51 protein-coding genes are annotated in these 56,551 nt (G+C 67.4%); 24 read left to right on the top strand and 27 right to left on the bottom strand.

From position 1 onward, the window contains the following. Positions 1–70: 70 nt before the first annotated feature. Genes JD292_RS08450 through JD292_RS08435 form a run of 4 tightly spaced genes read left to right on the top strand, consistent with a single transcriptional unit; the run spans position 71 to position 2,746 of the window. Complete coding sequence (locus JD292_RS08450; RefSeq protein WP_369411202.1) at positions 71–922, top strand: biotin transporter BioY; 852 nt, start codon at positions 71–73, stop codon at positions 920–922. 12 nt (positions 923–934) lie between these two features. Further along, on the top strand, positions 935–1,654 hold the full coding sequence (locus JD292_RS08445) for an energy-coupling factor ABC transporter ATP-binding protein (RefSeq protein WP_200132311.1): 720 nt from the start codon (positions 935–937) through the stop codon (positions 1,652–1,654). Continuing rightward, complete coding sequence (locus JD292_RS08440; RefSeq protein ID WP_200132310.1) at positions 1,651–2,277, top strand: energy-coupling factor transporter transmembrane component T family protein; 627 nt, start codon at positions 1,651–1,653, stop codon at positions 2,275–2,277. The genes JD292_RS08445 and JD292_RS08440 overlap by 4 nt, the downstream gene beginning before the upstream one ends. A gap of 10 nt (positions 2,278–2,287) precedes the next feature. Beyond that, the gene (locus JD292_RS08435) at positions 2,288–2,746 is read left to right on the top strand and encodes an SseB family protein (protein ID WP_200132309.1); all 459 of its coding nucleotides are present in this window, start codon (positions 2,288–2,290) and stop codon (positions 2,744–2,746) included. 88 nt (positions 2,747–2,834) lie between these two features. On the opposite strand, the gene JD292_RS08430 is transcribed toward JD292_RS08435, so the two are convergent. After that, positions 2,835–3,410: an HdeD family acid-resistance protein gene (locus tag JD292_RS08430; protein ID WP_200132308.1), complete on the bottom strand. Its 576-nt coding sequence runs from the start codon at positions 3,408–3,410 to the stop codon at positions 2,835–2,837. Between the two features lie 280 nt (positions 3,411–3,690). Here JD292_RS08430 and JD292_RS08425 point away from each other — a divergent pair, with 280 nt between their 5' ends. After that, positions 3,691–3,981: a cupin domain-containing protein gene (locus JD292_RS08425; protein ID WP_200132307.1), complete on the top strand. Its 291-nt coding sequence runs from the start codon at positions 3,691–3,693 to the stop codon at positions 3,979–3,981. Beyond that, positions 3,978–4,439 (top strand): GNAT family N-acetyltransferase, encoded by a 462-nt coding sequence (locus JD292_RS08420; protein ID WP_369411201.1) that lies wholly within the window; start codon positions 3,978–3,980, stop codon positions 4,437–4,439. Before JD292_RS08425 ends, JD292_RS08420 begins: the two co-directional genes overlap by 4 nt. Before the next feature lie 66 nt (positions 4,440–4,505). Here JD292_RS08420 and JD292_RS08415 read toward each other — a convergent pair whose 3' ends face one another. Then, positions 4,506–4,904: an acyl-CoA thioesterase gene (locus JD292_RS08415; RefSeq protein ID WP_200132306.1), complete on the bottom strand. Its 399-nt coding sequence runs from the start codon at positions 4,902–4,904 to the stop codon at positions 4,506–4,508. A gap of 71 nt (positions 4,905–4,975) precedes the next feature. Here JD292_RS08415 and JD292_RS08410 point away from each other — a divergent pair, with 71 nt between their 5' ends. Then, positions 4,976–5,191: an SCO4848 family membrane protein gene (locus JD292_RS08410; RefSeq protein ID WP_200132305.1), complete on the top strand. Its 216-nt coding sequence runs from the start codon at positions 4,976–4,978 to the stop codon at positions 5,189–5,191. Here JD292_RS08410 and JD292_RS08405 read toward each other — a convergent pair. Further along, positions 5,188–5,406, bottom strand: coding sequence for a hypothetical protein (locus tag JD292_RS08405; RefSeq protein WP_200132304.1), 219 nt, complete (start codon positions 5,404–5,406; stop codon positions 5,188–5,190). The genes JD292_RS08410 and JD292_RS08405 overlap by 4 nt on opposite strands. 112 nt (positions 5,407–5,518) lie before the next feature. Between JD292_RS08405 and tagD the strand changes: the two genes are divergently transcribed. Further along, positions 5,519–5,917 (top strand): glycerol-3-phosphate cytidylyltransferase, encoded by a 399-nt coding sequence (gene tagD / locus JD292_RS08400; RefSeq protein ID WP_200132303.1) that lies wholly within the window; start codon positions 5,519–5,521, stop codon positions 5,915–5,917. Here the strand turns inward: tagD and JD292_RS08395 are convergent. The 4 genes from JD292_RS08395 to JD292_RS08380 form a co-directional block, all read right to left on the bottom strand. Then, the gene (locus JD292_RS08395; RefSeq protein WP_200132302.1) at positions 5,907–6,494 is read right to left on the bottom strand and encodes a hypothetical protein; all 588 of its coding nucleotides are present in this window, start codon (positions 6,492–6,494) and stop codon (positions 5,907–5,909) included. The two genes, tagD and JD292_RS08395, sit on opposite strands and share 11 nt — an antisense overlap. 429 nt (positions 6,495–6,923) lie before the next feature. After that, entirely contained in the window at positions 6,924–7,700 is a 777-nt protein-coding gene (locus tag JD292_RS08390) for an amino acid ABC transporter ATP-binding protein (protein WP_439649268.1), read from the bottom strand. Then, entirely contained in the window at positions 7,700–8,719 is a 1,020-nt protein-coding gene (locus JD292_RS08385) for an amino acid ABC transporter permease (RefSeq protein WP_200132301.1), read from the bottom strand. The genes JD292_RS08390 and JD292_RS08385 overlap by 1 nt, the downstream gene beginning before the upstream one ends. 36 nt (positions 8,720–8,755) lie before the next feature. Next, on the bottom strand, positions 8,756–9,640 hold the full coding sequence (locus tag JD292_RS08380) for an ABC transporter substrate-binding protein (RefSeq protein ID WP_200132300.1): 885 nt from the start codon (positions 9,638–9,640) through the stop codon (positions 8,756–8,758). 306 nt (positions 9,641–9,946) lie between these two features. Here JD292_RS08380 and JD292_RS08375 point away from each other — a divergent pair, with 306 nt between their 5' ends. The 5 genes from JD292_RS08375 to JD292_RS08355 all read left to right on the top strand — a co-directional run bounded on the left by JD292_RS08375 (position 9,947) and on the right by JD292_RS08355 (position 14,699). Continuing rightward, positions 9,947–10,462, top strand: a complete 516-nt coding sequence (locus JD292_RS08375; RefSeq protein WP_200132299.1) for a hypothetical protein — start codon at positions 9,947–9,949, stop codon at positions 10,460–10,462. Positions 10,463–10,486: 24 nt separating this feature from the next. Then, the gene (locus JD292_RS08370; protein ID WP_200132298.1) at positions 10,487–11,434 is read left to right on the top strand and encodes a methyltransferase family protein; all 948 of its coding nucleotides are present in this window, start codon (positions 10,487–10,489) and stop codon (positions 11,432–11,434) included. A 66-nt stretch (positions 11,435–11,500) separates the two neighbouring features. Next, on the top strand, positions 11,501–12,322 hold the full coding sequence (locus JD292_RS08365; protein ID WP_200132297.1) for a carbon-nitrogen hydrolase family protein: 822 nt from the start codon (positions 11,501–11,503) through the stop codon (positions 12,320–12,322). Positions 12,323–12,379: 57 nt separating this feature from the next. Continuing rightward, entirely contained in the window at positions 12,380–13,849 is a 1,470-nt protein-coding gene (locus tag JD292_RS08360; RefSeq protein ID WP_200132296.1) for an APC family permease, read from the top strand. A 31-nt stretch (positions 13,850–13,880) separates the two neighbouring features. Beyond that, positions 13,881–14,699 carry a FadR/GntR family transcriptional regulator gene (locus tag JD292_RS08355; RefSeq protein ID WP_200132295.1) on the top strand — a complete coding sequence of 273 codons (819 nt, stop codon included), beginning with the start codon at positions 13,881–13,883 and terminating at the stop codon, positions 14,697–14,699. A gap of 219 nt (positions 14,700–14,918) precedes the next feature. On the opposite strand, the gene JD292_RS08350 is transcribed toward JD292_RS08355, so the two are convergent. The 3 genes from JD292_RS08350 to JD292_RS08340 form a co-directional block, all read right to left on the bottom strand. Continuing rightward, on the bottom strand, positions 14,919–17,231 hold the full coding sequence (locus JD292_RS08350; protein ID WP_200132294.1) for a BCCT family transporter: 2,313 nt from the start codon (positions 17,229–17,231) through the stop codon (positions 14,919–14,921). Between the two features lie 184 nt (positions 17,232–17,415). Beyond that, a complete protein-coding gene (gene hemQ / locus JD292_RS08345) occupies positions 17,416–18,126 on the bottom strand; it encodes a hydrogen peroxide-dependent heme synthase (RefSeq protein WP_200132293.1) in 711 nt (236 codons plus the stop codon). Between the two features lie 94 nt (positions 18,127–18,220). After that, a complete protein-coding gene (locus JD292_RS08340) occupies positions 18,221–19,318 on the bottom strand; it encodes a ferrochelatase (protein ID WP_200132292.1) in 1,098 nt (365 codons plus the stop codon). Between the two features lie 190 nt (positions 19,319–19,508). Here JD292_RS08340 and JD292_RS08335 point away from each other — a divergent pair, with 190 nt between their 5' ends. Next, the gene (locus tag JD292_RS08335) at positions 19,509–20,282 is read left to right on the top strand and encodes a FadR/GntR family transcriptional regulator (RefSeq protein WP_200132291.1); all 774 of its coding nucleotides are present in this window, start codon (positions 19,509–19,511) and stop codon (positions 20,280–20,282) included. A gap of 91 nt (positions 20,283–20,373) precedes the next feature. After that, positions 20,374–20,829, top strand: a complete 456-nt coding sequence (locus tag JD292_RS08330) for a DUF2871 domain-containing protein (protein WP_200132290.1) — start codon at positions 20,374–20,376, stop codon at positions 20,827–20,829. Between the two features lie 35 nt (positions 20,830–20,864). On the opposite strand, the gene JD292_RS08325 is transcribed toward JD292_RS08330, so the two are convergent. After that, positions 20,865–21,653 carry an alpha/beta fold hydrolase gene (locus JD292_RS08325; protein ID WP_200132289.1) on the bottom strand — a complete coding sequence of 263 codons (789 nt, stop codon included), beginning with the start codon at positions 21,651–21,653 and terminating at the stop codon, positions 20,865–20,867. Positions 21,654–21,865: 212 nt separating this feature from the next. Between JD292_RS08325 and JD292_RS08320 the strand changes: the two genes are divergently transcribed. Together JD292_RS08320 and JD292_RS08315 are read left to right on the top strand one after the other, a co-directional pair. Next, complete coding sequence (locus JD292_RS08320; RefSeq protein WP_200132288.1) at positions 21,866–23,281, top strand: nitronate monooxygenase; 1,416 nt, start codon at positions 21,866–21,868, stop codon at positions 23,279–23,281. A 163-nt stretch (positions 23,282–23,444) separates the two neighbouring features. After that, positions 23,445–24,893, top strand: coding sequence for a YibE/F family protein (locus JD292_RS08315; RefSeq protein ID WP_200132287.1), 1,449 nt, complete (start codon positions 23,445–23,447; stop codon positions 24,891–24,893). Here JD292_RS08315 and JD292_RS08310 read toward each other — a convergent pair. Then, positions 24,890–26,092 (bottom strand): hypothetical protein, encoded by a 1,203-nt coding sequence (locus JD292_RS08310; protein WP_200132286.1) that lies wholly within the window; start codon positions 26,090–26,092, stop codon positions 24,890–24,892. The two genes, JD292_RS08315 and JD292_RS08310, sit on opposite strands and share 4 nt — an antisense overlap. A gap of 247 nt (positions 26,093–26,339) precedes the next feature. Between JD292_RS08310 and putP the strand changes: the two genes are divergently transcribed. Then, positions 26,340–27,830: a sodium/proline symporter PutP gene (gene putP, locus JD292_RS08305; protein WP_200132416.1), complete on the top strand. Its 1,491-nt coding sequence runs from the start codon at positions 26,340–26,342 to the stop codon at positions 27,828–27,830. Positions 27,831–27,933: 103 nt separating this feature from the next. Further along, positions 27,934–28,716, top strand: coding sequence for a TMEM175 family protein (locus tag JD292_RS08300; protein ID WP_200132285.1), 783 nt, complete (start codon positions 27,934–27,936; stop codon positions 28,714–28,716). Between the two features lie 59 nt (positions 28,717–28,775). Here JD292_RS08300 and JD292_RS08295 read toward each other — a convergent pair whose 3' ends face one another. After that, positions 28,776–29,741, bottom strand: coding sequence for a LysR family transcriptional regulator (locus JD292_RS08295; protein ID WP_200132284.1), 966 nt, complete (start codon positions 29,739–29,741; stop codon positions 28,776–28,778). Positions 29,742–29,812: 71 nt separating this feature from the next. Between JD292_RS08295 and JD292_RS08290 the strand changes: the two genes are divergently transcribed. Both JD292_RS08290 and JD292_RS08285 read left to right on the top strand, forming a co-directional pair. Further along, positions 29,813–30,844, top strand: coding sequence for a YeiH family protein (locus JD292_RS08290; protein WP_200132283.1), 1,032 nt, complete (start codon positions 29,813–29,815; stop codon positions 30,842–30,844). Between the two features lie 104 nt (positions 30,845–30,948). Then, positions 30,949–31,440 carry a hypothetical protein gene (locus tag JD292_RS08285; RefSeq protein WP_200132282.1) on the top strand — a complete coding sequence of 164 codons (492 nt, stop codon included), beginning with the start codon at positions 30,949–30,951 and terminating at the stop codon, positions 31,438–31,440. On the opposite strand, the gene JD292_RS08280 is transcribed toward JD292_RS08285, so the two are convergent. The 10 genes from JD292_RS08280 to JD292_RS08235 form a co-directional block, all read right to left on the bottom strand. Beyond that, positions 31,437–32,120, bottom strand: a complete 684-nt coding sequence (locus JD292_RS08280) for a GNAT family N-acetyltransferase (RefSeq protein WP_200132281.1) — start codon at positions 32,118–32,120, stop codon at positions 31,437–31,439. The two genes, JD292_RS08285 and JD292_RS08280, sit on opposite strands and share 4 nt — an antisense overlap. A 65-nt stretch (positions 32,121–32,185) precedes the next feature. Further along, positions 32,186–32,860 (bottom strand): alpha-ketoglutarate-dependent dioxygenase AlkB family protein, encoded by a 675-nt coding sequence (locus JD292_RS08275; RefSeq protein WP_200132415.1) that lies wholly within the window; start codon positions 32,858–32,860, stop codon positions 32,186–32,188. Positions 32,861–32,936: 76 nt separating this feature from the next. Next, on the bottom strand, positions 32,937–33,536 hold the full coding sequence (locus tag JD292_RS08270; RefSeq protein ID WP_200132280.1) for a methylated-DNA--[protein]-cysteine S-methyltransferase: 600 nt from the start codon (positions 33,534–33,536) through the stop codon (positions 32,937–32,939). Then, a complete protein-coding gene (locus JD292_RS08265) occupies positions 33,505–34,077 on the bottom strand; it encodes an RNA polymerase sigma factor (protein WP_200132279.1) in 573 nt (190 codons plus the stop codon). The genes JD292_RS08270 and JD292_RS08265 overlap by 32 nt, the downstream gene beginning before the upstream one ends. 24 nt (positions 34,078–34,101) lie before the next feature. Then, entirely contained in the window at positions 34,102–34,614 is a 513-nt protein-coding gene (locus tag JD292_RS12375; RefSeq protein WP_200132278.1) for a methylated-DNA--[protein]-cysteine S-methyltransferase, read from the bottom strand. A gap of 166 nt (positions 34,615–34,780) precedes the next feature. Further along, entirely contained in the window at positions 34,781–36,157 is a 1,377-nt protein-coding gene (locus JD292_RS08255; protein WP_200132277.1) for an NAD-dependent succinate-semialdehyde dehydrogenase, read from the bottom strand. Between the two features lie 657 nt (positions 36,158–36,814). Beyond that, positions 36,815–37,771: a hypothetical protein gene (locus tag JD292_RS08250; RefSeq protein ID WP_200132276.1), complete on the bottom strand. Its 957-nt coding sequence runs from the start codon at positions 37,769–37,771 to the stop codon at positions 36,815–36,817. 683 nt (positions 37,772–38,454) lie between these two features. Continuing rightward, on the bottom strand, positions 38,455–38,730 hold the full coding sequence (locus JD292_RS08245) for a hypothetical protein (protein WP_200132275.1): 276 nt from the start codon (positions 38,728–38,730) through the stop codon (positions 38,455–38,457). An 11-nt stretch (positions 38,731–38,741) separates the two neighbouring features. Further along, positions 38,742–39,035: a WXG100 family type VII secretion target gene (locus JD292_RS08240; protein WP_200132274.1), complete on the bottom strand. Its 294-nt coding sequence runs from the start codon at positions 39,033–39,035 to the stop codon at positions 38,742–38,744. A 417-nt stretch (positions 39,036–39,452) separates the two neighbouring features. Further along, the gene (locus JD292_RS08235; RefSeq protein WP_200132273.1) at positions 39,453–39,731 is read right to left on the bottom strand and encodes a hypothetical protein; all 279 of its coding nucleotides are present in this window, start codon (positions 39,729–39,731) and stop codon (positions 39,453–39,455) included. Between the two features lie 105 nt (positions 39,732–39,836). Here JD292_RS08235 and JD292_RS08230 point away from each other — a divergent pair, with 105 nt between their 5' ends. Both JD292_RS08230 and JD292_RS08225 read left to right on the top strand, forming a co-directional pair. Next, complete coding sequence (locus tag JD292_RS08230; RefSeq protein ID WP_200132272.1) at positions 39,837–44,252, top strand: type VII secretion EssC family protein; 4,416 nt, start codon at positions 39,837–39,839, stop codon at positions 44,250–44,252. Between the two features lie 86 nt (positions 44,253–44,338). After that, positions 44,339–45,619 (top strand): CynX/NimT family MFS transporter, encoded by a 1,281-nt coding sequence (locus JD292_RS08225; protein ID WP_200132271.1) that lies wholly within the window; start codon positions 44,339–44,341, stop codon positions 45,617–45,619. A gap of 28 nt (positions 45,620–45,647) precedes the next feature. Here JD292_RS08225 and JD292_RS08220 read toward each other — a convergent pair whose 3' ends face one another. The 4 genes from JD292_RS08220 to JD292_RS08205 form a co-directional block, all read right to left on the bottom strand. Next, entirely contained in the window at positions 45,648–46,499 is an 852-nt protein-coding gene (locus tag JD292_RS08220; RefSeq protein WP_439649270.1) for a class C sortase, read from the bottom strand. Between the two features lie 166 nt (positions 46,500–46,665). Then, complete coding sequence (locus JD292_RS08215) at positions 46,666–49,617, bottom strand: Ig-like domain-containing protein (protein ID WP_200132269.1); 2,952 nt, start codon at positions 49,615–49,617, stop codon at positions 46,666–46,668. Between the two features lie 279 nt (positions 49,618–49,896). Beyond that, positions 49,897–51,372 carry a SpaH/EbpB family LPXTG-anchored major pilin gene (locus JD292_RS08210; RefSeq protein ID WP_200132268.1) on the bottom strand — a complete coding sequence of 492 codons (1,476 nt, stop codon included), beginning with the start codon at positions 51,370–51,372 and terminating at the stop codon, positions 49,897–49,899. A gap of 68 nt (positions 51,373–51,440) precedes the next feature. After that, positions 51,441–54,377: an Ig-like domain-containing protein gene (locus JD292_RS08205; protein ID WP_200132267.1), complete on the bottom strand. Its 2,937-nt coding sequence runs from the start codon at positions 54,375–54,377 to the stop codon at positions 51,441–51,443. Between the two features lie 555 nt (positions 54,378–54,932). Between JD292_RS08205 and JD292_RS08200 the strand changes: the two genes are divergently transcribed. After that, positions 54,933–56,375 carry a helix-turn-helix transcriptional regulator gene (locus JD292_RS08200; RefSeq protein WP_200132266.1) on the top strand — a complete coding sequence of 481 codons (1,443 nt, stop codon included), beginning with the start codon at positions 54,933–54,935 and terminating at the stop codon, positions 56,373–56,375. Positions 56,376–56,551 lie beyond the last annotated feature (176 nt).

Below are 56,551 nucleotides of genomic sequence, written 5' to 3'. Positions count from 1 at the left end.
GGCACGCAGGAGCCGCCCCGCCGGCCAGGCACCCCCCGCCTGGCCGGCACCGCTCACCGAAGGAGCCGATGTGACCCCCAACGACGCCGCGTCGCAGCCCGAGGCCGCCGGCCGGCCTGCCGCCTCTGCCGCACCAGCCACCCCGGCCGCATCGGCCGCCCCGGCCGCCCCGGCCGCCCCAGCCGCCCCGGCCGCACCTGCCGCCCTGCCCGCCTCCGAGTCCACGAGCCCCGCGCGGCCCGCAACCGCCCAGGATCCGCAGTCCGCCCCGCGGGCAGCGTCCCGCCCCGCCCGGCGCCGGCGCGGCACCGCGACGGACCTCGCCCTGATCGCCACCTTCGCTGCGCTGCTCGCGGTGTGCGCGATTCTCCCCGCGATCAGCGTCGGACCGGTCCCGATCACGCTTCAGACGCTCGCGGTCATGCTCACCGGCGCCGTGCTCGGAGCCCGCCGCGGGTTCCTCTCCGTCGCGCTGTACCTCGCGCTCGGCGCGATCGGCCTCCCGATCTTCACCGGCGGCGCGGCCGGCCTCGCACCGTTCGCCGGCCCCTCGGTCGGCTACCTCGTCGCCTTCCCGTTCGCCGCGGCGGCCACGGGATTCATTGTCGAGCGGCTCCCTCGCCGTCGGATCGCGACGAGCATCCCCCTCGTCTTCCTCGCGGGCCTCGCCGCGAGCTTCATCTTCATCCATCCCCTCGGCATCCTGGGCATGTCCTGGCGTCTCGATCTGACGCTGCAGCAGGCGTTCCTCGCGGATCTGGTGTTCTGGCCGGGTGACGTGATCAAGAACCTCCTGATGGCGATCATCGCGACGGCCGTGCACCGCGCCTTCCCGTCGCTGCTCCCGCTCCGCGCGGCACAGCGCACCTCGAGCGCCGCGCCCCTCCCGGGCGAAACCGAGTCCTCGGCAGCGCGCGCGTGAGAGAGTGAACCGGTGATCAGTCTGCGCGGAGCCTCAGTGGTCGTTCCCGGCGCGGCCGGCGAGGCGACGGTGCTGCATCCGACCACGCTCGATCTCGGCGAGGCGCGGGTTTCGATCGTCGGAGGCAATGGCTCGGGCAAGTCGACCCTCGCGCGCCTGCTGAACGGGCTCATCGAACCTGCGGCCGGCAGTGTGAGCGTTGACGGGCTCGACACCGCCCGCGACGGCGCCGCGGTGCGGCGGCGGGTCGGGTTCGTCTTCACGGATCCCGGAGCGCAGCTCATCATGCCGACCGTGATCGAGGACGTCGCGCTCTCGCTGCGCCGTGCGCATCGGGGGAAGCGCGAGCGGCTCGCGGCGGCCGGCGCGGTCCTCGACCGGTTCGGAATCGCAGCGCTCGCGGACCGCAGCGTGCACGCGCTCTCCGGCGGGCAGAAGCAGCTGCTCGCGATCGCTTCGGTCCTCGCCACCGATCCTTCGGTGCTCGTCGCGGACGAACCGACGACGCTTCTTGATCTTCGGAACTCCCGCCTGATCGGGGATCTGCTCTTCTCGATTCCGCAGCGGCTCGTGCTCGTCACGCACGATCTGGAGCTCGCGGCCCGCGCGGACCGCACGCTCGTCGTGGATGGCGGCCGCGTGGTGTTCGACGGCGAACCGGACGCCGCGATCGCCCACTACCGCGCGCTCGCGGAGGCGCCGGCGCGCGCGACGGAGCACGAGGGCCCATGACGACGTTCAACCCGCTGGGCGCGTATCTGCCCGGCAGCGGGCCGCTCCATCGAATGCGGCCGGGCGCGAAGCTCCTCGGGCTGTTCCTGTTCGCGACCGCGGTCGTCGCGACACCCGGGCCGATCTGGGCCGGCGCGCTCCTCGCGGTGGCGTTCGCGTGCGCGATCGTCGCGGGCCTGCGTGGCCGCGCCCTCTGGCGCGCGACCAGGGGATTTCTCCTCATTGGCGTCCCGCTTTTCGCCTTTCAGACCTGGCAGCACGGCTGGGAACGCGGCGTCTCCACCGTGGCGGACCTCCTCGCCCTCATCCTCGCGGCCAGCGCGTTCACGGCCAGCACCGCGGTCGACGACATGCTCGACACCATCTCCTGGGCACTCCGGCCGCTGCGCCCGCTGGGGGTCGATCCGGACAGGGTCGCGCTCGCGTTCTCGCTCGTGATCAGGGCCATTCCGAGCATCATCGGCGTCGCTCGGGAGACGGGCGACGCCGCCCGCGCACGGGGTCTCGAGCGCAGCCCGCGCGCACGGCTCGTACCGATGGTGGTGCGGACGGTCGGGCACGCGCAGGCCACGGGACAGGCGCTCGCGGCCCGCGGGATCGGCGACGAGGACGCGCGCCCCTAGAATCGAGGGCATGAAGGACCCCCAGATCCCCGAGGACATCCACGCGGACTATGTGAACGAGGGGGCGCAGGAGGCCCTGCGCGCCTTCACTGCGACGCCGGACTACGAGCGCCTCGCCGCGTTCCTCACGTCGCTGCGCGAGGGATACCTCGTCGCCGACGTCACGGGATCGCCGGGGAAGAAGAAGGGGCATCGGTTCCGCACGATCCGCTCCACGAAGGGCCAGCTCGTGCTCCCCCTGTTCACCTCGATGGACGAGCTGCGCGCGATCTCAGCGCCCGAGCGCCGCGGCGAGGTGCGCGGCGCGGTCATGCCCGGCCGATCCGCGCTCGAACTCATCGCGACGGACCGCTTCGTCGCCGCGGAGTTCGACAAGGCGTCCTCCGCGCTCGTGCTCCTGCGCAAGTACGTGACCCTCGCGGCTGGCGACGACGAGATCACCGCGGCCTCCCTCGAGGCCCTGCGCTAGCTCCCGCGTTTCCCGTGAAACGCGGCGAGGGGTGGATCCCCATCCGGATCCACCCCTCGCCGTGTTCACCTCGTGTGTTGCGAGGCGGTCAGATACGCGGCTTCTCCTGGAACGCGCGAATGACCTGCACCACGCCGAGCACGAGCATCGAAACACCGAGCAGGATCCAGAGCGTCACGGCGCCGAGGAGCGGCGAGAAAATGAGCGTCAGGCCGGCCAGCAGGCTGATGATGCCGTAAATGATCGCCCACGCTTTGCTCTCCGACTGGCTCGCGACGGAGAACGAGAGCATCGCCTCGACGATCCACAGGATGCCGATCGTCACCGACAGGAAGACGGTCAGCACAACGGCGGTCGCTCCGAGGTTCGCCATCATCACGACGCCGCCGACGACGTAGAGCAGGCCGAGGATGATGTGCCCGGTGCGGGCCCAGCCGCCGATACCGCGGCCGAAGATGGAGGTTCCCAGGTACACGACGCCGATCGCCAGGGCGTACGCCGCGGTAATGGCCGCCACGATCTGCATCGTGATTTCGCCCGATTTGCCGGGGAAGAACATGATGAGCAGGCCGAGCACGATCGCCACCAGGCCACCGATTCCGAGGGCGACCCTGAAGCCCTCGCCAATGCGATTCGGTGTCCGCTGGGTGTCGGTTCCAGTCATTTCGGATCCCTCTTTCCACTTCGTTCGATCGGCGAAATCCCAACGATCTCCCCTGATCACATGGTACGCCCGCGTGAAGACGCGTGTGGTTTTTCGCCGCGCTTTCGACCGGGAGGCCCACAGCGCGTCGTTGCTGTCGCGCCCGACTCCCCGCAGCGCGCTGTCCCCCTCGCGCCTGACTCCCCGCAGCGCGCTGCCCCCCTCGCGCCCAACCCGGTCGAGGTCATAGGGTGGCAAGTGGGCGCTGATTGCGCCCGCAGTCGAATGACCGAGGAGGATCATGAGCAACGGATCGCACGGCGAAGTGCAGCTCGAGAACGAACATTTCCGCGTCACCAAGTGGACGATCGAACCCGGCGGTGTGATCCCGATGCACCGACACGACTACGAATACGTGGTCGTCCCCATGGTCGAGGACCGCATGCACGTGGTGAACGCCGACGGCAGCGAGATCGTCGCCGAACTCGTGCCCGGCGCGAGCTACACGCGCCCCTCCGGCTCCGAGCACCAGGTGGAGAACCGCTACTCCGACTCCGACGTCGTCTTCGTCGAGGTGGAGAAGCTCGCGTGAGCAACGAAGTTCTGGTCCGGGCGATTGCGCCCGGCGACCGGGAGGCGTGGCAGACGCTCTACCGCGGCTACCGCGACTTCTACAACAAGCCGCACGACCCGGCCGTCTTCGAAACGGTCTGGGGCTGGCTGCAGGACGACGCCCACGAGACTCGCGGCCTGATCGCCGAACTCGACGGCGTTCCCGTGGGGATCGGCCATTACCGCCGCTTCGCGCGTCCCATCGACGGGGGATCTGGCCTGTATCTGGACGACCTGTTCACCTCCGAGGCCTCGCGCGGTTCGGGCGCTGGATCGGCGATTCTCGCGCGCCTCGCGGAGATCGCACGTGACGAGGGCGCGACCCTCGTGCGCTGGATCACGGCCGACAGCAACGCGACCGCGCGCAGCCTCTACGACCGCGTCGCGAAGCAGACGCCCTGGGTGACCTACGACCTCGCCCCCGCGGCTGCCGAGTAGCTCCCGAGCAGAATCCCCGTCGAGTGCGCAGTTCGGCGGGGATTCGTCGCGTCGGGGTCCGCGCGATCAGCCGCGCAGGCGCTCCGTGCCCGGCGTCGTGGTCGTGCGGCCGTGGGCGACCGGGTTGCCATCGGCATCGACGGCGACGAACACGATCTCGGAGAGGGTGAGCACCTCCTGGCCGGTCACCGCGTTCTCCACGCGGCAGCCGAGCACGACACTCGTCCTGCCGAAGCGAACCACGCGGTATTCAAGCTCGAGCAGGTCTCCGCGATCGGCCCGCGAGACGAAGTCGATCGCGGACATATGCCTGGTCACCACATCGATCGTGCCGAGCTGAGTGACGGCGACGATCGCGGCCTCCTCGTCGACCCACTGCAGGAGCCGGCCGCCGAAGAGCGCGCCGTGCTGGTTGAGGTCCTCGGGCTTGACCCACTTGCGCACGATGTGCCGGTATTCGCTCATGCCGGAAAGCCTAGACCCCGCTGTGCCCTTCGCCCCAGAAACACGGCGGTCGGTCCGCCTAAGCTTGAGGCATGTCTGTCTTCGCCGGGGTCATGCTGCTGCTCAACGCCGTCTACAACGCGGTGGTGTGGCCGCGGTTCTGGACCCGCATCAAGACCGATCCGCGCGCACGCGACGAGCAGGGGCGCCCGACCCGCTTCATGACCGTGCACGCCGTGCTGATCGGAATCGCCCTGCTCATCGCCGCCGTCTCCGCGGTGGCCGGGATCCTGCTCCTGGTGAGCTAGGACGCGCTCCCGCGCTCGGCCTCATCGACCTCGCCGAAGTTCTCCTCGGCGACCTCCGCGCGCTCGCGCTCGGCCTCCGCATCGAGCGTGCCATCCTTCGTGTGCGTTGCGGGCCCGTAGTGCGAGGCACCGCCCTCCTCCGCCCAGCCGTCACCGGGGGTGTGAGCCGGGTCCGAAATCGTGTCCCGAACCTTCCGATCTTCCTCTGACTGCATGGCGTCCTCCTCGAATGCTCACGGACGCCGTGACGGCGTCCTCCCTCCACCTTACGTTGCCGCGTCCGCGAGCGGAATGGCTGCTCAGAGGCGCCCGCCATACACTGGGAGGATGAAGCGGATCCTCACCTACGGCACCTTCGATCTCCTCCACTGGGGTCACATCCGGCTGCTGCGCCGTGCCCGCTCGCTCGGCGACTACCTCGTCGTCGCCGCGTCGACCGAGGAGTTCAACGCGGGCAAGGGCAAGAAGACCTACCACGACTTCGAAACCCGCAAGAACATGCTCGAGGCCGTGCGCTACGTCGACCTCGTCATCCCCGAGGAGGCGTGGGATCAGAAGATCCGCGACGTGCAGAAGTACGAGATCGACACCGTGGTGATGGGCGGCGACTGGGAGGGCGATCCCCGCTTCGAGGTGCTCCGCGACTACTGCGAGGTCGTCTATCTCGACCGCACCGAGGGCGTCTCGACGACCAAGATCAAGAAGGACCTCGGCGTCAACGCCTGATCAGGCGCTCGATGAAGTATCGAGCTAGCCAACCACTCGGGGCTTGCGGCCAGGTCGCATCCCCAGATAGTCGATCCGCTTGTACTCCCGGTGACGCCTCTTCGTCCACACTCGACGACGCACTTTGTTGAGACTCTTGCACGACCCACAGGGTGGTGATCTTGTTCTTGTCGACGTCAAACGCGGAGTACTTCGCGCTCTGCGACTCCCTCAGAGCGTTCAACGCATCGGGGTCTCGGTCGATCGCATTCGTCAGCACTCCGCCGACCACCCAGACCTTTCCTTCGACCCACAAGGGAACCGCCCCCACGTTCCCCACGTCTTTCCACTCGGGCGGAGGCGCTGCAATCCACAGGGTTGGTCCGTTCGGATCACTGCGGACGGAGTCTGGTTGCAGTTCCCTCTTGCGGAGAAACTCGTCGAACTCATCGCGACTGGAAACGTCCGCGTCCGTGACAATCCCGTCAAATACCATCAACGAACGCTCAACGTGCTCCCCCTCGCCAAGGCCAGGCAACACTGTGAGCCAAGACGTCGTTGACAGCGCAATTGCAAGTGGCAAGGCGATCGGATTCATTGCGCAGCAGACTCCTTCAATCTCCCACTTGCCTGAGCTCCAGCGCGGATGGATGTACTCCGGCCCGTATCGAGTTTCTTAACGCGATCCTGCACGTATTGAAGGAACGCCTGCCGGGTCTCGACCGGTGCGTCCGTAACGATGCCGTCAGAATTCATCAGGGGCCTCTGTTGCCAATGAGGCTGCGAGGACACCGACAGTCAGCATGCCCGCAATCACAAAGGAATGAGAGAAAACGTTTGATACCCAATTCAGTGCCCTCGTCTTGGCTTGCCAGTGATCCTGTCACAAGAGATCGAGGGCGGAAACGGGAGTCGACGGAATCGCCTCAGATACAGCGGAGCAAACCGCCCATTGGTGTGCTCCCCCGCAACTCGCAAAAGGGGGCGGACCCGATCCGGATCCACCCCCTGCGCCGCGCCTAGCGCGCTACAGCACCTTCGACAGGAACGCCTTCGTACGCTCCCGCTGCGGGTTCGTGAGCACCTCGGTCGGATCGCCAGACTCGACCACGACGCCGCCGTCCATGAACACGAGCTCGTCGGCCACTTCGCGGGCGAAACCCATCTCGTGCGTGACGACGATCATCGTCATGCCGCTCTCGGCGAGCCCCTTCATGACGTCGAGCACCTCGCCCACGAGCTCGGGATCGAGCGCGGAGGTCGGCTCGTCGAACAGCATGAGCTTCGGCTCCATCGCGAGCGCCCTGGCGATCGCGACGCGCTGCTGCTGGCCGCCCGAGAGGTGCGCCGGGTAGTAGTCGTGCCGATCCGCGAGGCCCACCCGAGCGAGGAGCTCCATGGCGCGCGCCTTGAGCTGCGCTTTGTTGCCCTTCTTCAGGAGATCCGGCGCGAGCATCACGTTCTGCAGCGCGGTCATGTGCGGGAACAGGTTGAACCGCTGGAACACCATGCCGATGTCCCGTCGCTGCTTCGCCGCGTCGCGCGGGTGCATCTCGTAGATCTTGTCGTCGCGCTGGTGGTAGCCGACGAGCTCGCCGTCGACGAACAGGCGGCCGGCGTTCACGGTCTCCAGGTGGTTGATGCAGCGGAGGAACGTGGACTTGCCGGAGCCGGACGGCCCGACCAGGCACAGCACCTCGCCGCGCTTCACCTCGAGCGAGATCGACTTGAGCACCAGGTTGGAGCCGTAGGACTTGGAGACGCCCTCGGCCTTGACCATCGGGGTTTCATTCGTGGTGGTCATTATTCAGCCCCTCTCGCACTCGTGGGTCCGCTGCCGCCACGGCCGGTCTGGCCGCGACCGAGCTCGGGATCCTCTTCGCCGAGCACGCCGATCACGCCGGTTTCGACGGTGGGCCGCATGACGTCGGGCCGCTGCCCGACCCCCTTCGCGAAATGCTTCTCGAGGTAGTACTGGCCCACCATCAGGATCGATGTCACCACGAGATACCAGATCGACGCGACGATCAGCATCGGCACCGGCTTGTACGTGACCGCCGCGATATCGCGCTGCTTCGTGAAGAGCTCGAGCGTGAACGGCACGGCCGTGACGAGCGAGGTTGTCTTCAGCATTGAGATGACCTCGTTGCCCGTCGGCGGGATGATCACGCGCATCGCCTGCGGGAGCACGACGCGCGTCATCGTGTGCCACCAGCCGAGGCCGAGCGCGACCGCCGCCTCATCCTGACCCTTGTCCACCGACAGGAGGCCGGCGCGCACGATCTCCGCCATGTAGGCCGCCTCATTCAGCGCGAGGCCGATGATGGCGAGCGAGAACGCCGTCATCACGGTCTTCGTGTCGAACTCGAACAGCGGCGGGATTCCGGGCAGGCCGATCCCGAGCTTCGGGTAGATCACCGCGAACAGGCCCCAGAACGTGAGCTGCACGTACACCGGGGTCCCGCGGAAGACCCAGAGATAGACCCACGCGATCGACTTCACGACCGGGTTCGGCGAGAGCCGCATGACGGCGAGGGTCACGCCCAGCACGATCGCGATCACCATCGAGTAGACCGTCAATTGCAGGGTGTACCCCGCGGCGGCGACGATCCGGGTGTCGAAGAGGTATTTGCCGACCTCGGCCCAGTCGAACGCCGGACGGTTGGCGGCATCGTACACAAAGAGTCCCGCGAGGATCAGGAGGATCACCGCGAAGATAATCCGGCCGGGGTGCTTCAGCTTGATCGCCTGAATCGGCTCGGATTCGTAGAACGGCTGGGACTTCGGGGCAGACCCCGAAGTCCCAGTGACGTTGTCAGACATGGCAGTGGGATTCTGCGTCAGGGGCGCGATCCGGGGCTACTTGCCCGCGTTGATCGTCGCTTCCTTGATCGCACCGTCCGCAACGCCGGCCTTCTCGAGGATCTTCTCGTAGTTCCCGTCGTCCATGAGCGACTGCAGTGCGGCCTGGACCGCCTTCGTGAGCTCCGAGTCCTTGGGCAGCGCGTAGCCATAGGGGGCAACGTCGAAGGTCTCGCCTGCGGCCTCGATCTTGTCGCTGCGCGCGGCGATCGCCGCGAGCGTCACGGGCGAGTCAGCGCTGAAGGCCTCTGCCTGGCCGAGAACGACGGCGTTGGTCGCCTCCGCCTGGCCCTCGAACGGCATGATCTCGATCGCCTTCTTCCCGGCGTCCGTGCACTCCTTGGACTTCGCGGGGAGCTCGTCCGTGTGCTCGAAGGTTCCGGACTGCACGGCGACCTTGATGCCGCACGCGTTCGCGGGATCAACCGACTTGCCCTTCTGCTGCGCCCACAGCACGCCCGCCTCGTAGAAGTTCACGAAGTCGACGCTCTTCTGCCGCTCGGCGTTATCGGTGAAGGAGGAGGATCCCATGTCCATCTTCCCGCCCTGAATGCTCGGGATGATCGTGTCGAAGCCCGCTTCCTCCCACTTGGGCTTCAGCCCGAGCTTTGCGGCGACGGCATCGGCGAGGTCGACGCCCCAGCCCACGATCTCGCCGTTCGAGTCCTTGTACTCGTTGGGCGGGTAGGAGGCGTCGGTGCCGATCGTGAGCTCGCCGGACTTCTTGATGTCTTCGGGCAGCAGTGCGGCGGCCTTCTCATCGACCTTGATCGCCGAGGTATCGGACTTCTCGACCGCGGGGCCCTCGGTGTTGGTCACGCAGCCGGTGAGCGTGAGCGCGGCGGCCGCCGCGAGAACCGGAATCGTGTAACGGATCTTCATGGTGAATCTCTCCCTTGAGATACGGGGGTGACTTCTGGGTGCGAAATCTCGCTCTGAGTGTATGGCACGGCGTAACCGCCACTACTTACAGAGTATCTACCCCGGTCCATACAGGCACTTGAGCCGCGGGAGCAGATCCGCGTGTTCATGCGAGAAACCGCGCGAATACGCGGGAACCCGACCCCATCACGTTTCGATCACGACGCCGCGCCAGCGGCCCGCCGCCCGATCAACACTTCGGTTGATCTTCGTCCCGGATGCCGGATATTCGCCCCCGCCGGGACGGCGCGGGCGTATTCTGGCGCCGTGGCACTCGAAGACCTCTTTCTCCGGCTGGATCGGATCGCCGGCGGGCGGCAGGCTGGTGTGCGCGTCCCCGACGAGGTGGTTCAACACCCACGCACCAGGCGCGCCTTCCGCTGGATCGGCTGGCTGCTCGCTGCAGAACTCGTGATCGGGCTCGGGGCCGTGGTGATCGCGGTGGTTCTCGCCCTCAACGGCGTCGAGGTGCCGTTCGCCGTGTGGATGCGCTCCGTCGTGGTGCTCGGCATGACGGCGACACTGTTCTACTTCTTCTGGAGGGCGACCCTCGGATGGCGCTGGGGGTATCAGCGGCTCCGGCTGTTCTCGCAGATCTTCCCGGTTATCACGCTCGTGATGGCCGCGATCCCCGGACTCTATCCCGGCTGGATGATCACCGAGCAGATCATTTTCAGCCTGATCATGATCGGGATCGCGGACTTCCTCACGAGCGACCACATGCGTGACGCGTTCAGAAGGTCCGGAAGTGCGGAGTCCCCCGAGTCACCGGATCGACCCTAGCGCTCTCCCCATAGACTCGGGCCTATGCCCCTCCACACCTTTCCGACCGCGTACCTGCGGTGGATCGGGCGAGGGTACTTCGCGGCGCAGGCCGCGGCCGGTGCAATCTGGTGGATCACGGTCTTCACCTGGGACTTCGTGCGCGAAGCGACGCTCGGTGGCTTCGACCCCGTTCTCGTCGCCGTTCTCGACGTTCCCCTCTTCGTGATCGCCTCGGCGCTCGCCGCGATCGCCCCGCTCGGCGGGCGCTGGGCCGTACGGCTCGCGACCGGCTGGACCGCACTCGTCTCCCTCGGCATGGGCGCCTACGCGACGATCACGGGGCTGGCCGGTTGGGGCGCCCTGCTCATGCTGGCGGCAGCGGCGTGCAGCGTCAGCGCTGCCCTCCTCATCGAGCTCGGCCGAATCCCCACCGAACTCCTGCTCACCGGTCCGTTCCGGATCACCGAATCGCGACCGCGCCGGACCGCGGGCCACGTGCTCCTCACCGCCGCTCAGCTCGTGGTGTTCTGGGGCATCGCGCTCGTGCTCGTGCCGCTCGGGATCGCCTGGGTCGAGGCCCGCTGGGGGCTGTCGGCTCCCGTGCCCGCGTGGGTGCGGATCGCGGGCTGGGTGCTCCTCGCTGCGGCGAGCGCCCTGGGGCTCTGGTCGGCGGGGGCCATGTCCTCTCGCGGGGAGGGCACTCCGCTCCCGATCGCGACCGCCCGCCGGATGGTCGTTTCCGGCCCCTATCGATTCGTGCGCAACCCCATGGCCGTTGCGGGGATTGCGCAGGGCGTCGCGGTCGGGCTGATCCTGGGTTCGTGGCTCGTCGTTGTCTACGCCCTCGCGGGGTCACTCCTCTGGAACTGGGGCATTCGCCCCGTGGAGGAGGCGGACCTCGAGCGGCGCTTCGGCGCGGAATACGTCGCCTATCGGGACTCGGTGCGCTGCTGGGTGCCGAGCGCGCCGCGCGAGCACTCGACCACCTGAGAACTGACCGGGGCTCCCGCAAAGTTTTAATTGACTCAATATGGGTCAATTGTGTTCAATGAGCCCATGAACATCGAAACCGCGCCCCTGCGGGTCACCCTGCTGCAGGCGGCAAGCGCTCCGGGCGAGCCCGAGGAGAACCTCCGCCGCCTCGACGCGCACGCCGGCGCCGCCGCCGGGAAGGGCAGCGATCTCCTGATCACCCCTGAGATGTTCATCACCGGCTATAACATCGGGGACCGCATCGCCGAGCTCGCGGCCCTCGAGCCGCTCGCCAGGGTCGCCGCGATCGCGCGTCGCCACGGCATCGGCATCATCGCAGGCGGCCCGGAGGTGGGTCCGGGCGGTGAAGTCTGGAACGCCGCCTGGTTCTTCGACTCCACGGGCGAGGTGATCGCCCGCCACCGGAAGATCCAGCTCTTCGGCGCGGTCGACCGCGAGCACTTCCTCCCGGGTGAATCGGCGACAACGGTCACCACCTTCCGCGGCTGGCGCATCGCCCTGCTCATCTGCTTCGACGTCGAGTATCCGGAGGCGGTTCGCGCTGCTGCGTTCGATGGCGCCGACCTCGTTGCCGTCCCCACCGCGCAGATGGAACCCTTCGCCTTCGTGAACGAGCAGGTCATCCCCGTGCGCGCGTGGGAGAACGGGGTGTTCGTGGCCTACGCCAACCAGATCGGCCGCGACGGGTCCTTCGACTACGTGGGTCGCAGCACCATCGCAGACCCGCTCGGTCGTCGTCTGGTATCCGCCTCGCCCCACGCGGAAGAGGCGATCACCGGAGAACTGGATCCGGGTGTCCTCCTCGCGGCGCGACGCCAGAACACCTACCTCGACGAGGTCAGGACCGAGCTCTACCGTCAGCATCACCCGCACATCCGCTCCTGAATCCGGCGGGCGCACCCCGCCAGTCCCCCATTCCGTGCTATCGAACAGGGAAGTTCAATGACATCGCACACCGATTCCTCACCGGCGCCAAGCCCCTCGCGGCTTCACGGCAACCTCGGCACGGGCAGCATCGCGTTCATGGTGATCGCCGCCGCGGCCCCGCTCACCGTGATCGGGGGCAATGCTCCCCTGTCGATCGGACAGGGCAACGGCGCCGGCGCCCCGGTGGGCTTCCTGCTCGCCTCCGTCGTGCTCCTGCTGTTCTCGGTCGGGTTCGTCACCATGACCCCCTTCGTGAAAGAAGCGGGCGCCTTCTTCAGCTACGTCACCGTCGGCCTCGGCAGTCGCCTCGGCATGGGCACCGCGTACGTCGCGCTCGTCGCATACACCGCGATCCAGGCGGGCATCTACGGGTACATGGGCTGGGCCATGATGGACCTCGTCCACACCCTCGGAGGTCCCGAGATCCACTGGGCCGTTTACGCCCTGGTCTCACTGCTGATCGTCGGCGTGCTCGGGTATCGGCACATCGAGCTCTCCTCGAAGGTGCTCGGCGTCGCCCTGGTGCTCGAGCTCACGGTCATGATGGTGGTCAACGTGGCCGTGCTCGTCAACGGCGGTCCCGAGGGTCGCTCACTCACCTCCTTCGACCCGCAGACGTTCCTCACCCCGGGCCTCGGCGTCGCGGTGCTGTTCGCGCTGACCGGATTCATCGGCTTCGAGTCGACCGCCATCTACCGTGACGAAGCGCGCCAGCCCGCGCGCACGATTCCCCGAGACACCTACCTCGCCGTCGGCATCATCGGCGTCTTCTACACGCTGTCCGTGTGGGTGCTCGTGGTGGCCTCCGGACCGAGCCAGGTTCGAGCCGTCGCGAAGGAAACGCTGTTCGGCGGCAAGAACATGATGCTCGACACGGCGGGTCAATTCGCTGGCTCGCTCACCAGGGACGTCATGCAGGTACTCCTGATCACCAGCCTGTTCGCCTGCGTGCTGAGCTTCCACAACATCGTCGCGCGCTACCAGTTCGCGCTCGCCAGGATCGGCTCGATGCCCGCAGCTCTCGGCCGCGTGCACCCCAAGCACGCGAGCCCCGCCCGTTCCTCGTTCGTGCAGAGCATCACTGCAACGATCCTGGTGATCATGTTCGTGATCATCGGCCTCGACCCGCTCGTCCAGGTGTTCGGGTTCATGGCGGGCGTCGCAACGGTCGGCATGGTGCTCATGATGCTGCTCACCACGATCGCCGTGCTCGTGTTCTTCAGCAGGCATCCGAAGCTCCGCTCGAACGTCTTCAAGACGCTGATCATCCCCGCGCTCGCCGTGGTCGCGCTCGGCATCGCGGCCTGGCTCGTGCTTTCCAACTTCACGATGGTCACGAGCGGGAGCGCGGCGGTGAGCACGGTCCTCGCGATCGTGCCGGGCGTGGCCCTCGCCATCGGGGCGATCGTCAATCGTAAAGACGGCGGGCGCACCGTGGACATCAACCTCGACCGCGTGGACGCCGCGCGAGAGGATCCGGAGTGAGGCCCTGCTCTTGGGTGACTAGGCTGATGGAATGTCAGCAGCGTCGGAGTCGCCCGGGGATCAAGCTGATGCCGCGGATGCCGCCGAACCGCGGGACTCGACGCTCGACTCCCTGAACGCGCCCCACATTGCGCGGATTGCGCGGCTCAGCGCCGTGGACACGGTTCGCGCGCGCGTCTCCATGGCGATCAACCTCGACCTGCTCCTCCCCGAGGAGCGGCTCCCCACCGCCGATGAGATCGCAGAGGCCTTCGGGGTGAGCCGCTCCTCCGTGGTGCGCGGCCTGCGCAGCCTGCAGGAGGAAGGAGTGCTCACCCGCCGCCCCGGAAGATACGGCGGCACGTACGTGAAGGCGGGCGAGCACCACTCCGCGGATGGGCCGGTCGGTTCCTTCGTGGCCGACTCATCGAACGTGCACACGCTGATCGACGAACGGGCGATCATGGAGGCGGGATTCGCTGCGCTCGCGGCGCAGCATCGGACGGACGAGCATCTCGAAGCGATGGCCGAGCACGTCGCGGCAATGAACTCCACCGAGAACTGGGCGGAGTTCCGCAATCGGGACCGCGCCTTTCATCGCGAAGTCGTGGCCGCCGCGCACGCGCCACTCGCCGAACCGGCCATCGCGCGCGTGAACCGCGAACTCGACCCCTACTACCTGCCCTACAGCATGGGGCTGCTGCACGACAGCAACGACGAGCACTCCGCGATCCTCGAGGCGATCAGAGACGGAGACTCGGGGCGGGCGGCCACGCTCACCGCGGCCCACGTGCAGGAGCTGCACGATTCCATGTACGTGGGCCTCACCGACGAGACCGGCGCGCGGATCCACCCGCGTTCCCCGGCCTGATCGGGGGCACTTGCCCCGCTCCACTTTCTGAGAAGTTATCCACAGAATTCATCTACGAAAATTACAACGGTGTAGTTTCGAACAGGAGTTCGACCCTGGTCAGGGCGTGTTTTTTCGATGGGCTTTCGCCACAGGAGCGAGTTCTCCCCGAATTTCACACACGGTTCTCCACAGGTCGCGCGCGGCGACCTGTGGAGAATACGCGTGCGGGTGGAAGGGTCAGGACCGGGTGTCCGGCGCCTCGGGTCCGTCCGGCCTCGGGGCCTGGGGCTCGCCATGGACCCCGGGCTCGCCGGGCGCCCCGGGGTCAGCGGGAGCCCCGGGCTCAGCGGGAGCCTCAGACTCGCCGCGCGCCTCGGGCTCAGCGGGAGCCTCAGACTCGCCGCGCGCCTCGGGCTCGCCTGGCGCACCGTCGCTCTCCCCGACGTCGCTCGCTTCGACGCCGTCAGCGGCGATCTTCGGCGCCGGCGGGGTTACGCGCTCGCCGACCGTGAGCGACGCGTCGCCCGACGCTGCACGATCGAACTCGTGCTCGCCCTTCGGCTGGATGCGGCCCGGCTCGAGCACGCGGCGCACGTCCTCGGCCGTGACCTTCTCGATGGGACCGGTGGTCGCCTCGACGTACCAGTCGGTCAGCGCGGGATCGGAGCTGTCGAAGCCGGCTCCCGCGCCCTCGTCCGAGGGCACCTCACTCGCCTCGAACACGAAGTCGTCGCCGTACTCGTCGATTCCGCGTCGCACGCCCTGCGCGATCGCGGCCTGGGCGTAGCGGCGGCGGATCAGGTACGGATCCGTGCGCAGATCCTTCGCCCACGCGAACATGATGCCAATCACGATGAACGCGAACGGCAGCGCGGACACCACCATCAGGGATTGCAGCCCCGAGAGCGCCGTCTTCCCGCCCGCGAGCAGCAGCGCGGCAGCGATCAGGCCGAGAAGCAGGCCCCACATGATCGTCACCCAGCGCGACGGCTCAGGTCGGCCGCTCTGCGACATCGACGACATCACGATCGACGCCGAATCCGCGGCGGTCACGAAGAAGATGAGCACCGCGATCATCGCGAGCACCATCGTGATCATGCCGAGCGGCAGCCGCTGCAGGAGTCGGAACAGGACTTCCTCGCTGGTCCCGCCGGCCTGCAGGTCGGCGCCGTTCTGCGTCATGTAGATCGCGGTGCTGCCGTAGACGACGAACCAGGCGACCACGATCGCGGAGGGCACGAGCACCACGGTCGTCACGAACTCACGGAGCGTGCGTCCGCGCGAGATCTTCGCGATGAACATGCCGACGAACGGCGTCCATGACACCCACCAGGCCCAGTAGTACGTGGTCCAGGAGCCGAGGAACTCCACGGCCTCCGGTCCGTCGTTGGCGTTGAGGGTGAGCATTGATCCGAGCTGCTTCGCGAACTCGACGAGCGAGGCCGGCATGTAGTTCAGGATGTAGACGGTCGGCCCCGCGATGAAGACGAACAGGGCGAGCACGCCCGTCACGATCATGTTCGTGTTCGAGAGCAGACGGATTCCCCGCTTCACGCCCGACACCGCCGAGGCGATGAAAAGCGAGGTCAGCACGGCGATCGACCCGACAAGGAAGACGTTGCCGAGCTCGCCAAGACCCGTCACGAGCATGAAGCCGCTCTGGATCTGGAGGGCACCGATTCCGAGGGACACCGCGGTGCCGAACAGCGTCACGATGATCGCGAAGAAGTCAATGAGCCGGCCGAGGACGCGATGCGAGGCGCCGGGGAACACCGGCTCGAACAGGGCCGAGATCAGTGGCGCCCGGCCGCGCCGATACGCGTTGTAGGCGATCGATCCGCCGACGAGCGCGTAGAAGGCCCACGCGATCGGGCCCCAGTGCAGGATCGTCTGCGCCATCGCGGGCAGCACTGCCTCGGTGGTTCCCCCCTGGACCGACTGGCCGGGGGCGGGATCGAGGAAGTAGGTGAGCGGCTCGAGCGGCCCGTAGAAGAGCAGACCGATGCCGAGGCCCGCGGCGAACAGCATCGAGATCCAGGAGGCCGTCGAGTACTCGGGCTCCTCGTCATCCGCGCCGAGGCGAATGCCTCCGGTGCGGCCGTATCCGACGGTCAGCATGAACACGACGCACGCGATCGCGAGCGCGCCGAACAGCCACCCGAAGTTCGTGGTGACCCAGGTGAGCGACGTCGACCCGGCCTCGGAGAGGCTTTCGGGCGCGATGAAGGCCCACGCCACGACGGCGAGCGTCACGAGCACGGCACCGCCCATCACGGCCTTGTTCGTGGGGAACCCGACGCCGGTCTCCTCGACGCCGATACCGGGGATCAACCCGGGGTGCGGCGGCTGCGGAGCCGCGACCCGCTTGATTACGCGCTTGATGGGGCCGTCGTGCGGCCCGATCGGGAGCTTCGCCGTGTCCTCGTGGCCGCTCACCGCGCCCTCGTTCCGGAGGACGCCGCCGTGCGCCGACGGCAGTCCGTCGAGCTTTCCGCTCTGGTGTTCCGGTTTCTGACCCGTGCCGCGCTTTGGCGGCTCGTTGGCTGACATGACCAGCCCTTTCCGGGCGCTGGAAAACGCCCTCACTGAGTGATTCCGACCCCTAGACGGTAACAAACGTCGTTTCTGGAGGCTCGGCCTCGAGCCCTCTCGGACTCTGAACCGCATCCAATCCTATGGGTTTGAACAGGCTTTTCTGTGGGATCACTCGATCAGGGCGCCGGGCGCGCCGGGGTCAGGCGAGCGCGCGCGCCAGCAGTTCCTCAGCCGGAGCGATAGGCCCCGTGAAGAACGGCGTCTCCTCGATCACGTGGCGGCGCGCCTCGGTGGCTCGCAGCTCGCGCATGAGATCGACGATCCGGATCAGCTCGTCGGCCTCGAACGCCAGAAGCCACTCGTAGTCGCCGAGGGCGAACGAGGCGACCGTGTTCGCGAGCACGTCGCCGTAATCACGGGCGGCGGCGCCGTGCTCCCGGAGCAGCTCCCTGCGCTCGGCATCCGGCAGCAGGTACCAGTCCCGGCCGCGCACGAACGGGTAGACGCAGAGGTAGTGGCGCGGCGCGTCCCCGGCGAGAAACGCGGGAACGTGCGAGCGATTGAACTCGGCTGCGCGATGCACGCCGATGTTCGACCAGACCGGCGCGAGCCGTCCGGCCGCGCCCTCCAGGATCACGCGATACGCGGCCTGCAGGGCCTCGGAGGTCGGGGCGTGCAGCCACACGAGCACGTCCGCGTCGGCGCGGAAGCCGGACACGTCGTACCAGCCGCGCACGGTCAGGCCCTCAATGCCCGCGAGCCCGGCAAGGATCCGCGAAATCGCGGCGGCGCCGGGCGAGGAGACCCCGTGCTGCTCCCGGAAGACCGCGTACATCGTGTAGTTGATCGACTCGTTGATGGACTCCGCGACCGCGGTGTGGTCGACGACGGGTCGTGCCTGATCAGCCATGCTGTTCATCGCTCCTTAGTGCCTGCGTACTGGGAAAGGTGGTGCGATCGGGTGCTTCAAGTTCCGCCGCGGATCGCGCGCGGCGGAACCCAGCTCAGTCCTCGACGCCGGCGAGCACCGGGATGCCCGAGACCTCGTTGTGACGCATCCGGCAGCTGCCGGGGGGCGCGATGTCCGGAAAGGCACCGAGCGCGCCGACCGTGCGGGCCGCCGCCTCCTCGCCGCGCTCCCGCGACGCGCGCTCGAGCACCATGTCGACGATGCCCGAGACGAAATCGGAGCGAGTTCCTGCCGTTCCCGCCCGCACGGCGGCGATGCCGTGCTCCGAGGCGGTCTCGAGCGCCTCGACGTCGAGATCGAAGGCGACCTCCATATGGTCGGACACGAAACCGATCGGCGCGATCACGAGCTTCGTGACGCCTGCGGCCGCGAGTTCCTCGATGCGGTCGTTCACGTCCGGCTCGAGCCACGGCACCCGGGGATCACCGGAGCGCGAGCAGTAGGCGAGCGAGGAGTCGACCCGGACGCCGGTGCGCTCGAACAGCGCATCGTCGATCACGGCGCGGACGTCCTCGTGCTGCTCGCGGTAGCCAGGCCCGGTCACCGCCGAGGCGTCCTGCATCGTGTCGGGGATCGAGTGCGTCACGTAGAGCAGGTGCGCACCCTCGAGGCCTCCCTGGAGCCCCTCAGCGGACTCGAGGATCGCCGAGATATTCGCGCTCACGAAGCCGGGGTCGTTGAAGAAGGGACGCAGGATATCGATCTGCGGGGCATCGTCACCGAGCTCGGTGCGCGCCGCGGCGAGATGCTCGCGATACTGACGGCTCCCCGAGTACGAGGCGTAGGCGCTGGTGACGAGCACCAGGATGCGGCGCGCGCCGAACGCCGCGGCGTCACGCAGCGTATCGACCGTGTAGGGATGCCAGTTCCGGTTGCCCCAGATGACCGGGAGATCGATGTCGCGGGAGGCGAGCTCGCCGCGGATCGCCGCCAGGAGCGCGAGGTTCTGCTCGTTGATCGGGCTGCGACCGCCGAAGCCGTAGTAGTGCTGCCCAACCTCCTCGAGCCGCTCGGCCGGGATGTTCTTTCCTCTGGTCACGTTCTGCAGGAACGGGACCACGTCATCGGAGACGTTCGGGCCTCCGAAAGAGCAGATCAGCAGGGCATCGTACGGTGTTACCTGGGAGGTCATGCCTCGACGCTATCCCAGCGAACCTGTACGTCTGATGTGATAGGTCTGACGTAGGCCCTCTCCGCTGGTATCCTCGCTTATCCATTCTGCTCGAAGGCCGTCGGTCCCCGGTTCTCGGCCCCGCAACACCGCGCCCGGCTATCATCGAAGAGACCGGCGGTTTCCGGTTTCCCATTTCCGGAGGTACCCCGTGCTCGACTCCCAGACAGGCTCTCAGAAAGCCCGCGACACCCTGGCATTCCTTCGGGCTCGGATTTCCCGGGGCGAGTGGCCAGTCGGGGAACTGATCCCCAAGGAGCCCGAGCTCATGGAGCTCATCGGCGTCGGCCGCACCACGGTCCGCGAGGCTGTGCGCTCCCTCGCCACGCTGGGCATGCTGAAAACGGTCCCCGGCGTTGGCACCTTCGTGCAGTCGCGCACCCCTGTCAGCTCAATTCTCACGTCCTTCCTCGCCGATCAGGATCTCGAAGAGGTGCTCGTCTACCGGCGCTCGCTCGAGATCGAGGCCGCCCAGACCGCCGCCGTGAAGCGCACCGAGGAGCAGCTGGCCATGCTGCGCGCGAGCTACGCGGAGAGCCTCGCCTCCGGCACGGAAGCCGGCGGCGAGCGCTGCGACGACACGGTCCGGCCCGACTCCTTCCACCGCCTCATCGTGGAGGCGAGCGGCAGCAAGCTCCTTCTCGACCTCTACACGGGCGTCATGGCGGTGCTGCGCGAGGCGAGCGCCTCCGGCAAGATCTTCCTCGGCACCTCCCGCGAGACGATGCAGCACGACCACGCGGCCCTGCTCGCCGCGATCGAAGAGCGCAATGTGCGGGACGCCGCCCACGCGATGGCCCTGCACGCGGACCGGGATCTCGGCCTTCACGCCGACATGCTCGACTTCGCTCAGCGCACCGAGCGCGCTGAGACGCTGATCGAGGCGGGCTACGATCCCTCGACCGAGGACGCCGCGCGGTCCTGACGACGCTCGATTCAATCGAAAGTTCGATGACGCGCGCGGCCCGCGCTGAGACGATGAGATGAGAACATCACCCACGTCTCGAAAGGTTGAAATGACTCGCCTCGCCTCCGCCGCCTTCACCTACATGCTGATCGGCGTCGGATCAGGACTCTTCTATCGCGAATTCACGAAGGCCCAGGGCTGGGAAGAGGGCGCGTACACCCAGCTCGGGCTCGCGCACACCCATCTGCTCACGCTCGGCTTCATCGTGCTCCTCATCGTGCTGCTTCTCGAGCGCGCCTTCGCGCTGTCCCGCAGCAGGATGTTCGGCTGGTTCTTCTGGACCTACAACGCCGGTGTGGTACTCACCTCGGCGATGCTGATCTGGCATGGAATCCTCACCGTGCTCGGCAAGGAGTCGAGCGCCATGATCTCCGGGATCGCCGGCCTCGGCCACATCTTCCTCACGGCGGGAATGGTCTTCCTGTTCCTCGCGCTGCTGAAGGCGATCAAGCGCGCGCCGGCCGTCGCGTCCGCTCCGGCCGCGGCAGGAGTCTCCGCAGCCTAGCCCGTCCGGGCGATCGCCCGAGCCCGCGTCCCCGATCAGGCCCCGGCTTCTGCCGGGTGCCGCCCGGGGGCGCGGGCGTCGTCGATCCGCGCGACGAACTCTCGGATCATTGAGGCGACGGGTTCGGGACTCTTGATGATGGCCTCGTGACCGCGGCCGGCGATCTCGCGATAGTCCGATCGCGGCAGGTCACGCGCGACCTCGAGCGCCCAACTGCGCGGCACGACCCTGTCGTGCTCGCCACGGAGCACGAGCGTCGGCGTCGCGATGAGCGGCAGCAGGACCTCGATCCGGTGCCGGAGCATGACACGCAGCCGGTCGAGAAACCAGAGTGGCGTCGTCTTGAAGTACTCGTACAGGCCGAGCAGCAGGACCCTGGGGCTTTCTCCCCAGAGGTCTTGAAGCATCCGGAGCGCCTGGATCGGCGCGTGCCGCTCGTGCCGATTGATCGTCGGGGCGATGAGCACGAGTTCTCGCACGAGGTCCGGCCGCCGCATGGCAACCTCCGCCACGATCTGGGTTCCCATCGAGTGGCCGACGAGCAGCACCGGCCCAGTGGCACGCTTCTCGATGAAGCGCGCCACGAGCTCAGCGTTCTCCACGATCGTGTCGGCCTCCGCCCGCTCGGGAGAATCGCCGAAGCCGGGGAGGTCGAGCGCGAACGTCCGCATCCCCGTCGCCAGCTCGCCGGCGATCCCGTCAAACGTGACGCGCCCCATCCCGATACCGTGCACAAAGACGGCGTCTCCCCTGCCGGGAGCTCCGCGCTCGGAATAGGCCATGTCGATGCCGTCCGGCTCGAAGCGCATGTCCCAAATCCTCATGTGACCAGGGTATGAGATACCGGGCGCCTCGATTGACCAGGCCGGGACGGCAGATGAGCTCGCGCCGGAGCTCGCCGTTGCGGGACCGCCATGCGCCCTCGCCCGGTACGCAACACGCGTGACCGGGCAGAATGGTGGACACACCCGCGAGCGCGGATCAGTGCGGCTTCGCGCCACGGCAGCACCGATCTCGCGCAGAGATGGAGGCCCCGATGCCGGAAACCGCGAACGCTCCGCAGCCGTCGCGCACGCTCGCCGCGCGCCTGGGGCTGCGCCACCCGATCCTGCAGGCCCCCATGGCCGGGGTGTCCAACCCCAGGCTCGCCGCCGCCGTCACGGAAGCGGGCGGTCTCGGGGCCCTCGGGATCGGGGCGAATACGGCCGACGAGGCGCGCGAGGCGATCGCTGAACTTCGCACTCGCACCTCCGGCCCATTCGCCCTGAACGTGTTCTGCCACCGGCCGGCGATCCGCGATTCCGCCCGGGAGGCCGCCTGGATCGAGACGCTCGCACCCGAGTTCGCGGCGCTCTCCGCCCCCGCCCCGACCGCGCTGCGGGAAATCTACACCAGCTTCCTCGTCGATCCGGAGCAGCAGTCGCTCCTCCTCGAGGCGCGGCCGCCCGTCGCGAGTTTCCACTTCGGGCTGCCCGATCCCGAGTATCTCGCGGCGCTGCGGCGCGCGGGTGTCTTCACCATCGCCAGCGTGACGAGCGCGGCCGAGGCCTCGCTCGCGGAGGCGGCCGGCGTCGACGCACTCGTCGCCCAGGGCGTCGAAGCGGGCGGCCACCGGGGTGTCTTCGACCCCGATGGGGCCGATCCCCGCCTCGGTGTCGACGCGCTCGTCGCCGCACTCGTTCCCGCGACCGAGCTCCCCGTGATTGCCGCCGGCGGGATCATGTCCGGCGACGATATTCACCGCGTGCTCGCGCTGGGGGCCGCCGCCGCTCAGCTCGGCACCGCGTTCGTCGCCTCCCCGGAGTCCTCTGCCGACCAGGACTATCGAACCACCCTGCGCACCGCGGGAGCGGGAGCGACCGAGCTCACCACCGCGATTTCCGGGCGCCCGGCCCGCGGCGTGACAAATCGCCTCATCGAGCTCGGACGCGCGGCCGGCTCGGCCCGGCCCGCGGACTATCCGCTCGCCTACGACGCCGGCAAGCAGCTTCACGCCGCGGCCCGAGCGCTCGGCGACGGCCGCTCCTACGCGGCCCACTGGGCGGGCACCGGGGTGCACCGCGCGCGCGAGCTCCCGGCGGGCGAGCTCGTGGAGCTCCTCGCCCGGGAGCTCGCGGACGCAGCGGCGGAGGGCGGCGCGCCAGCGGCGGAGAAGCTGGGCGAGCACCCGGACGTCACGGGTCGCTGGGGCTCCCGCGAGGATCGGGACCCGCACCTGGAACTCGCGGCCGACGGCGCCCTGACCGGGAGCGACGGCTGCAATCGCCTGATGGGCCGCTGGATGCGCCTCCCCAACGGCGTCGCGTTCGAGCGCGTCGCCGCGACGCGGATGATCTGTCCGGGGACGGACACCTGGCTCGCCGGTCTCGCCTCCGGGAAGCTGCAGGACGGCCGGCTCATCGTGTTCGATGCGGCCGGAAACCGGATCGGAGAGCTCCCCTCCCTCGATTGATCCCTGATCAGGGTCAGCGCCAGTGCGGGGCGTGCCCGCCTCCTCACTCCCCCTCCCGAGCCTCCGAGCTCCCGAGCCTCCGAGCCGATAACCATTATCATTATGGGATCGGGGCGATCGACGTTCCGAGCGCCGTCGCGCGTAACTCGACCGAAAGGCCCCGATGCGCATCCGCGAACTGCTCCAGCACTGGACCGCACCTCACCAGCACGGCGTCGCGACCGGACCCGCCACGGAAGTCGCGACGGCGAGCGCCCCCGCGCGGGCGGTGCGCGTCGCCGTCACCATCGTCCTGTCCGTGTCCGCAGCAGCCACCGTGTTCGGGGCAATCGCCCTGTGGCCCAACTACGGCGAGGCCGCGAAAGTCGCCTCGAGCGCGGAGTTCAGCGCCGCGGATGTGCGCTACGAACAGGGAGAAATCCTCACGCTCGACGAGGGCTGCGCCCAGCAGGGCGGCACGAGCCTGCTCGGACAGGCCGACGCCGGAACGCAGCAGGGCGGCGGCAGCGAGGCCGACTCGGGCGCAGCGCCCGGGACCACGCCCGAGCGCGCTGCTCCCCGCTGTCGAACCGCTGGGATCGGGATCCTGAGCGGCCCGGATCACGGCCAGGTCGTCGACGTCCCCCTGCGCGGGAGCCTCGCCCACGCCGGGCTCCGGGAGGGTGACCGCGTCGAGTTGATGGCGATGCCCACCGCGGTCACCGGCCCCGTGACCCAGGGCGGCGAGGGCGGCCCCGACAGCACGGCCCCCGACGCCACATCCGAGTATCAGATGCGCACGAGCTACGGAGTGACGGGCATCGATCGGGCCGTGCCGCTCCTCGTGCTGGCCATCGCCTTCGTCGCCGCCGTCGTCGCGGTCGGCCGCGTGCGCGGAGCCCTCGCGCTCGCGGCGCTCGCCCTCAGTGCTGCGGTACTCCTCGGTTTCGTGCTGCCCGCTCTGGTCACGGGCGGACCCGGGGTGGCGATCGGGCTCGTGGCCTCAACCGCGATCATGTTCGTGACGCTCTACTTCGTACACGGACCCTCGCTGCGCACGACCGCGGCGCTGATCGGGACCCTGGTCGGCATCGCGTGCATCACCGGACTCGCGGCGATCGCCTCGGCCGCGACGCGGCTCAGCGGGATCGGAGACGACGCCTCGAGTCGGCTCTCGGCGATGTCCGGCGCCATCGACTTCCGCGGATTGCTCATCTGCTCGATCCTCATCGCGGGTCTCGGCGTGCTGAACGACGTCACGATCACCCAGGCCTCGGCGGTCTGGGAGCTGCGTGCCGCGGGCCCCGCGCTGTCCCGCAGGGAGATTGCCGATCGCGCGATGCGGATCGGCCGCGACCATATCGCCTCGACGGTCTACACCGTCTTCTTCGCCTACGTGGGCGCGGCGCTCAGCGTGCTCATCCTGCTCTTTCTCTACAACCGCCCCATGCTGTCGGTCCTCACCACGGAGGACATCGCGATCGAGATCGTGAGCACCCTCTGCGGCAGCATCGGTCTCGTCCTCGCGGTCCCGGTCACCACGTGGATCGCCGTCGCGCTCGCGCCCGGGCCGACCCTCGATCGCGCGACACGGGCGCGCACGATCGAGGAGGCTGCGGGGGCGGGCTCCTAGTCGCGCCCGGCGACGAGCGCGAACTCCGTTGGCGCTGCCGAGAGTTTGGCGGAGGCGATCTGCTTCCCCGTGGCCAGATCGATCGCGTGCACCGAATTGCTCGCGGGTTCCGTGACGTATGCGGTGCCGCCGTGCACGATCAGGGCGGGGTAGGCGTCCTCCCACTTCGTTGGCGGCTCCCACGGGGCGATCACGGGGTGCGCGCTCCCGAGCGTGCCCGCCCCGAGGTCGAGTTCACGGAGGCCGCCATCGGCCGACAGCAGGTAGGCCCGGCCATCCTCCCCGCGCGCGACCCCGCGGAACGTGACCCGCTCGGTCCCAGCCAGTGGAACGGTGCGCTGGCTCTGCTTCGCGGTGTCGATGAGGGTCAGGGCGTCGATCATGATGCTCTTCGCCTTCGGATCGCGGGTGAGGCTTCCCACGGCGATCGGACTCACCGCGCTCGCGAACACCGCGGAGGTGCGCCCGCCCGGAGCCTCCGCCGGGAGCTTCACAAAGGCGTCGCCGGAGTGCAGCAGGACCCCGTCTTCACAACCGAACACCGCGACTTCCTTGGCAGCGACGCCCTCGCCGTGGACGGCGGGGCACGCATCGTTCGATTCGAGGCTGTGCCAGTGCCCCTCGTGCGGTTCGAAGCGGGCCACCCCCGTTCGGGCCTGCTCCGTCCCGACGGTCGTGAGGATCGTGCCGTCCTCGAGCGGCACACTGACCCCGTGATGGGGCGCGGCGCCCTGGTGTTCCAGCTGGGTTGCTCGCACGCCGTCGCCGAGTCTCGTGATGGCCTTCGTGTCGAGCACCCGCGTGGCCGCCGTCGCGTCGTCGTATACGGCGGTCAGATCCCCGTGAACAACAACGTGACCTGCCTTTTTCGCGGGGATGACGACGCTACTGAGCTTCGGACCCTCCGTGTCGAGGAGACTGAATCCCTCGGCTCCCCGCACGAACACGTGGCGCCCGTCTGCGGCTGCGTCGACGCGCGCTGCACCCTCGACCGGGAGGTCTTTCACGAGCTCCAGCGTGTCCGCCTCGAGGACGGCGATCCCGCCGGCGTGGGCGACGGCGAGCCGCGGCCGCGGCTGTGCGGCGGGGGCTTCCGCGGCGGACGGGGGCTCTGGCGCGCCGGAGCACGCGCTGAGGAGGAGCGCCGCGAGCGCGGCGGCGACGGTGACGGTGGTTCGTGCGATCGTACGTGTGGACATGGCTTCCCTTCTCTGGCCGGCGAGGAGCCGCACTCCGCGCCCGTCGCCCTGTCGTGCGGACGGGGCGTGCGCACCACCGTACGCTTTATTGGAAACGATTCTCAATAAGCAAAAAGCAGCTCTGTTCCATACGCCCCGCATTCGTCTCGCCCGCGCGGCCGATACGGTGGAGAGGGCCCCGCAGCCACCCGCGGCAGCCCGGTCGGCTACACTGAGCGCCGGGGGCACCACTGAAAGGTTGAGAGCAATCTCGGATCAGGTCTTCCTGTACATCGCACTCGGGCTCTACTTTGCCCTGATGCTCGTCATCGGCTTCGTCGCATTCCGACGAACCCAATCTCACGAGGGCTACATGCTCGCCGGACGCGGGCTCCCGCCCTGGGTCGCCGCCCTCAGCGCTGGGGCGTCCGACATGTCCGGGTGGCTCATCATGGGCCTTCCCGGCGCCATCTACGCGACCGGCCTCATCGAGGGCTGGATCGCCGTCGGACTCCTGGTCGGCTCCTACCTCAATTGGCGCCTCGTCGCGCCCCGGCTGCGCGCCTACAGCGAGGTATCGCGCAACTCGATCACGATCCCCAGCTACTTCGAGAACCGCCTCCGGGACCGCACCCACCTCCTGCGGATCATCTCGAGCGTCATCATCCTCGTCTTCTTCACGATCTACGTTTCGAGCGGCATGGTCGCCGGCGGCGTCTTCTTCGAGAGCGCCTTCGGAGGCGACTACCTGATCGGCATGGTCATCGTGACGACCGTCACGCTCGCGTACACCCTCTTCGGCGGCTTCCTCGGCGCCTCGCTGACCGACGTGGCACAGGGCCTCATGATGGTGACGGCGCTCGTCGCCGTTCCGATCATCGCGATCATCAACATCGGTGGCCTGGGCGAGACCGCACACATCGTCGAAACCGTCGGCGCCGGAAACCTCTCGATTTTCGGCAGCGCGAGCCTCGGCGCAGGCGCCGTTGCGCTCGTGATCATCTCAGGACTCGCCTGGGGTCTCGGCTACTTCGGGCAGCCCCACATCATCGTGCGCTTCATGGCTCTCAGGAAGCCCGAGGAAGCGGCGAGTGCGCGCCGGATCGGCACGAGCTGGCAGTTCCTCTCGCTCGCCGGCGCCGTCGTGTGCGGGCTCGTGGGCATCGCCTACTTCGAGAAGACGGGCGGGGCTCCGCAGAACCCCGAAACCGTGGTGCTCCTCATGTCGCAGACCCTGCTCCACCCGCTGATCGCCGGCCTCGTGCTCGCAGCGGTGCTCGCAGCGATCATGAGCACGCTGTCGAGCCAGCTCATCGTGTGCTCGTCGGCGCTCGTCGAGGACATCTACAAACTCGCCCGCAAGCCGGCCCCGAGCGAACGCTCCCTCGTGCTCCTCGGCCGCGCCGGGGTGCTGCTCGTGGCGATCGTCGCCGGGCTCCTCGCGATCTCCCCGAACGACTCGATCCTCGGGCTGGTGTCCTTCGCCTGGGCCGGGTTCGGCGCCGCGTTCGGCCCGATCGTGCTGCTGAGCCTGTTCTGGAAACGCCTCACCAACTGGGGCGCGATCGCCGGAATGCTCGTCGGCGCGGCCGCCGTCTTCGGCTGGAAGGCCCTCAACACGGGGCTTTACGAGCTCCTGCCGGCGTTCGTGATCGCGGGCGTCGTCGCGGTCGTCGTGAGCCTCTTCACCGCTCGCGAGAACTCCGCGATCGAACGCGAGTTCTCGGAAACGCAGGAAATCCTCACCGCTTCGAAGTAGCTGCTGCGCGGCCCCGCCGTCGCCGGCCCATTGCCTGAGCCGTCCGTTTGCCCCAGGATGAGAAACGAACGGCTCCCGGCGGCGGGGCCACGAGGAGGCTCGCATGGTGGATCGGGACGACGCACGAGGGTTCGAGAAGTCGAGCTCAGGGCCCAACCCTGATCATCCCGAAGATCCACAGGCGCAGGATCGCACCGGCGGGCTGAGCCGCCTCCTGCCTGCGGAGCGGAGCCTGGCGTTCGCCGATGCGGTGATCGCGATCGCGATGACTCTGCTCATCCTGCCGCTCATGGAGGCTGCTGGAGAGATTGGACGCGGCAGCAACGCGGCGTTGGCGTGGTTCGGCGAGCACTGGGGGCAACTTTTCACGTTCCTCCTGAGTTTCGCGCTGATCGGTTTCTTCTGGATCGGCCACCATCGCGTTTTCGAACGCGTCCAACGGGTGACGCTGCCGCTCCTGTGGCTCACCCTCGCGTTTCTGCTCACGATCGTGTGGCTCCCCGTGGCCACAGCCCTCACCGGTTACTCCGACAGCGCCGACACGAGCACGGTGCTCACCTACGTGCTCAGCATCTTCGCGGCGAGCGGGGCGTGGTTCCTGATCAGGGTCTATCTCGCTCGTCACCCGGAGCTTCACACCCTGAAGCCCGAGCAGGCGCGCGAGGGTGTGTTTCATTCGGGGGCGACGTCCATCATGTTTCTGCTCGTCGGGGCCATCATGCTGATCGTGCCGCGGATCGGTTACTTCGCGTTCTTCTTCATGTTCCTGTCGAGCCCGGCTCACATGCTTGCAGCGCGGCTCAGCCGGCTCGGCGCCGATCGACGGGTCCGAGATGAGGGTCTCGCCTCCGGGCTCAGCAGCGCCGTCGGGGAAGAACGGGGCTAACCCGTCTCACCCGCACGGGCGGACCGGGTCGGGTCGGGTCGGGTCAGGACCAGGGCGGCTCAGCCCTCACCCTCCCGCGACGCCGAGCGTGCCGCGCGCCGCTCCTCGACGGCCGCCGCGAGGAGACGCCTGGCGGCCGGGCCGAGATCCCGCGCTCCCCCGCGCCAGAGCGCGGTGAGTTCGCGGGTGAGCGGCCGGCCGGCGACCCGCACGCGGACGAGCCGGCCGAGCGCGAGATCATCGCTCACAGCGAGCAGGCTCAGCACCCCGGGCGCGATCCCCGCGCCGATGCTCGAGCGCACGGCCGCGTTCGTCGCGAGCTCGAGAGCGGGCGCCACCGCGTCGGCCCCGGTGCGATCCTGCACGATGCGCTCCCAGGCGAGACGAGTTCCGCTCCCCGGCTCGCGAGCCACAATCGGCGTGGCCGCCGCCTCGGCAAGCGGGATCTCGCTCGCGCCCGCCCACGGATGCGACGGCGCGACCACGAGCGCCAACTCATCCACTCCCACGATGCTCGCGCCGAGCGATCGTGGCTGATCAGGCGTTTCAATAAAGCCGAGGTCGCAACGCCCCGATTCCACCGCACGGATAACCTCGGCGCTGTTGCCCGTCGTGAGACTCAGCGAGGTCGCGATGCGGTGCTCCGCCTGCTCGGCCGCGCGAAGACGGACGATCCACTCCGGGAGCAGGTGCCCCGCGATGGTCTGGCTCGCGGCGACGCTGAGGCGTTCCTCGCGGACCTCGGTGAGGCTGCGCAGGCCCGCCGCGAAACGATCCGTCGCCGCGAAGAGTTCATCAGCCCACTCGAGCACGAGGCGACCAGCCTCCGTGAGCTCGGCCCCCCGCGGGTTTCGAATCAGGAGTTCCACCCGGTTTCGCCGCTCGAACGTGCGCAGCCGCGCGGACACGGCCTGCTGGGTGACGCCCAGCACCTGCGCTGCCGCGGAGATGCTGCCGACGCGGGCGATCGCGGCGAGCGCGCGCAGCGCCGGCAGGTCGGCCTCGAACTCCTCGAACTGGGTCACAAACGTCAATTGTATCCCTCCAAAGCAGCCACCATTCCTGAAGGCGGCTGGCGCGGGGCAGAATCGACACCGTGGTCCCAGAAGCATCTCCCTCCCCGTCCCCCGGTGTTGGCGCCCGCGTCCTCGAACGGGTTCCCGGCGTGCTCCTCTGCGCGCTCATCGCTGCCGCCGCGATCCTGATCGGGCACTTCGTCCCGTGGGCGGGAACCGCGCTCCCCGCGATTCTGCTCGGCGTCCTCATCGCCGCGGCGTGGCGGCCCGGTGCGCGCTGGACGCAGGGGATCACGTTCTCCAGCAAGATGCTCCTCCAGATCGCCGTCGTGCTGCTCGGCGCGCAGCTCTCCCTCGGCAGCATTGCCGTGGTTGGCGGCCGCACCCTGCCGGTCCTGATCGCGTCGCTCGCGGTCGCCTGGCTCGGCGCGTCACTCATCGGGCGGCTGCTCCGTGTTCCCCGGCGCGAACGCACCCTGATCGGCGTCGGCACCGCGATCTGCGGAGCCTCGGCCATCGCGGCAATCTCCCCGGTCATCCGCGCGAAGAGCGCCGAGGTCTCCTACGCCGTGGCCACGATCTTCACCTTCAACGTGCTCGCGATCGCGATCTTCCCCGCGATCGGGCACGCGCTGAACATGCCGCCCGAGACGTTCGCCGTGTTCGCCGGCACCGCCGTCAACGACACGAGCTCCGTCGTTGCGACCGCGAGCATCTACGCTCCGGCCGTCCTTGGCGTCGCGGTGACCGTGAAGCTGGTCCGCACCCTCGCGATCATCCCGATCAGCGTCTTCCTCGCCGCCCAGGAGGCTCGTCGCGAGACCGACGGCAGCCCGCTCACCGCGCGCCGCGTGTTCTCGTTCATCCCGTGGTTCCTGTTCGGTTTCCTCGCGATCGCAACGCTCAACACCGTCATCGGCTTCCCCGCTGCCGTCACCGAAACCCTCACGACGGGCAGCACCCTCCTCATCACGGTCGCAATGGCCGGGATCGGACTGTCCACGAATTTCGGGGCGATCCGGCGCGCGGGCTGGCGGCCGCTTCTCCTGGGCGCAATCCTGTGGGCGCTGGTGATCGGTGCGACACTGCTCGCGCTGCGGTGGTTCGGATAGAGACACGGGCGACTCCGACCCGCCCCTCGTCGAGCGTTTCACCTCCCAGCGATTTCCCCGGTGACACACTATTTACCTGAGCACGTCCGTGAGATTCTGGGCGGATGAGGATCCGAACACGCGCTGCACTCGCCGCCGCCGCGCTCGCCGCGTGCGCCGGCCTCGCAGCGTGCGCCCCGCTCGCGGCGGAAACAGCCGGGTCCGACACGGTTCCGATGCAGGAGGGGGTGTCGCTTGAGGCCAGCGGCTTCGGCTCCTGGAACACCCAGCGGGCCGGCGGAGTTTCGCTCGTCACACCGGGACAACCGCTGCCGAAGAGCACCACGCCGAGCCACCTGAAGGGCACTCTCGACACCAATCCGAGTGGCTGCGTCTCGGTCGCGAAATCCGACGGCACGAAGGTCCTCCTGCTCGCCCCGTTCGGATCGACGCTCTCGACGAGTGGAACGGTGTCCATCCGCGGCAAGGCCTTCGCGAACGGTGACCCGATCGAGGTCCAGGGCAGCGAGGCTCCCGTCAACGAGATCACCCTCCCCGAGGCCTGCCACAACCCGAGCCAGGCATTCTTCGCGGACAAGGTCCTGCCGACGGGCTAGCCCGAGGCGCCGAGGGGCTCAGTCGCGTCTCCCGGCATCGACGGTGCCAAGCTGAGTGGCCTGTGCGCGTACGTGCGGTGAGGAGTCGCTGGTTTTCGCGCCCTCTTCGGCGGATTCTCGCGATCGAGTCCGGGTGGCAGGTGCCCGCGTGCGGGGGGACCGTTCGACGTCGGGGCGTCAATTGCGAAAGCGAGGTGCGGCATGTCGATGCCGCGGTAGTGCTTGATGAACCGCGTTCGCACCGTCATTCCCAATCTGATTGCCACGTTCATCGATGCGATGTTGGTGTCTCGGACCTGCGCGTATACGCGGGTGGCGCCGAGTTCGGCGATCGCGTACTCGACCGCAGCCCGTGCGGCCTCGGTCGCGTATCCGCTGTGCCAGTACTCTCGATTGAACAGGTATCCGACCTCATGAACGCGATGGCCATCGATCTCCTGCCAGGTGATGCCGCACTGCCCGATCGTCTTCCCGTCGCTCTTGCGGACGACTGCCCAGAGCCCGAATCCGTCCTCGCGGTATCGCTGCTCCATGCGCTCGAGCCAAGCCCGCACTTGGCCCTCATCGAAGGGTCCTTCGTAGGCGGTCATGGTCTCCGCGTCTTGGAGGATCGATCGCAGAGCCGGGAGGTCCGCCTCGGTGAGCTCGCGCATTCCGAGCCGAGGCGTGGTGATCAGCATCGCGGGGCCTCGCAGTCTCTGCCGCGCAGCGGTTGCGCGGTGTTGCACGTGAAACGGCGCATCTCTCATCCTTCCAATCCGGTTTCCCGCATCGTGATGTTGATTCGACCAGCGGAAAGCCCACATCCCTCGGGGGCGGTTCCCGGGTGGATCTTCGTGACTCCGTGATAGGCGAAGCGCGAGGGACCGCCGAAGACAAACAGGTCTCCTGACACGAGCTCGAGGTCTTGGTAGGGACGGTTTCGATGCTCGGTGTTTCCGAAGCGGAAACGGCAGGAATCTCCGATCGAGAGGGATACGACTGGAGCATCGGTCCGCTCGTCACGGTCCTGATGCATGCCCATCTTTGCCTGCTCATCGTAGAAGTTCACGAGCGCCGTGTCCGGACGGTACGAGCCCGCGAGTGCCTCGTCTCCGGTTGCGGCCATGATCGCCGCCCGAGCCAGATCGGTCATCCAGTCGGGAAAATCGAGGACTTTTCGCCCGTTCACGTCGGTGGCGGTGCGCGTGTACTTGTACGGCTGCCAGTGCCAACCCAGGCACACGGTTGTGACGCTCATTTCGTGCCCGCGAACCTTCGCGCTTCTCGGCGGAACGGGACCTCGGGTCCACTCGTGAAAACGTTCGACGATCCAGCGTTGCTGTTCGATGGTGAGGAAACCTCGTCGATGATGGGCGCCTTCGGGGAGCGCGGGAGTCACCCGCGCCTCCTCTCCACCGAATCCGGGGCCAAAGAGCATGGTCATCGGCGAACCTCCTTCGTTTCGCACGCTTCCGTTCTGCCTGCGCCTCGACGATAACGCGATGCCGAGGCGATCATGGGACGTGCTCCAGTTCGAGGAGCGCGGTCTTCGCCTCGAGCCCTCCGATGTACCCGCCGAGTGTGCCATCTCGGCGGAGCACTCGGTGGCAGGGCACGACGATGGGAAGCGGGTTGGTGGCGCAGGCGCTGCCAACTGCTCGCACCGCTTTGGGGTTGCCGACTGCCCGGGCAACTTCGGTGTAGCTGAGGGTCGTGCCGTACGTGATCTCAGGGAGGAACTCCTGCACGGCGAGTCGGAAGCCCGTGGAGAGCGTGTGATCGAGGGGCAGGTCGAATACGCTTCGAATTCCGGAGAAGTACTCCTCGAGTTCCCGCGCCGCTGTGTCGAGTGGCTCGGGGTTCTTGAGTATCCGGGGACTGAGTTCGACCGCGATGTCGCTGAGCACAAGGTCGAAGTCCTCGCGGGCGAAGGCGACTCGCACGAGGCCGCTGCCCGTTGCTGCGAGGAGAAGTTCGCCGACTGGGCTGTCTACGGTGCGATAGCTGACGTCGATGAGCTCCCGCTCTCCGGCTTCGCTCGCGAGCCTCGCCCGAAGCCGGCGCAGTTCGTTTTCTTCGATTTCAAAGCTCGGTTCTTCCGGATTCCCGTGCATCTGTTCTTCCTCTGTTCTGCGCGACGGGCGCAGCTTCACGTGTGTTCGCGTCGGGCGCGGTGGGTGCTCGATGAGCGGTCAGTACTGCTCTGAGCTGTGCAATTCCATCAGCTGAGGCCCGCCTGATCGAGGCGGGGCTTCCGCCGATCAGCTCGGCGGTGTCGCTGTGCGGGAGCCCTCCCAGGTAGTGGTAGGCGACCGCGAGTCGCTGCCGTTCGGGGAGCTTGGCGACTTCGAGCCAGATCTCGGTTCCGGCCTGTCCGGGAATGCCGAGGGTGGACTCTGTCTCTGGCACCGTTTCGCTGGCGAGGGGGTGACGCTGGCGCTTCCGAGTCACATCGATGGCTTTTCGATGTGCGATGCGCACGAGCCACGCCTCCACGTTGGCGCCGTTATCGAGGCTTGGCCAGGCCTGCAGCGCCGAGAGAAACGTCTCTGACCAGGCATCTTCCGAATCTGCCCCTGGGCCAAGCACGGCGCGGCAGACCTTGAGCACTGTGGCGCCGTGCTGCTCGACGGCGTTTTCGAAGGGATGGTCCATGCGTGCTTCCGATGAGCGGCCCGGCTAGAAGAGCCGTTCCGCGGCTGCTTCTGCGGGCTCTTCAAGTTCGAGGAGAATGCGCTTGCGCTCGAGGCCCCCTGCATATCCGGTCAATGCCCCGCCAGCTCCGACAACTCGATGACACGGAACAATGATGGAGATCGGGTTCCTCCCGACGGCCTGGCCGACGCGCTGCGCCAGACTCCGGTCTCCGAGCGTCTCGGCGATCTGTCCGTAGGTGACGGTGGAACCGTATGGGATCTCCGTCAGCAACGACCAGATTCTCTGCGAGGTTTCGTCTCCTGCAGGGGCGATCGGGACATCGAACGACCTTCGGCTGTGGGCGAGGTATTCCCGGATCTGCTGTGCAGTGCGGCTGAGAAGCGGGTCTCGTTCCTCGGAGGTGCGCACGCCGAGGCTTCCCGCGCCGGGGTGTTTGGCGTGGTTGGGAAAGTAGATTCCGGTGATTGCGGGGCCATCAGCGACGATTTCGAGTTCGCCGATGGTTGTTTCCGCTCTGATGTGCCTGGTATCCATTGCTCGGGCCCTCCTTATCTACCTAGTAGACGCTGCAAGTGTGAGAAATGTGAGGTGGGTCGGGGCTCAATTCTTCTTTCTGGGAAGAGAAAGCGGGGCGACGTTTGCACGCCGCCCCGCTCTTCTCCTGCCTGCCCCGGTCGATGGTCGCCCGAGGCAGTGACTCCTAGGCGGAGACGAAGTAGAGTCGCTTATTCGCGAACTCGCCGATCCCGAGGGGACCCATCTCGCGTCCGAACCCGGAGCGCTTCACTCCGCCGAACGGCAGTTCGGCCGATTCCGCGGCGATCGTGTTCACGTGCGCCATGCCGACCTCGAGCTTGGATGCGACCTTCGCGGCGCGAGCCTCATCCGTTGAGAACACGGACCCGCCCAGACCGAGCGCGCAATCATTGGCGAGCTCGAGCGCTTCCTCGTCGGAAGACACCCGATACACAGTGGCCACAGGCCCAAAGATCTCCTCCCCGTAGCTCTCGGAGTCTCGGGGCACGTCCACGAGCACGGTCGGTGAATAGTACGCAGCCGGACCCTCCGACAGCACCCCGCCGGCGAGCACACGCGCGCCTTCGGAAACCGCCTTCTTCACCTGAGCATCAACCGTTTCGGCAGCCGCACGGGTGGACAGCGGGACGTACTCACTCTCAGCGAGGTCAAGCTGGTCTCCAGGCGTGAGCCCCTCCGCGAGCTTCACCAGCTCCGCAACGAACTCGTCGTAGATGTCATCCATCACGATCAGACGCTTGTTCGAGTTACATACCTGGCCAGCGTTGTAGGTCCGGAAATCCCACGCCTCCTTCGCGACCTCCGCCACGTTTTCAGCGTCGAGCACGACCATCGGATCGATCCCGCCGAGCTCGAGCACGCACTTCTTCAGGTGCGAGCCGGCCTGCGCGCCGATGATGGCTCCGGCACGCTCCGACCCCGTCAGAGAAACACCCTGCACTCGGGGGTCCGCGATAATCGTGGCGATCTGATCATGCGACGCAAAGAGGTTCTGGTATCCGCCGACCGGAACGCCCGCTTCCTCCATGATTTCCTGGATCGTCAGCGCCGAACGGGCGCACACGTCCGCGTGCTTCAGCAGAATCGTATTGCCCAGCACGAGGTTCGGCGCGGCAAACCTGGCCACCTGGTAGTACGGGAAGTTCCACGGCATCACGCCAAGCAACGTGCCCACCGGCAGATGCTCGATCACTGCCTTACCGGGCACCGTCGACGGAATCTCGTAATCGGTAATCAGGGAGGGACCGTACACGGCGTAGTAGTCAATGATCTGCGTCGCGAAGTCAACCTCGTCCAGGCTTTCCGCGATCGACTTGCCCATCTCAACCGCGATCAATCGCGCGAGCTCTTCACGCCGCTCCGCGAACAGCTCAGCAACACGCTTCACCACGTTCGCGCGCTCCTGCACGCTCCGCTCACGCCACTCCTGATACACGGAATCAGCGCTCGCGAGAATCTCTTCGATCTGCGCATCGGTTGCAGCATCGAACGTCTCAATGACCTCGCCCGTGGCAGGGTTCTGCACTCGGTACTTGGACATGTATATCAATCCTCCAGATAGGGGTTCACGGCGCCGTCAACGTGATTGACACGTCGACGTGGCCACTCGAAAACTATCATCGAATCGGTTGCGACGCCTGTGCTTGCGAGACTTTCACTCCTTCGCCGAGCACCTGGGCAAACGGGCTTATGGGCGATACAGGCTTACAACCGAGCGAACATGTCAAATTCCTCTGGGACGGGAATGCAAGCGCCAAAACTGCTGATCGTGAAGCGGCTCTCCCCGTCTGCGAGGTACCGAATGTTCTGGCGGGCATGGAACTCAGATCCCTCCGGGGCCACCATTCTCAGCCAAAGCCCCTGGTAACGAGAGTCCAGCGCTGTCTCCCACCCCTCATACGCGGCGTACTCGGTCCCGAGCTGGGCGAGGTAGCCCTGGAGATCCCTTCCCTCGGGGAAGTACACGAAGGCGTTCGAGTACGAGGCTGCTCCTCGACCGCCCCCTGCCGCCTTGCACTTGAGCACCCGACCCGGCCCCGGAAACATTTCAACCCGCCCGGTTCCGAGGTAGTCGATCGTGTGCGCGGCGAGCCTCTCGAGTGTTCGTTCTTGCGACTCACGTGACTCACGGATTGCGGACTCAGCTGCTCCTGCCGTCGGGGGAATCTCTTCTTTTCTCGACTCGCACCCGCACGCACTAACCGCGATTACGATGCTCAGCGCCGTGGCGACCATACGTCGCAGCCCTGTTCTGAGTTCCATTCCTCTCCTCAATAATGTCGACGATTTCGGCGAGTGGATCCCAGTTCGTCCGCTCGTCCTCTGCAATACGCCCGTGACCGCGGAGCTCACCCTGACCGTTCCCCGGGAACACGTGTGGTGCGAACTGTTCGGGGTGCGCGTGAGGGGTTTCGTATTTCCCGAGGTGGTCTAGTCGATTGATCATGTCCTGGTCGTATTGCAGATGGTGGTACTCAGTGCCCGGCTGCTGCGACCATCCCGGCGCGATCCATGAGCCGCCGAGCGAGAACACCATCCTGAAGTGTGCTCCCGCGTTCTCCGATGCCGTGAGGCAGCTCAATCCCGCGCTGTGTCCGACGCCGATGAGCTTCTTCCGCGAGAGAACCGGGTCCCGCTCAACGACCTCGTGCTGGAAACGCGCGACCTGTTCGCCCGCGGACTTTGCAAATTGCTCGCTCCGGTTGGACCGCTCTCCGACCCAGGTCGCCCACGGTCCGTCCTTGTAGACAAAGACCACACCCTTGGACCCCGCCTTCTCACCCGCGAGGTAGCTTCCGACCGCTTGTGGGCCCCCTTCGAAGAACTTGTCCATGCTTGCGGTGGTTCCCGGGAGAAAGGTGGCGGCGAACGTCGTCTGCGGACCGATCTCGCCCAGCATTTCGATGATTCGAAAGTCCTGAGGGTTGAGGCTCACGAGACGCACCTCACCCGAGGCGGCCTTCCGCCAGTACTCCCGCTCACGGTCGCTCAGGCCTTGACGGGCGAGGAGCTCCTCCGCCGTGATCGCGTTCGCTTGGATACGGGACTCGATTGGAATGCCGTTGAGGTTTCCGAGCCGCAATGGGTCCGCTCGGAGAAGGGCGGCTTGGTGCGAAGGACCCAAGCTGTTCCACCATTCCTCCACCTCGGTCACCGTGGCGGACTCAGGGAGGTCACGGAGCATTGCTCGGGGAGAGCGAGGAAACTCATCCCTGCCGGCCGCTCCCGCGATCGGCAGCCTCGGCCCCCGAGCCATCGTTCCAGCTCCTAAGGTCGGCCGAGCACGCGGGTCAGGACCGATCCGGGAACTGAGCTCTTCTACCCGAGTGACACACTGCGAATCTGCGTGTTCCCGGAGGCTGTCCAACTCCTCGAGCGCCCTCCGGGCCGCCGCGTTCGCACGCTCGACCTCCGCGAGTTGACGCGAGCAGGCCTGCCTGCAGTCTTGAGAGGCTCCCTCCTCCGCGGAGCTTCGTGCGAGACCTCGCTCCAGATCGAGGGCCGCCATCTCCCCTTCCTGCAGGCGTCTTCGGTGCAGATGTGCCTCGCGCTGAAGCTCTGCCAGGCGATGCGCGTACGCATCGATCACCCGCGCCGCCTGCTGCCGGAGGTCCGAGATGTGCTCGACCTCGCGACGCGAATGAACGGACGATGCGCTAAGCATCCTGATCGAAGCTGCGGTCCCCGCCCTGCCGAAATGGGTGATCCCCTGCGAGAGTTGCCTCGAGCTTCCCTGAACGCCGGAGGACCGCACGAGCGCGTGGGCGATACTGCGAAGTTCGGACGGGCTTCCCCGCAGGGCACGTCCGCCAGGAGCACCGGCGCCGTCGAGAGTGTTCACGGCTCAATGGATGCAGCGGTCTGCACATCGAGCGCACCGAACGCAGCAGAGACGGCGTCCGCTGTCCGCGCGCCCCCGTTCAGAGACGCGGCCTGAGCCGAGGTGTGAGTGAGCAGCTTCCGCAACAACTCGCCGATTGCCGCGTCGACACCCACCGAACCGCTGGAGACGTTGTGGTGCGTGTCGCCATCGCTCGCGAGCAGTCCAGCCGCCTGCCTCAGCGCATTCCCCGCAAGCGAGAGTTCGTTTCCTTGGACTTCGAGCCGCGGCATCTTCAGCGTTCCTAACCGATCCGAGACGCGATCTGGGCATCGAGTTCGCGCATGGCCTGCGCTGCCCCGACCAAAAACTGCTGGATCTCTCCCAGATGCGCGATGAGACCACTGGCGTTGGCGGCGTATTTCGTGAACGCTTCTTGGAACTTTCCGGACGCGTGCTCGGTGACAAATCCGGAACCGACGAGCGATTGAATCTGGGCTTGCAGCGAGTTGATCTTCTGGGTGATCTCCTCGCGGCCGGCCGCGAGTTGGGAAGCGGCTGCCTCGATCTCGCCGTAACTCACTCGAATACTGGTCATTCTGGCTCCTTCCGGGAATGGCAAGGGCCCTCTGCCCGTACCGAGAATCTGTTCTGAGATTCAGAAGTTAGATCTCGAGCCGCGCTCCCCACAAGGGCAAATCTGAAGGCTGGAAACGCGCGCGCTCACAGATCCCCCATCTGAGCTGCGTGTTCTTCTTGCAATGGCCTTGCCCAGCCCGCGGAATTCACCCGGGTGAGACTCGCACACAGGCCACCACAGAACTCAAGTTCTCCACACATCTACTCGGCTCGCACCACCGAGAACCGCACTTTCTCGGCCTCAATCGGGAGTTTTTCCAGGTGCTCCGATTGCGGATCCTCTCCAGCGGTGTCAGAGGAGCGCTTTATCGTCGCCTCCACACCTCGCACTCGCGTCGTCGGTCAAGGGACGGGAGTGAACCGTCGCCTTCGGCGGTCATTGCGCACCATTTCGAGCAGGATCCAGGAGGAAGTCATGCGCTTGAGAGTCACCCTCGTCGGCGGTGCCGCCGGCGCAGCCGCTCCCCGTCGGGACCTGCAGCTCGGCTGCAGCGCGAATACCCGAGTCGCCGAGGTCGCGCGGGCGCTGCTTCGTGCGGGTGCCGGGAGTGGCGAGCTCATGGCTGTTGCCGCTCGGCGAACCGCGCCGTTCACGCTTCGGGTCACCAATCCCGGATCCCCGGCTGTCCTCCTCGATGGCGCTGAACTCCTCCAAGATTCAGGGGTGCGATCCGGAGCCTCTCTCGAACCCGTTCTCGAGTCCATGGCGTCGCCGGAAGACGACGGTTGGAGGAGGTTCACCCGCCCACCTGTCGCGAGAATGAGAGTTCTCAGCGGCGCGCAGACGGGCGTCGAGTACCTGCTCCCCGAGGGGGAAGCCTTGATCGGGCGCACGCGAGGAAACCGCATCGAGCTCATGGATTCCAGCGTTTCCCGGGCGCACGCGCGCATCGAGGTCCGTGGAGACCGCGTCGACATTCACGACCTTGACTCGGTGAACGGAACCCGAATGGTGTCGAAGGGGCGTCCCGCCCGCCCCGGCAGCGGCAAACCTGATGCCGAGAACGGAATCCCGCTCGTGCTTCGGCTCCCAGGCGAGGTGGAGTTCGGGATCGTCCGCGTCCGCTTCGAATCGTTCCCCTGGCCGACAGAGCGCGTGTTACTGCCCGATCTGCCTGTCGTGCTCACCTCGCCTCGCGTTGCGGAGGTGTACGATCCGGAACCGCTCGAGTTGCCCACTCCTCCGGAAGACCCTGAACCCGCCACGTTTCCGCTCGTGGCGACGATCTCTCCGGTCTTCGCCGCCATCGTTCTGTTCGCCCTCACCCGCTCGCCATTCAGCCTGGTATTCGCGGCACTCGCCCCGTTTACGCTCATCGGGTCCTGGCTGGACTCGCGCGGGCGCGCTCGCCGCATGCACAAGGGTCGCGAGCGGACGTTCCTCGATTCGCTCGGGCGCGCCAGATCGACAATGTCGCTCCGTGCCGAGGAAGAGCGCACGGCTCGACTCGCGGAATCCCCCGGCAGTGCGGATCTGATCGACGCCCCGGATTCCCCCGACTCGATCCTCTGGAGCAGGGGTGTCGAGCACCGCCCGTTTCTGGAGTGCCGCCTCGGCCTCGCAACGCTCGAGAGCCGCCAGGAATTGCGCGCAGCAAGCCGATCGGCTGCACCGTCAGCATCACCCCTTGAGGAAGCCGTCCAGGAGCTCCAACGGACCTTTCGGGTCGTGCAGAATGTCCCGGTCACAGAGCGGCTGGGTCGGTGCGGGTCCCTTGGAGTCAGCGGCGACGCCGAGGGCGCAGCGTCCCTCGTCCGTTCGCTCATCGTGCAGATCGCGGCACTCCACTCACCCGCGCAGGTGGTCCTGGCCGCGATCGCGGACGCCGACCAGGCCGCACGCGCCTGGTCCTGGCTCAAATGGTTACCCCACGTGAACTCTGCGTTCAGCCCGTTGCGCGCGCCCCATCTCGCCGCTGATCCTGACACGGCGAACGAACTGTTGGGCGCGCTCGAGGCGCTTGTGCACACGCGCACTGATTCCCCTGGCACAGATGCCCTCCGTTCTCATCTTCCTCGGTCACTTGGCGGCGCGAACGATCGTCGGAGCCCGGTCACCGAGCCGGGCCCGCTCCCCCGCGTCATTCTGCTCGTGTTCTCGGTCGCGTTCGTCGATCAGCACCGGCTCGTCCAACTGCTCGGTTCAGCACCCGACGCCGGTGTCCACTGCGTGTGGCTCGCCAAAGATCAATCTCGGCTGCCGGCCGCGTGCCGCACCGCGATCAGCATCTCTCCGGAGCGCAGTCAGGTGCACTTCGTTCGACATGGACGAGTCGTCCCATTGACCCAGCCCGAAGCCCTCGACCTCGAATCGTCCGAGCGCTTCGCGCGCGCGTTGGCGCCGATCCTGGACGGCGGGGCCTTGCCCGTGGCGGGCCGCCATCTTCCCGCGACGGCGCACCTCACCCAACTCCTCCCGGCCGCGGTCTCGGAGTCGCAGGCTGCCGTGCGGGACCGCTGGCGCTCCACCCTCTCCCTCGTGCGTGAGTGGACCCCGAACATCATCCGCACCGAGAACGGACTCCGGGCGGTCGTGGGCCTGGGAACGGACGGGCCCGTGGAACTGGATCTCCGGGTTCACGGCCCTCACGCGCTGATCGCCGGGACTACCGGCTCAGGCAAGTCAGAGTTCCTGCAGAGCTGGATCGTCTCCCTCGCGAGCAGCTATTCGCCCGATCGACTCAACTTCCTCCTCTTCGATTACAAGGGCGGATCAGCCTTTTCGGTGTGTTCTGAGCTCCCTCACGTGGTCGGGCTCGTCACAGATCTCGACCCACGCGAGGTCGAGCGGGCGTTTACCTCGCTGCGCGCCGAGCTCCTCGCGCGCGAGCGACTCTTGCGCGCAAAGGGCGTGCCGGACCTCGCGACGCTCGAACGACGAAACGATCCCGAAGCGCCGGCGAACCTCATCATCGTCGTCGATGAGTTCGCGGCACTTGCCGCAGAGAATCCCAAGTTCGTCCCGGGCCTGCTCGACATCGCCCAGCGCGGGCGTTCGCTCGGCCTTCACGCGATCCTCGGAACGCAACGGCCCACCGGGGTGATCTCGGACGCGCTCCGCGCGAACACGAACCTCCGTGTCGCGCTGCGCACCACCGACGCGGGAGAGAGCACCGACATCATCGGCACCCCAGACGCGGCCGAATTCCCGATCGAGGCCCCGGGTCGTGCGGCCGTGCGAATCGGCGGGTGCCGGCCCCTCACCTTCCAGGCCGGATACATCGGAGGCGTGACCGGCCGAGACTTCCCCGATGAGATCTCGATTACCGATCTCGGGTTCGCAGGTTCCACGCCGCGGGACCTTGCTCCAGAGGTCCACTCTCACGAGAAGTGTTCTGACCCGAAGTTGCGGGATCTCGATCGCTTCGTCTCAGTCATCCGCGCGGCCTCACACACCGCGGGATGCGCGACACCTCGCCGCCCCTGGGTCGAGCCGCTGTCCGAGTCGCTCGTGCTCGACGAGATCCTCGACCCAGCGCACCGGTCGCCGCAGAACCGGATCGAGCGGCCCCCTCGACTGGAGATCGCCCTCGGCATGCTCGACGAACCGACGCGTCAGCGCCAAGGTGTCTTCAACGTCGACCTCACCAAACACGGCAACCTTCTCATCTTCGGGGCACCGCACAGCGGGAAAACGACGGCCCTCATCACCGCCGCATGCGCTCTCGCGCGCACCCGCCCGGATGCGCGAATCTACGGCCTTGATTGCGCGGGCGGCGCGCTCGCCCCGCTCGCGGAACTGCCGCAGACCGGGGCGATCGTCGGGTTGGAGGAACGAAATCGGGTGGGACGGCTGCTCCGCCTGCTCCGTGAGATGCTCGACGAACCCGCGGCCGGGTCGAACGAGACACGCGGGAACGGCCGAGCCACCCAGCCGCCAACGCTGCTCCTCATCGATGAACTCTCCGCACTCGAAGACGGACCTGAACCCTCCGGAGGGGCACAGTCAGTACTGTCCGCCATCGCCGAGATCACCCGCGCCGGACGCAACGCGGGCATTCACGTCGTAGCGGCAACCAGCCGCAGAACCGGCGTTCCCTCCAGCCTCGTGGAGTGCTTCGGCGAGCAGCTCGCGCTCCGCCTCGCCGCGGGGGCCGATACGCAGTTCCTCGGACTCCCCGCCGGGGCAGCCTCGGAGCAGCCGGCTGGCCGGGCATTTCAGGTCGGGACACACCTCGAGATCCAACTCGCCCTGCCGTTTCCAGTGAACCGCGACGAAGACGAAGCAGACCGTGCGACCCAGCGGGGCCTGGAACGTCTTGCGCGCGTGCTCGCTCACGAACAGGCCGGGTTCCCGCCCGCCAAGCGCATCCCGCCCGTGCCGGAGAGGCTCCTGCGCAGCGATCTCCCCCCATCGCAGCGGCAACCATTCGGTTTCGCCATCGATGCCGCGCGCCACGAGCCCATCGGCGTTCCCGGGCGAGGGATCCTCCTCGTCACCGGGCCGGCCGGCTCAGGCCGCAGCACCGCAGTCCTGTCCATGCTCGAATCCATGGCGGACGAGGCGAGCGCCACGGGACGAACCCTCGAAACTGCCCTCGTCACGCCCCACCGCTCAGCGCTCGGGGAAGCCGCAACGTGGCACGCGGTGGGCAACGACCCGGAAACGCGTCGAGAGCTCGCAGCACTGCTCGTTTCGCAGTGCCGCGAGGCCGGGCGGGGTCCAGGCCAGGAGAAACCCGACCGCCGCGCCGTGCCCGGGATCGGCGGCGCCGGACCGTCGCCACGCAGGGTGGTCGTGATCGAGGACCTCGGTTCATTCGACGGGAGCGGCGAAGAAGCCGCTCTGGCCGCGCTCCTCAAGGCGCTCAGACACAGCGAAACCACCGTCATCGTCGAGGGCGAGAATGCCACGATCGGATCAGCGTGGGAGCTCGCCGCACCGCTCCGAGGAGCGCGGTGGGCGATCGCGCTCCGCCCCGACGCAAACGACACCCCCTCGGTGTTCACCTCGCCGTTTACCGGCGCCCGCCGCGGTGACTTCGCGCCCGGGCATGGATACCTGCTGCACGACGGATACCTCACGCCAATCCAGGTCGCGCTCGCGAGAACTCCGGAGGCGGCCTCTCCCCACCGAAGAACCGACATGCGAGGTCGGCGCGGTCCCGAAACGCCGACCAACCCCGAAGCCACGCCGGGGCGCAGGCGTTTCGACGCGAAGAGAGTAGGTTCGTAGTGAGTCTTTCCGCTCCAGCTCCCGGCCGCGATACGCAGCGGCGGAGTCGGAGCGCGCCGCAAGTCAGTTTCCGAGGTCACACCACCATGTCGTCCGCCCAGCCGATGCCACGTCAGCCGTCCTCCGCATCGATCGCGCTCGCGATCACTGGGTTCATGCTCGTCGCGGGCAACCTGCGAGCGGGACTCACCTCAGTCGGGCCCGTGCTCGACCGGATCCAGAGCGATCTCGGGCTCACCGCCTTCGCGGCTTCGATGCTGATCAGCCTGCCGCTCCTCGCGTTCGCACTGGTCTCGCCAATCGTTCCACCGCTCGCCCACCGGATCGGGCTCGAACGAACGCTCGGCGGGGCCCTCCTGCTCCTCGCCGCAGGAATCGCCCTCCGATCCACGCCAGGACCCGCGCTGCTCTGGATCGGAACGGCGCTGCTCGGAATCGCGATCGCCATCCTCAACGTCGCGCTTCCCTCACTCGTCAAACGCGACTTCCCGAACAAGATCGGTCAGGTCACGGGCGCCTACTCCGCGGTCCAGTCCATCTTCGCGGCCATCGCCGCGGGCATCGCCGTTCCGATCGCGGGCGCCTCACTGCTGGACTGGCGGCTCTCGCTCGGGATTTGGGCGGGACTCGCCCTCGTGACCCTGGGGGTATTCGCACCCCGCCTGCTCCACGGCACGGCGCCGCGCCCCGCCGAAAGGACACCGCGACCGCGGGCACACGAAACGCAGGCGAACCAACCTGCGAGTGAGGCATCCATCGCCTCGGGCCGTCCCGGCGATACGGCGCCCGAAACGCGCCGCTCAGTGTGGAGCTCAGGCCTCGCCTGGACCGTCACCGCGTTCATGGGGGCGCAGTCGCTCTTCTACTACGTGCTCATCACCTGGCTGCCCTCGATCGAAATCGCCGCGGGCATCGACCCCGGGACCGCGGGATTCCACCTCCTCCTCATGAACGCGGCCGGCATCCTCGGAAGCCTGCTCAGCTCCGCACTCATTCCGCGCATGCGCGACCAGCGCGGCATCGGCGTCGGCTCCGGAGTCCTACTCGGCATCTCCACCGGCGGCCTCTTGCTCGCCCCGTCCTGGTCAGCCGTGTGGGCCAGCCTCGCCGGACTCGGCGGCGGCCTCACGATCGTTCTCGGCCTCTCCCTGTTCGGGCTCCGCACCCGCAACCATCACCGCGCCGCAGAAGTGTCAGGAATGGCCCAGTCGATCGGCTACCTGTTCGCGGCGGCCGGCCCCCCGTCCGTCGGCGCGCTCCACGACCTCACCGGGAACTGGACGCCGGCACTCATCGCCCTGACCGCGCTCAGCGCCGTCGTCGCGCTCGCCGCCTATCACGCGGGCAAAAACCGCATCATCGAGTAAAGCCCGCCGGGTCGGGCGCCAACCCCGATCACTCCCCCGAGGAATGCCGGGCTTCGCGCCGCCGCCGACGCGCACGAGCAACAACCGGCTCATACCCGGAACGCCAGTACCAGACGCCGATGCCGGCCACCCCCGCCGAATAGATCAGAATCCACCACGGAAAACCCGGGACCTCTGGCCGCGCGCCCGCCCGCTCGAGATCCGCCGCCGGCGTCGGAACCACACGCTTCCCCGTCACCAGAATGCGGTGCGAATTGATGCCCAGCGGCGTGCACGTCACGAGCGTCATCAGATCCTCACCGGCCACCGGCCGGATCTCCTCCGTCGCATCCGGAGCGACGACGTCGATCTGGTTCACCCGGTACGTGAACACCTCGCCCAACACCTCGACGCTGAACGTGTCACCCTTCTTCACCTCGTCCAGGCGGGTGAACATCTCCGCGCTCGCGAGCCCGCGATGCCCCGTCAGCACCGAGCGCGTGCCCGGCCCGCCCACCGGAAGCGAGGTCCCCTGCAGGTGACCAATACCCTTCAGCAGGGTCTCGTCGCTCGTGCCGTGATAGACCGGCAGATCGAGATCAATCGACGGAACCCGCAACCGCGCCATCGTGCCCGTCGGGCTCGGCGTCAACAGCTTCCAGTAGTCGAACTCGGACTTGGTCTGCCCCGTCCCCTCCGCAACACGGCGGCCACCCTCGAACATCGCGCCAGACTCGAGCGCCTCATTGTATTCATGGGCCTGCGCGAGCATGCTCGCGATCTCCTCCGCAGCGCGTTCAGAGTTCGCTTTTGCCTGATCAAACACGAGATTGGACTGATTGTACTGCGACACCCAGGCGGCAACAGGCGGATAGCACACGAGGCTCAGCCCCGCGAGCAGACTCAGCGCGATCAGGAGATTGATCCAGCTGAACCGCCACCGCTTCCCGGCGCCCCCGAGGCGCTTCGGACCGGCAGCGCCAACGGCGGGAATCGGATGATCGGTCCCCGCCGCGGAATCCTCCCCGGGGGAGGCCTCAGTACCGAGACCTCCCCCGACGGACTCCTCATTCCGAACGTGCATACGCGATCTCCGATCTTCCCGAGTGACTGCCGGCGCTGCCGCGAGCGCCAAAACGTGTCAGGACGTCTGCCGCGATCCGGCGCCAGCGGCCGCGCAGCGCCGCCCCGGCAGCCGCGGCGAGCGTGCCGAGACCGCTCGCCGTGAACAGCAGGCTCCCCCGGCCGCCCGTGAGCGGCAGAACCGGCATCTCCCCCGGTTCGGCGGATACGACGCGGAACACCTCGTGGGCGCCCTGTCCGATCGAGGCGTTCGCCTCATCGGCTTCGACCCAGCAGCTCTCGGGAGCGGTCGTGGGCTTGGATGCGGTCGCCGCGCACGCAGTGTCCGCGAGGTTGAGCCGCTCGATCCCGATCACGGAGCGGCCGCTCGGCACCTCGGCGGTGAGCGCGTAGCCACCCGGGTGCACGACGGCATCCGCCGTGTCCGCGTCAAGGGCGAACGTCGCCCCCGGATCTGCTGCGTCCGCACGGGTGGACCCGGCCGCGACGGGCGCTGCTTCGGGCGCTCCGCTCAGCTTCAGCCCGTCCGTTGCAGCGGTCGTCTGCCCGCCGAGCCGCTTCGTCACCAGGGTCGCCTGGCTCGCCTGGTTCGTGATCGTGCACCGCACCGGACCGGCAACCTGATCCGTGTTGCTGATCAGGAGCTTTCCACTTGCCGGGTCGAAGATCTCCGGCGCAAGGGTCGTGCCGTTCGCGTCGACGCAGGCGGGTTCGCCTCGACGGGCATAGAGCGCCGCGGTGGGATCCGGCGCGGGATCGAGCCGCAGGCGCTCGCCGACGGTCACGGCTTCGCCGCGCTTCAGCTGCACTTCGGCGCCACCGCTGATGACGCGCTCGCCGGAGTCGTCGCTGACAACGATCTCCCAGTTCTCCGGAGCCGCGGAAGCGAGACCCGGAGCGGGATCCGCGACGGGCGCGACCGACTTCAGACCGGTGATCGCGACGTCATCGAAGACCTCGAGCACGCACGGGGGCGCCGAGTGCGCCGATTCGTTCCCCGCGGGATCGACCTGGGTGACCGTCAACTCATTCCGGCCGCTCGGGAGGTCCTCCTGCGGCGTGTATGTCCAGGTGTCGCCGGAGATCGTCGCCGTGCCGATCTGCTTGTCGCCGAGGTACACGCGAACCGTTGATCCGGCCTCCACTCCGCTTCCGTGCAGTTCGGGACGGTTTTCCGTGGTCGGGGATGCGGGGCAGACGAACATCGGCGCTGCCGGCGCCACCGTGTCGATGTCGAAGCCCGAACCCCACGCGGTCGGGTTCTCCGGTGCGTCCGGGTTCGAGGGGTGGCTCGTCACGTTGAACACGCTGTCCTGCTCGGTCTGCCAGGCGACGGCGGTGTAATGGCCGTCCGCGAGCGGGGTCTTCGGCTCGTAGGTGTAGCTCCACGTCCCGTCCTGGGCAACGACGATCTCGCACTTCTCCTGCTTACAGGAGAGCTCCCCGTCCACGAGCGTTTCGAGCGACGCGTCCTCCGGGTCCGTGATCCGCCCGCCGGGGCGCAGCTTCAGCGTGATCGAGTGCCCGGGCAGGCCCGTGCCGGAGATCACGATCTTGGTGTTCTGCGCGATCGTCGATCCCTCTGCCGGGACGGTGATGACCGGGGGCGCGGGTCGGGTGATGTCGTACTTGTAGAAGGCGGACGCGACGGGCCAGCCCTCGTCCAGCGCGCGGGCGGTCGGGACATTCCCGTTGAAGAGGTCCGTTTTCGCGTACCGAATCAGGGGGGCGCCGTTGTCGGCCGTGACTTTTTTCGGGTTCTCCGACTCCGGCCAGATGAGCAGCCGGTAGTAGCCGTTGCCGCCTGCCGTGGTGAAGTCGATGTCGCCGTTCTCGGCGACCTTCGTCGTGAGTCCCTGCGCCGCCGCCTCGGGGGTGTAGGCGAGCGTCGGGTTGCCGGCCTTCACGGAAACGTTCTTCACGAGCTGCGCCGCGGTTCCCTGGTGGGTTCCGTGCGGGGTGACCCCCGTGACACGGATGGGCGCGGTGTTGATGTCGGTGACGAGTGTGCCGTTCTCGTGCACCCAGGCGTACCAGAAGCTCGTGCTGACCGATCCGGCAGGGCCCAGGGCGGCGGTTCCGAAGGCGTAGTTCGTGATGTCTGCAGAGGCCGCGTTCGAGGGGAAGATCCCGGCCTTGTGCCCGGTCAGACCCCAGTCGAGCACCTGCGCCCAGTTGGCGTGGCCCTTTGTCCAGAGCGAGGCCGAGTTGTCGACGGGCATCTGGGCGATCGGGCCGGCCTTGTACTCCGGTCCGCGTGCGGAGGAGTAGGCGCGATACTCGACCTCGCGCACGGTCGGATTGTCGTCGATCCAGCCGACGAGGGTGGTCGATTCCGCGGGTGTTCCCGTGTCAAACCCGAAATACAGGTTTCCCATCAGGGACTTTCCACCAGGAACGTTGCTCTCGGGAGTCGTCGTGATTTCCATCTTGCCCTCGACGGAGATCACGAGATAGTCGTTGGCGCCGTCACGAATGACCTTGTGAATCGTGAATCCGGGCTGGGTGTTCTTGGACCACACGTTTGCGCCGTAGGAGGTGAGCGCTTTGATGTATCGCATACCCTGAAGCCCGTCGAGCCCGTCCGCGCTGTCTCCGGTTCTGTCGTAGGCGACGCGAAGGAAACCTCGTTCCTTGTTCACAATGAGGTCTCCGCTCTTCTCGTCGACGACACCGTGCGGAACTCGCAGGACGAGTGAGGCACGAATGACGTCTACGGCATCGTCAATGCGCTTGTTGTAGGCCAGCAGGCTGAACACCTCAGGCTTCTCCACGGCTCTCGTCTGGGCGAGGGCAGGCTCCGAGGCGATCGTCGGGGTAATCAGCCCAACGATCAGGAGCAGGAGCGCCAGGGCTCGGGCGGCGACACGCGCCCCAGGACTAGACCGTTTGTGCGTGCCGTCGGCGTCGGTGGTCGACGCGCTGGATCCACTCATCGTGATGCTCCTCACTCGTGCGCAGCGCCCGATGAGGCGCGCGACTTGCTCGGATCGATACAAACTGGGGAGTATCACCGAGGTGAGGCATTCGGCCCATTTTCCACCCGCTTTTCCGCCGAAACCTGTTCCTTTCGGAACGGTTGCGCGGGATCGCTTCGGGAGGAAACGCGGTCAAATCACTGAGTCGAAGCGAGAGGGGCGCCCCGGTGCCGCAATCGGCTCCCGGGACGCCCCTCTCTTCATCATGCGGCGGGCGATCCTGCCGCGCGATGCCGACTACTCGGCAGCGCGCGCGGCCCGTCGACGCACGAGCACGACCGTGGTACCGAGGACGATCAGCGCACCGCCGGCGACCAGGAGCGCCACGCTGCCGGCCGAACCGGTCAGCGGGAGGCTGGGAAGGTCGCCCTGATCGGCGCCGATCTGCGTGTTCAGCACCTGGAGCGTGGCGTTCTCACCGGTCACGTCGAAGAGCATTCCGCCGTTCAGGCCCTTGTACCCCGCGGGGGTCAGGGTCTCGTAGACGCAGTACTTGCCCTGTGCGAGCACGATGTTCGGGGTGTTGCCGTTGGCGGCAGAGGTCTGACGCTCGAACGCAGCGACGCTTCCGGCCGCGGGCGTTGCCGCACAGTCGGTGGCGGCACTGTCCGTCGGGTAGATCGAGAACTCGGCGCCGGCGAGCGGAACCGTGTTCTGCGCGCCGCGGTTCTGGGCCATCTTCAGGATGTGCGCGCTGGCGAAGAAGTTCTCCGGAGCGATAACGGAGGGGCCTTCGCCACCCTCGGTGGTCTTGCCGTTGATCGTCAGCGCGGCCTCGTTGGCCGTGCTGCCGGTCGCGATGGCGTCGGCCGTGATCGTCAGGATCAGCGTGCCGCCGACGTTCGCGTCGAGCTTGGCAAGACCGGTCGCGGTCAGCGAGAGGACGACCTCCGAACCGCTCGCGCCCGTCGGGGCGGTGAGGGTGTAGTCAGCCGCGACCAGCGGGACCTCCGCGCCACCCGGCGCAAGGAGTCGCACCGATCCGCCGGTGTGCGTGAGCGCGCTCGAGAGTCGGTCCGTGATCCGGAACTCGGTGAACGTCTCGCCAGCGGCCAGCGGGTTGATCGGGACGTTCACATCGAAGGTGACCTTGTCACCGATGATCTGACCGTTCTTCGTGGCGCCGGAGCCCACAACCACGTTCTTCGGGTAGATGTGCGGGTTGTAGTTCCAGGTGCCAGCTGCATCCGCACCCGGGTAGGGGACGGTGATGAGCGTGGGCTGGGCGGCCGAGATCGCGTTCGCAGCCTGGGTGCTCTCCCACACGACGTAGGCCCGGTCAGCGGGAAGATCGGCGAAGGCCGTGGTGCCGTTCGTGGCATCGGTCATCCGCTCGGGGAGGCAGTCGGTGAGCGTGAGCGCGGTGGCCGCCTCGGCGACGACCGGAGGAGCTCCGGCGGCACCCGGCGTGACCGTGATGTTCCGGAGGCGATCCCAGTTGCTCGCAACGGAGAGATCGAAGTTCTCGATCGCGCAGCTCGTGAAGCCGGCGACGAGCGGCCGGGCGCCGCCGAGGTTGGTGATCTCCGTGCCGTCGTTGGGGCCGACGGCACCCGCCGGCTGCTCGAGCTTATGCACGGTGATGGATCCGGTGCCGCCGTCGCCGGGCACGGCGAAGGCCGGGGTCGCGAGGAGCCCGAGGCTGCCGAGGGCGAGGGCGGTGACCCCGAGAGCGGCCGCTGCTCGGTGTCGTCGAGTGGTGAAGTGGTTCACAGTGTGGTTCCTTTCGAATGAGGTGATGTTGCTGTGGCTGGGTGTTGCCTCGGTGACCGGGAGCACGGTTACGAAGCGATCGAGTGGGAAAGCACCTGAGCGGGGTGCTCCCCTCGGAAGCGCAGGATTCTGCGCCTGATCAGGCCTGCCGCCGCCAGGGCGAGGGCACCGGCTCCTCCGAGCGAGAAGAGCCAGCTGCCAAGCCCACCGGTGAGCGGGAGCGATGGCAGATCGACCGTGTCCGCCGCGACGATTCGGAAGACCTCGTGGGCGCCCGGTTGGAGCGAGGCCGAGACAATGTGGGAGGTGTCCCAGCAGCTTTCCGGGGCCTGCAGCGCGTTCGTGGCGTACGCCGCGCACTCGGGATCGTCCAGATCGAGCAGGTCGATTCCGACCTTCGACAGGCCCTCGGGCACATCGAAGTCGAGGCTGTAGGCACCCGGACGCACGACGGCGTCAGGTCCATCCGCGCTCAGGCGGAAGCCGGGCCGCGGCGGCAGAACCCTGGGTGTCACGGCGGAGCCGATCGAGCGCGGAGAATCCTCGGGCGATCCAGCCTCCCGCGGGGCCCTTACCGAGGGTTCGGCGCGCAGGGTCCATCCGGCGGACGCGCTGACGGTTTGGCCACCGAGCCGCTTCGTCACGAGGGTCGCCTGGTGCGCCTGGTTCTCGATCTCACACTTGACCGGCCCCGCGACGACATCGGTCTCCGAGAAGAACAGTTCGCTTTTGAGCGGGTCGTAGTTCTTCTCCGGGAGCGCGTCGCCCTGGGAGTCCACGCAGACCGGAGCGTTGCGCGGCGCGTACATGAGTGCGGTCGCGTCGGGTTCCGGTGAGGTGCGCAGGCGCTCATCAACCAGGTACCGCACGCCGCGCTCGAGCTTCACCGCGTCCTTCCCGCTGATCACCTCGTCGATACCCTGGTGGCTGACGATCACCTCCCAGTTATCGGCGTCGGCGATCGTGAGCCCCGGGGCGGGGTGGGTCACGCCGAGCACGGTCTTAGCGCCGACAATCTCGATGTCGGTGAGCACCGTGAGCGCGCAGGGCGGGGCCGAATGAGCAGACTCGTTACCCGCCCTGTCGAGCTGCGTCACCGTGAGCCTGTGTGCCCCCGCCGGGAGATCGTCTTCCGGGGTGAACGTCCACTTATCGCCCGTCACCACCGCTTTGCCGAGCACCTTGTCACCGAGATACACCTGCACGGAGGCGCCAGCTTCGATGCCGCTTCCGCTGAGTGTCGGACGGCGATCTTTCGTCGTGGTGGCCGGGCAGGGGAACAGCGGCGCCGCGGGTGCCTGGGTGTCGATCTCGAAGGGCACCCCCCACGCCGTCGGCGCGGTCGGGTGGTTCGGGTTTGACTGGTCGCTCGTGAGCTGACCGCCGCTCATCTGCTCGGTCTGCGTGGCGACAACGGTGTAGTTGTCGTCCGCGAGGGGCTGGCTCGGCGTGTAGGTGTAGCTCCAGGTGCCGTCCGGTTGAACCACCACGTCGCAGCTCGTCTTCTTGCAATTGCGTTCGCCATCGACGAGCGTCATCAGCGCCGGATCCTTCGTGCCGGGCACGAGGAGGCTACCCTGCATCAGGCTGAGCGTGATCGAGTGTCCTGGCAGTCCCGTTCCCGAGAACACGACGTTCTTGTTCTCGCGCAGCTTCGCGCCCGCCTGGGGCACCGTGATGACGGGCGCGTCGGGCCGTTTGATGGTGTACCGGTAGAAGGCAGAGCCAGCGGTCCACGACTCCTTCATCGCGTCCGGCTTCACAACGTTGCCGTCGACGAGATCCGCCGCGCTGTATCGCTTGGTCGGGGCGCCGAAGTCCGAGTCGACGATCGTTGGGTTACTGGTCTCGGGCCACACGAGCATCCGGTAGAAGCCAGTGCCACCTGCTTCGCGGAAGTCGATCGTGCCGGTTGTGCTGACCTTCTTGGTGAGACCCTGTGCCGCAGCCTGCGGCGTGTAGGCGAGCGTGGGCATCCCGACGGGCACCGGAATGTTCTTCACCGCGAGATGGGCCGTGTAGCCGCTGTGCGGAGGGATTCCCGTGACGCGGATCGGTGCCGTGTTGATGTCGGTGACCAGTGTGCCGTCCTCGTGCACCCACGCGAACCAAAAACTGTTGCTCACCGAGTTCGCGGGTCCCTTGGTGGGGCTCACGTACGCGAAGTTGGTGACGTCAACGGGAACAGAGTTCGCGGGCAGCACGCCTGCGGGGTTTCCGGCAAGCCCGTAATCGAGGACCTGCCCCAGGTTGCCCTGCCCCGCCGACCACAGCTCGTACGTGTGGGCGTACTGCATTTGCACGATGGGGCCGACGACGCTCTTCGGCAGGCGAGTCGAGGAGAAGACGTTGAAGTCCAGCGTGTGGGCAGTGAGAGCCGAGCGAATCCAGAGCGGGTCGGTGGTCGAGGCAAACGGGGACTGATCGAACGTGAAGTACAGGTTGCCGCGAAGCGGCCGACCCCCCGTGAGGTTGTTTTCCTGGTGCCTCGCGACAGTCAGGTTCCCCTCCATCGAGATCACGAGGAGATCGTTATCCCCGGCCTCGATGACCTTGTGGACGGTGAAGTGCTCGCCTATCGATCTGGCCCATCGGTCGGCGCCAATGGCGCCGAAGGTATTGAGGTAGGGCAGGCTCGTGACCAGGGCGCGCTCGGAGCGGTTGTCCGCGTTGTTGTCGAAGCCGACGCGCAGGTACTTGCCGTTGACCTGCTGCAGGTTTCCCGTGTTCGGGTCGACATACCCGTGGGGCACCTTGAGTACCAGGGAGACCCGGAGCTCGTCGATGAGGTCGTCCGTGCGGGAATTGTAGGACTGAACGCTGAACACTTCGGGCGCCTCGACCGCGGCAGCGTGCGCCTCCTGACCCCCGTCTAGGGCCACGTCGGCGATCAGACCGGTCGCGGCGAGCGCGGCCACTACGATCCGGACCGTCCAGCGGCCGAGCCGCCCTCGCCGCCTGCGACCGGGCGCGGTGAGGCCGGCGCCCGACGGTCGTACGTGCATTCGCGCCATCTCGCTTCTCCCGTTCTCCCGAGCACTCGCCCGGCTGTCCCAAACCTGTCCGCTCTGATGGAAGCGGATCCCGAGCCTCAATTTCGGGTTCGTGCTCCGATTCCGACTGCTTTTGGACTTGCGGCCTTTTCGGCCCGGCAAGTCAGGCAGGAGGGACGGGCGGCTCGTCGCCTCCGTCACGGCCGATTCATCGGCGAGACACCTCACCCGCTGAAGGCAGCACGGGGACCGGCGGGAAGCGCCCGGCGAAACGCGAAGAGAACGAAGGGCGCGAGCACGCCCGAAATGAGGGCCGCATGATCCCTGATCACGCCCGCGTTACCCGCTGCTTGCAGTTGTTTCCAACCGCTTTTCATCCGCGCTGAGAAAACGGCCGCGTCGTCATTGACTCGCACCGGGCTTATGGATAAAACTAAGAATGGGGATCCGAACCGTGAACAGGTTCTGAGTTTGGGGAGGACGGGCCGATCGGCCCACTGGCGGCGGCGACGCGCGTCGTCACTTCAGTATGTTCACATCGCAGGAAACTGACCTGGGGGTCCCACAATGCTGATTGCGGCCGCGCAAAGACTCGTCGGGTCATCGCTCCGAGATGGCCTCCAACCCGAGCTCCGGCAACTCGAGATACTCCGGAGCGCAAACCTCGCGGAGGTCCGCAAATTCGCCGACTCCGAGCAGAAACTCGTGGCGGCTGGCATGCTCATGGCACACGTGCGCGCCGACGATACCTTCGGAGCCGTCGAGCTCGCGCGACTCGTGCGGGAACGCAAACTCAACCGGATGCAGCCGCCCGATCCGATGTTCGGGTTTCTCGCGATCGAGGCGGCGCTCGCGGAAACCTATATCGCGGCCGGAATGACGGTCGAGGCGACCAAGCACACCGAGCGCCTGATCCAGGGCATGTCCGAGGGCGCATCACCCCGCTGGCACCTCCGCGCTTTCGGGCTGTGTGCCGCGGCGCACGCCATCGACGGACACCACCGCATTGCCCAGGAATACCTCGGCCGGATCTCCGCGCTCAAGGAGCGCGAGGGCTGGGAGGAGGACCGGGTCGAATACATGGACGCCGTCGCCGAGGCCGTGCTCGGTTTCACGGCGCTCAACTCGTCTCGTCTGCAGTGGCTGAAAAAAGCCGCGGAGACCCTTCCGCAGCGCGAACCGACCTCCCAGTCCCTCATCCAGCTCATCAACACGGTGGCAGCCACCACCGCGGACGATGCCTCCGACATCATCTCGATGGCCGGCAGCGTCGCCCGCGGCAGCATGCACCCCTCGGGGCCCTCGTTCGTACGGCAGTGCGCCCTCGGCGTCGCCGCGGTCGAGCTCGTGCAGCGCGGCACCCCTGGGCAGGCGATCGCCCTGCTCCGCGGGGCACGGACTCCGCCGAACCACAGCGTGTGCTTTGCCTCGGTCCGAGCCTCCGCCTACATCGTCATGGGCGACTATCGCGCATCGCTCGCCGCGAGCGACGCCTGCGTGCGTGAGCGCGCGAGCCACAACCGGTGGATGCTCCCCGGAGCGCTGCTCGCGCGGGCGATCGCCAACATGCACCTCGGACACGTGACCGAGGCGGTCGCGACCGGCGCGGATGCGCTGTCGCTCAGCGAAAGCCTCGTGAGTCCGCGGCTCGGTCTTCTCGCGCTGCCCCGACGCGACATTCTGGCGCTGGGTTCGCGTATCGCGGTGGCCCGGCCGCGGCTCCTTCGGCGGCTCCTCCAGCTGCGGGACGAGATGGATCAGGTTCCCCCGCTGATCCCGGCACCGCTGTCGCTCCCGAAGCTCTCGCAGCGCGAGCGCGTCGTTGCCCTGCGCCTCCGGAGCGACCTGAGTTACTCGCAGCTCGCCGAGGAAATGCACGTCTCCGCGAGCACGATCAAGTCGCAGGCCAACATGATCGCGAGGAAGCTCGGCGGACGCACCCGCGAGGACGCCGTCGAGCGACTCGAGAAGAGCGGGTTCTACGCGATCTACGCCCCGGACGGGTATTGACCCTCTGCCCCTCCTTCTGGAAAGGGAAGCTCCCTTCGGCCTCGGGATCGCGGCTACCCCCCTCCCCGCACTGCAGAAGTGCCCCTGGGACCGGGAGCGGTCTCAGGGGCACTTCTCGCTCACCTAGTGAGATCAGCGATTAAGCGCCGGGGTGGGCGGTCTTTCGGCGCCCGCGC

It is taken from the genome of Leucobacter edaphi (assembly GCF_016522535.1).
Taxonomy (GTDB): Bacteria; Actinomycetota; Actinomycetes; order Actinomycetales; family Microbacteriaceae; genus Leucobacter; species Leucobacter edaphi.
The sequence above is the reverse complement of the archived record's forward strand: the minus strand, read 5'-3'. Positions and strand labels throughout refer to the sequence as shown.

What these genes read in the sequence shown, in the direction of transcription:
- JD292_RS08275 (WP_200132415.1), bottom strand. Translation starts at nt 32,860, where the DNA reads ATGCTCTTTGGCCCCGGATTCGGTGGAGAGGAGGCGCGGGTGACTCCC.
- JD292_RS08350 (WP_200132294.1), bottom strand. Translation starts at nt 17,231, where the DNA reads ATGTCAGCCAACGAGCCGCCAAAGCGCGGCACGGGTCAGAAACCGGAA.
- JD292_RS08395 (WP_200132302.1), bottom strand. Translation starts at nt 6,494, where the DNA reads ATGAATCCGATCGCCTTGCCACTTGCAATTGCGCTGTCAACGACGTCT.
- JD292_RS08230 (WP_200132272.1), top strand. Translation starts at nt 39,837, where the DNA reads ATGAGAGTTCTCAGCGGCGCGCAGACGGGCGTCGAGTACCTGCTCCCC.
- JD292_RS12375 (WP_200132278.1), bottom strand. Translation starts at nt 34,614, where the DNA reads ATGGATACCAGGCACATCAGAGCGGAAACAACCATCGGCGAACTCGAA.
- JD292_RS08380 (WP_200132300.1), bottom strand. Translation starts at nt 9,640, where the DNA reads ATGAAGATCCGTTACACGATTCCGGTTCTCGCGGCGGCCGCCGCGCTC.
- JD292_RS08315 (WP_200132287.1), top strand. Translation starts at nt 23,445, where the DNA reads ATGCGCATCCGCGAACTGCTCCAGCACTGGACCGCACCTCACCAGCAC.
- JD292_RS08340 (WP_200132292.1), bottom strand. Translation starts at nt 19,318, where the DNA reads ATGACCTCCCAGGTAACACCGTACGATGCCCTGCTGATCTGCTCTTTC.
- JD292_RS08205 (WP_200132267.1), bottom strand. Translation starts at nt 54,377, where the DNA reads ATGCACGTACGACCGTCGGGCGCCGGCCTCACCGCGCCCGGTCGCAGG.
- JD292_RS08240 (WP_200132274.1), bottom strand. Translation starts at nt 39,035, where the DNA reads ATGACCAGTATTCGAGTGAGTTACGGCGAGATCGAGGCAGCCGCTTCC.
- JD292_RS08255 (WP_200132277.1), bottom strand. Translation starts at nt 36,157, where the DNA reads ATGTCCAAGTACCGAGTGCAGAACCCTGCCACGGGCGAGGTCATTGAG.
- JD292_RS08430 (WP_200132308.1), bottom strand. Translation starts at nt 3,410, where the DNA reads ATGACTGGAACCGACACCCAGCGGACACCGAATCGCATTGGCGAGGGC.
- JD292_RS08385 (WP_200132301.1), bottom strand. Translation starts at nt 8,719, where the DNA reads ATGTCTGACAACGTCACTGGGACTTCGGGGTCTGCCCCGAAGTCCCAG.
- JD292_RS08330 (WP_200132290.1), top strand. Translation starts at nt 20,374, where the DNA reads ATGACTCGCCTCGCCTCCGCCGCCTTCACCTACATGCTGATCGGCGTC.
- JD292_RS08355 (WP_200132295.1), top strand. Translation starts at nt 13,881, where the DNA reads ATGTCAGCAGCGTCGGAGTCGCCCGGGGATCAAGCTGATGCCGCGGAT.
- JD292_RS08425 (WP_200132307.1), top strand. Translation starts at nt 3,691, where the DNA reads ATGAGCAACGGATCGCACGGCGAAGTGCAGCTCGAGAACGAACATTTC.
- tagD (WP_200132303.1), top strand. Translation starts at nt 5,519, where the DNA reads ATGAAGCGGATCCTCACCTACGGCACCTTCGATCTCCTCCACTGGGGT.
- JD292_RS08440 (WP_200132310.1), top strand. Translation starts at nt 1,651, where the DNA reads ATGACGACGTTCAACCCGCTGGGCGCGTATCTGCCCGGCAGCGGGCCG.
- JD292_RS08225 (WP_200132271.1), top strand. Translation starts at nt 44,339, where the DNA reads ATGTCGTCCGCCCAGCCGATGCCACGTCAGCCGTCCTCCGCATCGATC.
- JD292_RS08245 (WP_200132275.1), bottom strand. Translation starts at nt 38,730, where the DNA reads ATGCCGCGGCTCGAAGTCCAAGGAAACGAACTCTCGCTTGCGGGGAAT.
- JD292_RS08280 (WP_200132281.1), bottom strand. Translation starts at nt 32,120, where the DNA reads ATGCTGATCACCACGCCTCGGCTCGGAATGCGCGAGCTCACCGAGGCG.
- JD292_RS08365 (WP_200132297.1), top strand. Translation starts at nt 11,501, where the DNA reads ATGAACATCGAAACCGCGCCCCTGCGGGTCACCCTGCTGCAGGCGGCA.
- JD292_RS08415 (WP_200132306.1), bottom strand. Translation starts at nt 4,904, where the DNA reads ATGAGCGAATACCGGCACATCGTGCGCAAGTGGGTCAAGCCCGAGGAC.
- JD292_RS08310 (WP_200132286.1), bottom strand. Translation starts at nt 26,092, where the DNA reads ATGTCCACACGTACGATCGCACGAACCACCGTCACCGTCGCCGCCGCG.
- JD292_RS08370 (WP_200132298.1), top strand. Translation starts at nt 10,487, where the DNA reads ATGCCCCTCCACACCTTTCCGACCGCGTACCTGCGGTGGATCGGGCGA.
- JD292_RS08360 (WP_200132296.1), top strand. Translation starts at nt 12,380, where the DNA reads ATGACATCGCACACCGATTCCTCACCGGCGCCAAGCCCCTCGCGGCTT.
- hemQ (WP_200132293.1), bottom strand. Translation starts at nt 18,126, where the DNA reads ATGGCTGATCAGGCACGACCCGTCGTCGACCACACCGCGGTCGCGGAG.
- JD292_RS08435 (WP_200132309.1), top strand. Translation starts at nt 2,288, where the DNA reads ATGAAGGACCCCCAGATCCCCGAGGACATCCACGCGGACTATGTGAAC.
- JD292_RS08320 (WP_200132288.1), top strand. Translation starts at nt 21,866, where the DNA reads ATGCCGGAAACCGCGAACGCTCCGCAGCCGTCGCGCACGCTCGCCGCG.
- JD292_RS08410 (WP_200132305.1), top strand. Translation starts at nt 4,976, where the DNA reads ATGTCTGTCTTCGCCGGGGTCATGCTGCTGCTCAACGCCGTCTACAAC.
- JD292_RS08265 (WP_200132279.1), bottom strand. Translation starts at nt 34,077, where the DNA reads ATGGACCATCCCTTCGAAAACGCCGTCGAGCAGCACGGCGCCACAGTG.
- JD292_RS08215 (WP_200132269.1), bottom strand. Translation starts at nt 49,617, where the DNA reads ATGAGTGGATCCAGCGCGTCGACCACCGACGCCGACGGCACGCACAAA.
- JD292_RS08325 (WP_200132289.1), bottom strand. Translation starts at nt 21,653, where the DNA reads ATGAGGATTTGGGACATGCGCTTCGAGCCGGACGGCATCGACATGGCC.
- JD292_RS08405 (WP_200132304.1), bottom strand. Translation starts at nt 5,406, where the DNA reads ATGCAGTCAGAGGAAGATCGGAAGGTTCGGGACACGATTTCGGACCCG.
- JD292_RS08270 (WP_200132280.1), bottom strand. Translation starts at nt 33,536, where the DNA reads ATGCACGGGAATCCGGAAGAACCGAGCTTTGAAATCGAAGAAAACGAA.
- JD292_RS08390 (WP_439649268.1), bottom strand. Translation starts at nt 7,700, where the DNA reads ATGACCACCACGAATGAAACCCCGATGGTCAAGGCCGAGGGCGTCTCC.
- JD292_RS08285 (WP_200132282.1), top strand. Translation starts at nt 30,949, where the DNA reads ATGAGGATCCGAACACGCGCTGCACTCGCCGCCGCCGCGCTCGCCGCG.
- JD292_RS08300 (WP_200132285.1), top strand. Translation starts at nt 27,934, where the DNA reads ATGGTGGATCGGGACGACGCACGAGGGTTCGAGAAGTCGAGCTCAGGG.
- JD292_RS08200 (WP_200132266.1), top strand. Translation starts at nt 54,933, where the DNA reads ATGCTGATTGCGGCCGCGCAAAGACTCGTCGGGTCATCGCTCCGAGAT.